We start from the raw sequence: 52,845 nt of genomic DNA, 5'->3' as shown, positions 1-52,845 counted from the left end.
GGATCCGGACGGCTCTTTGAGTGATGAGCGGGATCGGAAACGTCGGCGCAGGTTGTCGGTGCTCGACCCGGACTCGCAGCAGATGTCGAAGATCTTTGGCTATCTGGATCCCGAGACCCGAGCGATGCTCGATGTGGTGATGGCAGCGTGGGCCGCGCCGGGGATGAACAACCCCGACGACGAGCAGTCGCCGGTCGGGCATGTCGACGAGGCCGATCCGGAGCTGGTGAAGGAAGCGGCACAACGAGATTCGCGGGGTGCCGCCGAACGCCAGCACGACGCCTTCAAGGCGCTGCTGCGGTGCGCGTTGGATGGAGGTGTGCTCGGCAAGAGTCATCGTGGGCTACCGCCGCATCTGATCATCAAGATCACCGAGAGCGAATTGCGTGATCGGGCGGGTCTGGGCCACACCACCACCGGCGCCGACCTGCCGATCTCCGATGTGATCAAGCTGGCCGCCGACGCCCAGATGTACCTCGCAGTGTTCGCCGATCATACGAACGAGCCGCTGTATCTGGGGCGAGCCAGACGGTTGGCGAATCAGGCCCAGAGGTTCATGAGTTTCGTCCAGTACGGCGGGTGCTCGGTGCCGGGGTGTCCGCGGCCGTTCTCCCACACCGAAATGCATCACGCCGAACAGGATTGGACCGACGGCGGCACCACCGATGCCAACGCGATGGCGCCCGCCTGCCCGCCACACAACCGACTCGTCGGCCACAAAGCAGGGCAACTGTCGACCATCAAGATCCGTACCGGCCCCGACCGCGGACGCTACGGCTGGAGATGCAACACCAGTAAGGGCGTCCCGCCCGACACACCACGGACCAACCACATTCACCTCGTCGACGAACTCCTCAGCTGGACGACGTCCGCTAAACGGCTGGGATCACCATGAGTGCAACACTTTTGACGATGACGTCGTGCGGTCACCATGAGCGGCATGACCGAGACGACCATCGAACGTGCCGTGCAGGAGGCGCCGTCGGCAGACGTGCCGCACGCCGAGTCGGCTTTCCACCTGGGATTCTTCACCCAGGTGCACGGTCGCGCGGAGCAGTCGGCCGCCGACACGTACGCCGAACTCATCGACACCGTGGTCGCGGCCGAGGAGTTGGGCTACGAGAGTGTCTGGGTGGGGCAACACCACTTCGGCAAAGACCGCCTGCCGTCACCGCTCGTGCTGTTCGCGGCGCTGGCCGAACGGACCCGGACCATCGAACTGGGGACAGCCGTCACGGTGCTGCCGCTCGAGGACCCGATCCGATTCGCCGAGGATGCCGCGGTACTCCACGCGATCGCCGGAGACCGAATCAACCTCGGGATCGGCAGCGGGGCCGGCGATGGTGACTCCTTCGTCGCCTTCGGCCGCGACCTCGACGACCGCCGCGAACTGTTCGACGACCACCTGGCGACCGTGCACGCACTGTTCGACGGCCGATCACTCACCGGCGACGACGAACCACGCCGGCTGTATCCGCCGGCCCCGGCGCTCCGGGACCGCCTGTGGCACTCCGTCGGAACACCGGAACGCGCCGCCGCAGCAGCAGAGGCCGGTGACGGCCTACTCATCGGCACCTTCGCCGACCATCCACTCCACGATCAGCGCGCCAAGATCGACGCCTACCGCGACGCCTGGCACCGCACCCAGGCCGGCGGTACACGCACACCCCGAATCGGAGCGCTGCGGTTCACCTACGTCAGCGACAGCCGGGACAGCATCGAGCAGCAGGTCGCCGACGAACTCGACGCGTTTAGGGACTTCGCCAACTCCTACAAGCCCGAACTCGCGGACCTCGACACCCACCAGTACCTGCGGCGCGTCACGCGATACGGCACGGTCACCGATGTCATCGGAGATCTTCGGGACGATCCGGCGCTGGCCGGGCAGGTCACACATTTCCTGCCGACCGTGGGCCTCTATCCGGCGGCGGGTGACGGAACGCCCGGTGCCGACCTCGACATCACGCGACTGGAACAGTTCGCCACCGAGATCGCCCCCGCACTCGGATGGATCCGGCCCTCGGCACCCTGACGGTCGGTCGCGTGGGGGAGGAATATCTCCCTCTCCCGGGTGATGTGTCGTGGTGGTCCGGACACCGATCCTGACGGCATGACTGCTCGACAGCTCACGACACAACGAACCTCGACCCGGTGGTGGCTTCTCGGCACGATCGGCGTGCTCATACCGTTCGCAATCTACTCATTGGCGCCCTACGTCGGACTCGACGAAACGGCCTCGCGCATCCCCGTCGACGGCCAACCCGCCTGGTACTACCCGATGCTGGTCACCCACGTGACGGTCGCGGTGGTGGCCATGCTGTGTGCCGCCGGCCAACTCTGGCCGCGACTGCGATCCCGGAACCCGCGATGGCACAGACGAGAAGGCCGCGTGTACGTGTTCGCGGTGGCGATCGCCGGACCGAGTGCCTTCGCCATCGGGGTCCAGTCGCCGTTCGGGCCGGCAGCGAAAATCTCCGATGTGATCCTCGCGGTCCTCTGGATGACCTACACCACCCTCGGGGTGCGGGCGATCATCGGTGGCCGCGTGGCCGATCATCGACGCTGGATGATCCGCAGTGCGTGCCTTGCCTTTTCGGTGATCCTGAACCGCGTCTACGCCATGCTGCTCGGAACGTTCGCTGCCGGATGGCTGGAAAGTCTGTCACCCGGCATCGACGATCCGGTCATGGTGTGGGCCTCCGCGCTGTCACCGTGGATGGGACTCGTGTCCGGAATCCTGTTGGGTCAGTTCGCGAGTGACCCGCGACGGTCACGCCGCCACGTGATCCGCCGCACCCAGGATGCGTCCGTCGCTCATCCGGACGACGCGGTCCACGCCGGTGTCCGGGGTGAGCGTCTGCAGGTCGTGGCTGACGAGCACGGCGGCCAGATCGCGACTGCGGACGAGACGGCCCAGCAACTCGATGACGGCGTGCGCGCGCTCGGAGTCGAGGGCAGACGTCGGTTCGTCGATCAACAGCAATGACGGCGAACCCATCAGTGCCCGTGCGATATTGACGCGCTGGCGCATACCGCCGGACAGCTCGCTCGGCCTACGGTGCGCCGAGTCGGCCAGACCCACCTCGCCGAGTAGCGACATGGCCTCGTCGTGGCCTTCGCGGCCGCGGCCCCGGATGTGCGTGGTGACCAGTAGTTGATCCAGGGCGGTCAGCGACGGCAGCAGATTGTCCTGCTGGAACACGAAGCCGATCCGGTCGCGGCGCAACCGGTCCCGGTCACGGTCGGACAGGCCGCCGGCCTCGACGTCGTCGATGACGACCGTGCCGCTGTCCGGGGTGGCCAGGGTTCCGGCGACGGCCAGGAGACTCGACTTGCCGCATCCGGACGGACCGGTGACGGCGACCAATTCGCCGTCGGCGACCTCGAGCGAGACGTCGTCGAGTGCCGTCAGCCGGCCGCGGCCGTCCGGGTAGGTGAGGGTGATGTCGGAGAGGGAGAGACTCATCATGTGCTCCTGTTGTATGGGTGGATGAATGGGTGTCGGAGTCAGCGGGACAGTGCGACCGCCGGATCGACGGTGGTGACGCGGCGGACCGCCAGGCCCGCACCTGCGATGCCCAGTACGGTCATGCCGATGACCGGCAGCACGATGGCACCGACGCTGAGCGACAACGGAATAGCGATGCCGGTCGCGGTGAGCCCGAGGACCAGTCCGACGCCGAGCAGTGCGCCGACGGCCTCACCGACGATCAGGATGATCGCGGCCTGGCCCAGTCCGTCCCGGAGCAGGTAGCCACGGCTGGCGCCGAGTGCGCGCAGTACCGCGAGATCGCGGGTCCGCTGAACCGTCCAGACCGCGAAGAACGCACCGACGACCAGCGCCGAGATGGCCAGCAACATGATCTGGATCGCGAGCAGTGAACCGTGTTCGGAGCTGTACCCCGGAACCGCGTCGGTGACCGAATCCATCGGCAGCGCAACGGTACCCGGAGCGACCGTATCGTCGGCGCCGGACAGCACCACGACACCGCTGGCCACGTCGCCGTGCGAAAGCTGCTGCCAGGTGGGCATCGTGGTGTAGGCGACCGGGGTGTGCGCGAAATCGCCTGCCGCGCCGATGCCGTCGACGGTCAGCTGGTTACCGCCGACACTCACGGAATCGCCGGGTGCGACGCCCAGTTCGTCGGCCTGCTTCTGGTTCAGGAGGATGCCGTCGTCGGTGGGGAGCGCACCGCTCGACGCCTCCGGCATCAGGCGGGGATCGGCGCCGAAGAGGCTGATCGTGGTCGTGGTGTCACCATGCGCCAACCGGGTCGTCAGGACGCCCAGTGGGGCGGCCGCGTCACCGTGTACGTCGGTGATCTCCTGGACCGTCGCGCGATCCAGGGAACTCTGCGACAGGGTGGGGCCTTCGCCGCCGGTGCCCTCCTGGAGGATCACCTGCTGTCCGGGCAGACGTTCGACGGCCGAGATGGATTGCGCCGCCAACCCATTGGTGAGTGCGGATAACACGACCACCATGAATGTCATCAATATGATCACCGAGGTGATCACCGCGAATCGTCCCTTCGCGAAGAGGATGTCGCGTAACGCGATGAACACAACCATCACTTCCTTGTTCTGCTACCGTCACCGGTGACCACACCGGCGGTGAAATGGTCTGTCTGACCTTGCTTTCCAGCATCGTCCACAACGCGCGTTCGCACATCGATGCGAAGGCCGGTTCCGCCGGTCGGTTCGATGGACTCGCGTGTCCATCGAAAGTTGGAGGCCCCGGCGCGACACCGTGCGGATACTGGAGACATGAACACGCGCGAGCACATTCCGGAGGCCGATCGCCATGTGCTGATGGCCGGGCACATCCTGTTCACGGTGCTGTTGGTGATCGGTGTCGTGCGGGCCGCCCTGGACATGGCGCAGCCGGTGGTCCCGATCGTGGCCGGTCTCGCCATCGCGGGCTGGTACACCGCCGGTGCGGTCTGGGTGACGCGGCGCCGTGACCGCGTGGCACGAGGCTGGCTGGCGGGACTGATCGTGCTGTGGATCGGGCTCGTCGTGCTGTCCGGCGAGTTCGTGTGGCTGGCCTTTCTGCTGGCCCTGCTCGTGTGGCATCTGCTGCCCGTGCGCTGGGCGGTTCCCACCGAGGTGCTCGTCGCCGTGGTCGCCACGCTGGGATTTGCCGCGCATCAAGGGAAGTGGGTGGTCGGTGCGATCATCGGACCCACCATCGGCATCGCCTGTGCAGCGGTGATGACCGAGATCTACCAGCGGCTGCGTGCGCAATCGGAGGAGCGTCGCCGTCTGCTCGACGAACTGCTGCGCACCCAGCAGGAACTCGCCACCCGGGAGCGGGAGACCGGTCGGCTCATCGAACGGGAACGTCTGGCCCGCGACATCCACGACACGGTGGGGCAGAGTCTGTCCGGTGTCATCATGCTGCTGCGGGCGGCCGTCGCAGGCCACACCGGGACGGATACCGCGCTGACGACGCAGCTGGGTACGGCGCTGCACACGGCGACCTCGGCGCTGGCCGAAACGCGGCGCATGGTGCTGGGGCTCGATCCGGTGGGGTCGGGTCAGGACGATCTCCCGGAGGCGCTCGCCACGCTCGCCGACGAGACGACCGACCTGGGTTTGCCGACGCGGTTCACCGAACACGGTGACAGGCGTGCCCTGCCGACCGCCACACAGGTGGCGGTACTGCGTGCGGCCCAGGAAGCGGTGTCGAACGCACGCAAACATGCGCGGGCGACGCACGCCGAACTCGTTCTGACGCATGCGGACCACGAACTCGCCCTCGACGTCGTCGACGACGGACGGGGCTTCGACCCGGCGACGATCGGCGGGGTACGGGCGGACGGATCCGGGTACGGTGTGACCTCGATGCGCTCACGCATGGCCGAACTGGGTGGGGACCTGGTCGTCGATTCCGCCGTCGGTGCGGGTACGACCATCAGGGTGCGCGTTCCCGCCGGTGCCGATCCGGTGAACGGCGAGGAGGGAGAGCGATGATCGGGCTGCTGCTCGTGGACGATCACCCGGTGGTGCGGGCCGGTCTCCGCGCGGTCCTCGACGCCGCCGACGACGTCGAGGTGCGTGCCGAGGCGAGCAACGCCGAGGAGGCGGTCGCCGCGGTCGGTGAGCACGACATCGATCTGGTGCTCATGGATCTACGTTTGGGTGCGGGCGCCGATGGTGTCGACGCCACACGGTCCATCCGGGCCCTGCCCGATCCGCCGCACGTCCTGATCCTCACCACCTACGAGACGGACACCGACATCGTGCGGGCCGTGCAGGCCGGCGCGACCGGCTATCTGCTCAAGGACGCGACCCCCGACGATCTGGTGCGGGCGATCCATGCGGCCGCCGCCGGCGAGACCGTCCTCGCACCGCCGGTCGCCTCCCGATTGCTGGGCCGGGTGACGTCGCCGGAGAACGCCCTGACGGAGCGGGAACTGGAGATCGTCGGCAGGCTCGCCCACGGTGACTCCAATCGGGATATCGCCCGGGCCCTCCACATCACGGAGGCGACCGTGAAATCGCATCTCGTGCACATCTTCACCAAACTCGGCGTGGACAGCCGGACGCGCGTGGTCGTCGAGGCGCGGCGGCGCGGTCTGCTCTAGGGCGCATCATTCGAGGTCAGAAGGCATCGTCAGGGGCCATCTAGACTGGACCACATGCAGCTTCCGCGCCGACACCGATCCGGGTATCCCCGGATGTCGGGCGCGCTGCTGCTCATCGGGATCGCGTTCGCGGTGCTCGTCATGCATTCGGTGGTCGCGCACTGCGTGGCCGAACCCTCCGGAGCACACACCAGTCCCGCTGCGGCGTCGGACACCCACCACGGTTCGATGCCGACGATGGCCGTGGCGCGGGAGAGCGTTACCCCGACGATGACCGGCACCATGGACTGCGGACCGCATCAGCACGCATGTGTGTTCGTTCGCGACGACCTGCCTCCGCTCATCCCGCTGATCGTCGTGATCCTGCTGGTGTGGGGTTTTCCGGAACCTCGTCTGCTGCCCACCTGGGTGGTGGGATCCGTTCGGCGCCTGGGCCGTCCGCCGCCCTGGGCCATGCCCACTCATCTCTCGCTGTCGGTGATCCGCTGCTGATGGACGTGTGACGAACCCCGCGGGTTCGTCGTCCACACGTATCCCCGGGCGGCCGTGTCCGCCCTGAATAACCTTCAGCGATAAGGAAATATCCATGTCCAGCACCATGAACACCCGTACCAAGCGCGTCGTGATGGCGGGCGCGGCGTTGACGACGGCCGTCGCGCTGCTGTCGGCCTGCTCGTCGGACGACACCGACTCGACCGGCGCAGGCACGTCCGCGTCGCAACCGGCAGGTCACCACGGATCGGCGTCCGACGAGAACGCCGACCACAACGAGGCCGACGTCGAATTCAACTCGATGATGATCCCGCACCACCAGCAGGCCGTCGAGATGTCCGACATGGTCGACGAGCGCACCACCAACCCGCAGGTGCGCGGGCTGGCGGAGCGCATCCGGGCGGCACAGCAGCCGGAGATCGATCAGATGACCGGCCGTCTGAAGGAGTGGGGCGTGACAGCGCCCGGTACGACGGAGGATTCAGGTCACGGAGGTCACGACATGTCGAGTGGTCACGCCGGTATGCCCGGCATGATGACCGACGACGAGATGAAGGCCATGACCGATGCCCGCGGCGCGGAGTTCGACAAGCTGTGGCTCGAGGGCATGATCCGTCACCACGAGGGCGCGATAGCCATGGCCGACGCCGAACTGGCCGACGGCAAGGATGCGGCATCGAAGAAGTTGGCCGAAGAGATCCGTGCCGCACAGAAAGCCGAGATCGACGAGATGAAAGGCATTCTCGGACAGTGACATCGGCCGGTGACATCGAACCGGCGTCACCGGCCTGCCGGCTCTCCCCGGAATGAACGAAGGCCGGGCTCCTGTCGGGGCCCGGCCTTCGCCGACTCATCGATGTGTCAGGGTTTGACGTGTCAGGGTTTCCGGAGCGGCAGGCGCATCAGGTAGACCTGATAACCCGCGGACACCGAGTAGGTGAAGTAGAGGGTGTTGCCCTTCGACCACGGGTGAATGTACGGGGCATAGCCGGTCGGCGGATTGTTGCCGGGCACCACGACCTCGCCGGCCGACCACGGACCCCACGGCTGGTCGGCGGTCCGCATCACGGCGCCGCTGCCGTCGCGGCTGCCCAGCGAAATGTATTTGCCGACATAGTCATTCCACGCCACGGACAGTTCGCCGGTGGGAGCGCCCATGATGGGGGTCGCGGCGGCGGGGTTGTTCGGCAACCAGCGCCCGCCCGAGAGGTACTCGTACTTGCCGAGGTTCTCGATGTCGCGCTGATTCACCCGTGCGAGGTAGACCGAACCGAAGCGTCCGTCCGGGGTGCCGTAGGTGTAGACGGTGTCGCCGACCTTCAGGTACGCCGCCATCTGGAACTTCTTGTTGCCGCCCCCGTTGGGCCGGAAGGCGTTGACGGCCTTCCAGTTGGCGCCGTTGTCGGTGGACTTCACGAGCCCGGCCCAGTTGGTGATCCACGTTCCGGGGTTGCCCCAGTGCTTCACCGACATGACGTTCATGTACTGCGCGCCGTTGGCGGCGACACCGGCCGTCGGGATGATGGTGATCTCCCGACGCAGATTCGGCTTCAGCAGTCGCTTGGCGTGCCCGGGACGGCCGGCATGGCTGGTGAAGGTCATACCGTCGGCCAGATTGCGGTCGGTGCTCCGCAGCAGCACATTGGAGCGCCAGTAGAAGAGTTCGCCGTAGAGCAGCGACCATCCGTTGAAGGACTGGGTGTCACCGAAGGCGGTGAGGATCTCGCCGTGCCCGTTGTCCCACATGACGCCGAGGTCGGTGCCGACGATGTCGTGGCGTCCGATGGTGTCGTTGATGGCACCCGGTCCGGTCAGGCGGGCCACCATGGTGCCGGGGCCGGCCGCGACTCCGGCGGCCTGCGCCGCCGGGGCGCCCACCGCCCCCACCGTCAGAGCTGTTGCCAGCGTCGAGATCGCGATCCCCGCGCGCCATCGTCCATTCCGCCAGTTCATGAGTGCTGACCCTATCAAGGTCTGTGCCGCCGAACCGAGCGACATCAATCCATTGCCCGATATGGGGACAATGGCCGATCATGCACCGAAAGTCGTCAGCCCTCGCTGTATCGGTCGCCGGTATCCACCGTCGTGAAATCGATCTGTGCTGCCGCATTGTTCACGCCGGTCACCATGCCGACGCCGAACTGTCCTTCGCTGTCGTACAGATTCGACGTGCTGATCGATATCCCGTCGTGCTCGAGGTGACTGTCGGCCTCCACGCCGACCCGAACGCCGACGGGCAGACGGGCGAAGGACACCGTCAGGTCGCAATTGATGAAGCCGATCCCGCCGTCGCCCCAGTTGCCGAGCAGGCTCGTGGACTCGGCGCCGATCACACCGCGTTCGAATGGTGTGGGCTCCTCGCCGTCGATGACCGAGATCGCACGGGTCCACAATCGCTTGCGGCGAGCATCCTGGTGCGCGCCCATGTCCCGGTCCCAGTCCGTCGCGCCGGTCGCGGCGTCGGTCTCCGAACCCAGCCACGGAAACCGGTCGTCCTCGTCGGTGGCGGGTGGCACGAAGTGGTGCTGATCGTCGGGGCGACTCCACCGTCCGCCCGCCGGATTGGTGCTTTCCCTGACGAAGACGGTGGTGCTGTGGGCGACCACCACATCCTCGCCCGTATCCGGATTCGCTTGGACCACATCGACTTCGGCGACCTTGATACGACCACCATCGCGAATCAGCCGGCCCCGTGTGGTGGTCGCCGTCTCCTTGGCGACCCTGAACAGGTCGATGGTGAAACGCGCCGGGCGGAAACCGGCGGGGAGGAACTCGCTTTCGGCCGCGTGTGCGGCGAGCGCGCATACCGCGGGTCCGTTGAGTGTCGCCGGCGCCCAGAGGCTCCTCGCAAATCTGCCCGGGGTGACGGCGGAATCGGTATCCGATGAATGACGGGTGAAGAATGCGATGGGTTCCACGAGAATCCCTTCCGTTCGGCAGGGAAACGTGCCCCGACCGTATCTGACGTATTAATGTTTTCTTCTATGACAATCGATAACTTTGCTAAACAAATCCCGAACGATCTGATCAACTCGGTTCGCGGTGGGCTCGTCGTGAGTGCCATCTGCGGAATCGTTCTGGGCCTCATCGCGATCATCTGGACCGGCCCCACGTTGCTGGTCGTCGCGGTTCTGTTCGGCATCGCACTGATTGTCCTGGGACTGTTCCGGATTTATGAAGCATTCGCCTCCGCGCTGTTGTCGAAGGGTTGGCGTTTCGTACTCGGACTCACCGGTGTCGTCATTCTGGCGGCGGGCATCATCGCGCTCCTCAACCCGCAGCGGTCACTCGACTTCCTCGCCGTGTTCATCGGTCTCGGCTGGATCTTCCAGGGTGCCGCGGATCTGGCCCACGCCAGTGCCGGATCGCGGCACACGCCGCGCTGGCTGCTCGTCGTCTCCGGTCTCATCGGGATCGTCGCGGGCGTCATCATGATCGCGCTGCCGGGGACTATCACGATGGCGACCTTCGTCTGGATCAGCGGTATCGCGCTCATCGTGGTCAGCGTGGTCACCCTGCTCACTCTGCCAAAGCGGGTCGACATCGACTGAGTGACACCGCCGAATGCGGCCATCGGTAGTATCGGTGGTGCACAGCGCATCGTCCGGTCTAACCCCTTGCGACCGGACGGTGCGCTGTTTGCGTGAGCGGCGCCGGATGATCCGTGGTGTCAGGCCGTCGGCGCAGGGGTGAATCCCTCGAACGTGACGGATTCGCGCGGGTCACCGCCGAAGATCTGATGTTCGTCGGCGATATGGCCGATCGCCGCCAGGACGTCGGTCCCGTGGCTGAGCCGGCGTCCGTCGATCGGGGTATCGGCCGCGACGAGTACCTGTCCGGGATCCGCGTCGGCGCGATGCGCCACGGCTGCGGCGAGCAGTCTTCGGGCCTGTTCCGGGTCGGCATCCCAGAGGGCGTCGGCGGTGGTCAGATAGATGCGCACGGCAAGGGGATAGTCGCGCAGGTGGATCGACGCCCACGCCCAGTGTTTGGCGACGTCGACCGTGTCGGCCTGGGCGGGACCGTGCGTCCGCCGATACTTGCCGTGCAGTTCACGGCACAGCGGGCTGGAGTCGGCCCACAGTTCCAGAGCGGACATGCACCGCACGCAGTCGTGAAGGTTCCGCAGGTAACTGACCGAGTACGGGCCCTCACGGCGCGCGCGGATCTCCCGGAGCACGGAGAATTCGGCGAGCGCGTGTCCGAACTCGCCGGCGGAGAACAGTGCTGCGGCCTCGTCCTGCATCTCGTCGAGCATGAGGTCATTGTCTCCGAAACGGGGACAAGCGGTGTGCGATTCGCTCGGACCGTTCGGGGTGGATATGAGATCGGCCGCCACCCCGAGAGGGGTGACGGCCGATGCGGAGTCGATCGTGCGGGCTCAGAACCCGGTGGGCTGACCTGCGACGGCACCGGCCGGGGCGATCGGGCCGCCGGTGAAGTGGCGGTAGGCGTAGACCACCGCGATCGTGGTGACCGGGATGGTGACGAGCAGGCCGACCAGGCAGAGGATCGCACCGACGATGTTCAGGCCGATGACGGCGAGCGCGAGCAGCAGCAGCGGCCCGACGTTCTTGCTGATCACACTGAAGCTGGCCTTGATGGCGGCGATCGGGTCGAGGTCGCGGTCAACGACGAAATGCATTGTCCAGTAGGACAGGAACGCGAAGATGAGGCCCGGGATGATGAGCAGGATCAGGCCGACGAAGGTTCCGATGCCGACGAGCACCGCGGCGAGGATGACCGCACCGAACTTGAGGTTGAAGAAGTCACCGATCTGCGGTCGCTGACCGTTCACCTCGTCGAGGCCGCCGCGCACGTAGGCGCCCTGGAAGATGATGTTCACGATCGCGCCGAGGACCGAGATGATGGCCGGCAGTACGAAGTTGTCGCCGTCGGAGAGCATCTGACCCAGGATGTTGATGATGCCGCTGACGACGGTACCGAGCAGGATCACCAGGATCCACGGCAGCGGGTTCGCCTTGAAGCGCTCCCAGCCGTAGCTGATCGCCTCGCCGACGGAGAACTGTGCGGGCGCGAAGCCGGGTGCGCCGTATCCGGTGCCGTACGCCGGATCGGTTCCGTAACCGGGCTGAGCGCCGTAGCCGGGGGGCGCTCCATAACCGGGCTGAGCGCCGTAGCCGGGGTCCGTTCCGTAGCCCGGTTGTGCGCCGTAGCCGGGCTGTGTGCCGTAGCCGGGCTGGTCGCCGTACCCGCCCTGAGGGGCCTGGTATCCGGGCGTCTCACCACCGGACGGGGGCGTGAAACCGCCCGATTGCGGTGCCGAATAGGGATCGTGGGATTGGCCACCGGGCGGGGTGGCGCCGGGAGGCGTGGTGCCGGGTTGACCGGCCTCGGGGTTCTGTCCCTGGCCGCCGCCGAAGTCGGGGGCACCGGGATTGTTCGGATCGGAAGGTGTCGTCATGGCGATGACAATACAAAACCCCTGACTGTGTGACAGCGGTTTCTTTTTCTGATAGCGCCGGGATCGTCATGGCCGCTCCCTCGAGGGCCGTCGGGATACCGCGACTTCGGCCGATCGGTGGCCGCTGCCGTCGTGCGGTGGCATCGTGAAAGGCATGACAGATCGAGACATCGACAACCCTGACGACGGCGAGTACAGCCTGGATCCCGACGACCAGCTCCAGCCGCAGGACACGCTGGTGGACCGTGGTGTGGACGATGTACTCGATGAGGGATACTCCCCTCCCGATTACCGTCCCAGCGGCGCCTATGCCGGACTTGGTCCGGACGAGCAGAGCGGCAACGAATCCCTCGATCAGCATCTCGCCGAGGAGGAACCGGATCCCTGGAACGCCGAGGACCCGCTCGACGAGCTCGACGATCAGGGGCGCGTGCGAAACGATTGGCGCTCACACGAATCCGATCGCCCCGAGGACGACAGCGAGTTCGCGTCGGCGGATCGCGAGGTCGGCGACGGTCGAGCGGGACGATTGGTGGCGCCGGACGAGGGCGTCGGTCCCGATGTGGACTCGGAGGCCGTCGCCGAGGACGTGGGCATCGACGGCGCCGGTGCCTCGGCCGAGGAGGCCGCGGTCCATTACGTCGACGAGGACGACAGCTGACCGGATCACTCCTCAGGTGGTGAACTGATCCAGTAACTCGACCACGGTGGAACGGGTGTCCGCGGCGGTCGCGCCCAGACCGTTGAGCACGGCGGCGACCGCATCGTCGGTGAACAGTGCCAGCAGCAGGTGTTCGGTACCGATGAAGTTGTGGCCCAAGGCAATCGAGGTGGTAGCCGTGGATTCCAGGACCGCGCGTGCGCGGTCGTCGTAGGGCACCACGTCGCCGCCCGGTTCGCTCGGCGACTCGGAGGTGGCGTCGCCGCCGTCCGGTGTGCAGGCGGTGACCAGGTCCGCCAGAGCGACGCCCTGTGCGCGTAATGCCAACTCCGCCACGGATTCCGGTGCCACCGCGAGACCGCGGACGAGATGCTCGGGGCTGACGGCCTGCTGGTTCTCGGCCAGCGCGATGTTGTGAGCCTCGACGACGACGTTGCGGGCGCGAGGTGTGAAGCGGCCGAACGGATTCGGATCGTCAGCCGAATCATCGGCCACTTGCCCGGAAGGCGGCTTGGCGACGAATCGCTTCTGTGCGGCCTGCTTGCTCACCCCCATGCTGGTGCCGATCTCGGTCCAGGATGCGCCGGCACGGCGCGCCTGATCGACGAAGTGGCCGATGAGGTGATCGGCGATGTCCCCGAGGTGTTCGGCGGCGTTCATCGCGTCGGTGAGCTGATCGAGAGGGTTGTCGTGGACGGTCCGGATCGCGGAGATCAGGTCGTCGAGGCGGACATGGCGAAGGATGGTGGGGGTGGTGGGCGAATCGGCCATGCGTCAACCGTATGTTGACGCGCCCTCGGCGTCAACATCGGGTTGACGCCGACGCAACTTCCGTTGTGCCAAAGCCAGTCGATGGCCCTCGCGACGAAGGGGAGGAGTCGCGAGGACCATCGAGTCTGGAGAGTCGTGCTCACCCCGAACGTTCCCCGGCGAACCCGCGAGTGGCGAGACCGTGCGCGGAGAGATTGAGCGCGACACGCGCTCTCCATTCTGCACCACGTTATTAGACTCCCTAACTATCGATGCCGAGTCGTGACCTTGGAGCTTGTCACCGGCGTAAACCGCTATGCCGCAACGGATACCTGTCGATCGACCGAGAATCCTGTGCAGCCGCATACATCGATTGGTCGGTGCACGTCACGCGGCTTCCGGCGACGAAAAGTATGCATTCGGGCGCGTGGCGAGACGGGACCGGGGAGTCGCTGACACAATGATTCGACCTGACGTCGGGGGCGTTCCCATGGGCGTCTCCCGACGACGAGAACCACGATGACGAGGTCTGTGTGATCGGATACCTGGCCAGACGCCTGGTCACCTGGGCGGCGCTCGTCTGTCTCGCGACCAACCTCACGTACTTCCTCGCCACGTGGTTTCTCGACCCGCGCTCGAACTACGCCATCCGGCGACCACCGGTACCCGAGCATGTCGTCGACGAGGCGCTGAACACCTATAACCTCAATGACAAGACGCCGATCCTGGAACGCTGGTGGCAGTGGTTGACGGGGATTGTGGTGCATTGGGATTGGGGTCGCACGCCGGTCGGCGTGAGTGTCGCCGATCAGGTCGGGCACCGGATGATGACGTCGGTGCAACTGCTGGCGGCGGCGACCGTCATCGCCACCGTCCTCGGAATCGCGCTCGGCGTCTACACCGCGTTGCGTCAGTACCGATTCGCCGATCGTGCCTGGCAGCTGATCTCCATCGCGATGCTCAACATTCCGGTCGCGGTGGCGGGTCTGGCCGTCGTGCTGCTCGCGATCTCATTGAATCAGCAGGTGGGGCACACCGTCGTCTACGTCTCCGGGGCGGCCGGCGTGGACGTCCACGGGTTCTGGCCCGTTCTCGCCGACCGCGTGAAACATCTGATCCTGCCGACGATCACGCTCGTGGCCGTCCAGTACGCCGGGACGCACCTGATGCAGCGGTCGTTGTTGCTCGACACCATCAATGCCGATTACGTGCGCACCGCTCGCGCGAAAGGCCTGACGCGCCATGCCGCCGTACGACGTCACGCGTTGCGCACCGCGATCATCCCGGTTGCCGTCGGCATAGCCTTCACCATTCCGGCGGTGTTCACCGGCGCCGTCATCACCGAGACGATCTTCGGCTGGGAGGGCATGGGCCGATACTTCGTCACGTCCATCGCCACCAATGACATTCACGGCGTGGTGGCGGTCGCGGCCTTCGGTGCGGTGGCGACCGCGATCGGCGCGATTCTCGCCGATATCGCCGTGGTCTACCTCGATCCGAGAGTGCGGGTGAGTTGAGATGACGGCATTGCCAACGGAATTGGAGCCGGATACGCCGTCGCCGGTGGCACGGAGGAGATCCGGACGCGCCCGGATCATCGCGGCGCGTTTCGTGCGGAACAGACCGGCGGTTGCCGGTCTGGTGATCTTCGCCGGACTGGTCGCATTCGCGGTGTTCGGTGGTCTGTTCAGCACGTACTCGTATACCGACAGCGATTTCCTCGCGATCGGGTTCGGTCCCTCGTCGGGACATTGGTTCGGTACCAACGACGCGGGCAACGATCTGTATGCGCAGGTGGTCCACGGATTGCAGCGGTCACTGGTGATCGCACTGGTCGTCGCGGCCGGCAGTACGGTGATCGCGGCCTTCGTCGGTGGCATCGCCGCGTACTTCGGTGGATGGGTCCAGCGCGTGATCCTCGCCGTCATCCACCTGCTGCTCGTCGTGCCGACGTTCCTGATCCTCGCGCTCGTCGCCAACAGATCCGGGGGCGACTGGCGATGGCTCATCGTAGTGCTCACGGCCTTCGGCTGGATGATGCTCGCACGCATCGTGCATTCCCTGGCGCTGTCCATCAAGGAACGCGACTATGTCACGGCCGCACGGTATTACGGAGAAGCGCCGCTGGTCATCGTCGCCCGGCACATCCTGCCGAACATGGCATCCCTGCTCGTCATCAACTTCGCCCTCGGCGTGGTGGGCACGGTGCTCGCCGAGACCGGCCTGAGCTTCCTGGGCTTCGGTGTGCAGATTCCCGACGTGTCCCTCGGGTCACTGCTGCAGTCCGGGGTGGGCGCACTAGCGGCATCGCCGTGGCTGTTCTGGTTCCCCGCGGGAGCACTGGCCCTGCTGACGGTGTCGATGGCGTTGATCGCGGACGGCTTGCGGGACGCCCTGGATCCGTCGTCGAATGCGGGAGCGCGCCTATGAGCACGTCGACGACACCGAGCGGGTCACCCATTCTCGAGGTACGGGATCTGCGGGTGACATTCGGTAGCGAGGCCGGGCCGGTGGAGGCCGTGCGCGGGTTGTCGCTGGACCTTGTGCCCGGTCGCACGACCGCCATCGTCGGCGAATCCGGTTCGGGTAAATCGGTGTCCGCCATGGCGATCCTCGGACTGTTACCGGATCACGCCGAGGTCTCCGGATCGGTGCGGCTGCGCGGCGACGACCTGCTCGGGCGCTCGGACGCCGACCTGTCGAGGGTGCGTGGCAACGACATCGCGATGATCTTCCAGGATCCGATGTCGTCACTGACCCCGGTATTCACGGTGGGGGCGCAGATCGTCGAGGCGCTGCGCGTCCATCGCAGCATCGGCAAGAAGCAAGCGGCGCACCGGGCCGTCGAACTCCTCGAACTGGTCGGCATCCCCGATCCGAGACGCCGTGCGGCGGCCTTCCCGCACGAGCTGTCCGGCGGTATGCGCCAGCGCGTGATGATCGCAATGGCCGTCGCCAACGACCCGGCCGTCATCATCGCCGATGAACCGACCACCGCGCTGGACGTCACGGTCCAGGCTCAGATCCTGTCCGTTCTCGCTGCCGCACAACGGGAAACGGGCGCCGCGATGCTGCTCATCACCCACGATCTCGGAGTGGTCGCGGGGACCGCGGACGACGTGCTGGTCATGTACGGCGGCCGGACCGTCGAGTCAGCCGATGTGGACACGGTGTTCCACGCACCTCGGATGCCCTACACCATCGGTTTGCTCGGTGCGGTACCGCGCATGGACCGGCTCACCGACGCGCTCATCCCGATACCGGGAGCGCCCCCGGTGCTGATCGATCCGGTCGGGCAGTGCCAGTTCGCGCCCCGCTGTCCCATCGCCACCGACGAATGCCGTTCCGGTGAGCCGGAATTGCGCGAAGTGGTCGACTCCGATGCCGGTGGGCACCGCGTCGCCTGTGTACGCGTGGATTCGATCGAGGACGGCCGGATCGACGGCGCACCGGTGTTCCCGGTGCCGCCGCCGGGACGACGGGACGTCGCCGTGCGCACCCGCGAGGAAGCGGCTGCTCTCGAGATCCGTGACATGCGCCGGGAATTCCCCCTCACCAGTGGTTTTCTCAAACGCCGCGTCGGCACGGTGCGTGCCGTCAACGGCATCAGCTTCGACATCCGGCGCGGCGAAACCCTGGCCATCGTGGGCGAATCCGGCAGTGGCAAATCCACCACCCTGCTGGAGGTGATGGATTTCGCGCAGCCGGCCGGGGTGGTGCGCATCGGTGGCGTGGACCCGGCGACACTCGGCCGCCGGTCGGTGCGCCGACTGCGCCGCGACGTCTCGATCGTCTTCCAGGATCCGGCGCAGGCACTCGATCCACGATTGACGGCGTTCGACGTCATCGCGGAACCCCTACGTGTCACCGGGATGTCGCGTGCCGACACCGAGGAGCGGGTGGCGGATCTGATGCGGCGCGTCGGCCTCGATCCGGCACAGTCGGACCGGTTCCCCGTCGCGTTCTCCGGAGGCCAGCGCCAACGGCTCGCGATCGCTCGTGCTCTCGCACTCGACCCGGCACTGATCGTTCTCGACGAACCGCTGTCCGCACTCGATGTGTCGGTGCAGGCGGAGATCGTCAATCTGATCCGCGATCTTCAGCAGACGACCGACGCCGCCTATCTCGTGGTGGCACACGATCTGTCGGTGATCCGCCATGTCGCCGACCGGGTCGCGGTGATGTATCTCGGTGAGTTCGTCGAAGTGGGCACGGTGGAAACGGTTTTCGGGGCGCCGATGCATCCGTACACCCGGGCACTGATCTCGGCCGTACCGGTACCCGATCCGCGTGTGGAACGGGAACGAACCCCGATCGTCCTCCGCGGCGAGCCGCCGAGTCCCGCGGATATGCCCGACGGATGTCCCTTCGCCGGGCGCTGCCCCCTGCACCCCACACTGGACGAGGCATCGCAACAGAAATGCCGGACCGAGGCTCCCGCGCTGCGGGCGCTCGGCCTCGATGAGGCGACACACGATGTCGCATGCCATTTCGCGGAGGTGAACCGGTGAGATCATCAGTACGCCGCGTCGGCGTGCTCGTTGCGACGATTGTCGTGGGGCTGGCGGCGATCACCGGGTGCGGTGTGGCGCTGGATGATTCGGTGGTCTCGACGACCGGCGCCGACATCAACGAACAACCGCGGGAGAATATCCGCGACGGCGGCAGTCTCACCACGGCGCTCGTCGAGGTGACACCGCAGTGGAACACTTTCCAGGCCGATGGCTCGGCGTACACGCGACTCCTGTGGCGGTGGTACAACCCGACGCTGGCACATTTCTCACCCGATGGCACCTACTCCGCCAATCCCGATTACCTGACCGGCGTCCGGCGGGAGGTAGTGGACGGCAACACGGTGATCACCTACACGATCAACCCGAAGGCGCGGTACAACGACGGCACGCCCATCGACTATCGATCCTTCGTCGCGACGTGGCGCACCAATTCGGGTGCGGATCCCCGGTATGTGGTCGGTTCCTCCGACGGATACGACCGTATCGACTCGGTATCGCGCGGAGTCGACGACCGGCAGGCCGTGGTGCGCTTTCACGGCACGTACGCATGGCCCGACGGGCTGTTCAACGATGTGGTGAACCCGAACGCGAGCGATCCGGAGACCTTCAACAAGGGCTATGTGCAACAACCGCATCCGGAATGGGGAGCCGGGCCCTACCGTCTAGCCTCCTACGACAAGAATGCGGGCACCGTGGTCTTCGAGCGGAATCCGATGTGGTGGGGGAAGCCGGGAAAGCTGGACCGCCGCGTGTTCCGGCAGATGGAAGCTCAGGCCGCCATGAACGCGTTCCGCAACGGTGAACTCGACGCGGCCGCTGTCGGTTCGAAAGACACACGGGCGCAGGTGCTGACGATGGATGACATCGATATCCGGACGTCGGCCTCACCTCAGAAGGGGCTCCTGCTGCTGAACATCGAGGCACCTTTGCTCACCGACATCCGAGTACGCGAGGCGTTGCTGCTCGGCATCGACCGCGAGACACTGGCCCGTATCCGATTCACCGGACTGGGCTACACGGAGGATCTGCCGGGATCGCTGATCATGTACGGTTTCCAGCCCGGCTACCGCGACAACATCACAGGGACCGTGCGGTATGACCCCGAGCGATCACGAGCCTTGCTCGATGCGGCCGGCTGGCGGGTCGGCGACGACGGAATCCGCACACGTGATGGTCAACGCCTGGTACTGGAGTTCCCGAACATCTCCGATGACGTGACCAGTCTGAATCTGAGTCGCGCCCTGCAGGCCATCCTGAGGAAGGTCGGGATTGATCTCACGGTCCGTAAGCGGGCGTCGGCCGATTTCTCGAAAGTGTTCATCAACAAGGAGTTCGACCTGTTCCTGATGGGATTCTCGTCGACCGATCCCTTCGGGATGGCGTATTTGTGCCAGACATGGTGTTCCGGAAGCCAACTCAACCGGACCGGCGCCGGCACACCGGAACTGGACGCCGAGATACGGAAGGTCGGCACGATCGCCGACGAGCAGGCCCAGATCGCCGCGGGCAATGACGTCGAGCGACGTGCCTTCCGGCAGTTCTCCAACCTGCCGCTGTTCAACGGTCCCGCGATGATCGCGGTGAAACGCGGTCTCGCCAATTACGGTGCGGGGCAGTTCTTCGTGGGACCCGTCGAGGACATCGGCTGGCAGAAGTGATCTCGATACGTGGAGGGGCTCGCGGTTGCTGTTTGTCGAGTAGTGGCGTGCGAGCGTAGCGAGCCCGCCGCGTATCGAGACCCGGTCCTGACCGGCTACTCGATCGCCGTCGGTACGCGGAGGCGCCACAGCGGGTTGACCGGGCCATGGCCGGCGCCCAGCGGGTAGGCGGCCTGTAATCCGCACGTCACCCACTGCTTGGCGAATCGCACGGCGTCCGGCATCGGAAACCCATGTGCGAGAGCGCATACCGATGCCGCAGCCAGCGTGTCACCTGCGCCGTGATCGTGTGGGGTGTCGATGCGCTCATGATCGAACCCGCGGAACTCGATTCCGTCGTAGAGCAGGTCGGGGCTCTGCGTGCTGGCCCGGAGATGCCCACCCTTGACCAGCGCCCACCGTGCGCCGAGGGCATGCAGCGCTCGTGCGGCGGCACGCTGCGTCTGTTCGTCGACGACCGTGACGTCGGTGATCAGCCGCACCTCGTCGAGATTCGGCGTGACCATCGAGGCGATGGGGATCAGCCTGGTGCGCAGGGTGTCCAGGGCGGAATCGGCGAGCAGTTGATCGCCGTGCATGGAGGCGCAGACCGGATCGACGACGAGTGGAATCGGACCGTCGCCCCCGATGCCCAGTTCCCGGCAGGTGTCCACGACGGCATCGATGATCGGTGCCGACGCCAGCATGCCGGTCTTGACCGCGGATACGCCGATGTCGTCGACGACCGCGCGAATCTGGGCCGCGACCGTCTTCGGGGTGATCTCCTGAAAACCACTGACCCCCACCGAATTCTGGACCGTCACGGCAGTCACGGCCACGCAGCCGTGCAGGCCGAGCATCGCGAACGTGCGCATGTCGGCCTGAATTCCCGCCCCGCCGCCGGAGTCGGAGCCGGCGATCGTCAGCACCCGTACAGGTGTGGCGCCCGCCTCCGGTGCCGGCAGCAGGGGCGGGCCCCCGACGGACTCGGTCACCGCGCGGACTCGACCGGGAGATACACGCGGTTGCCCGATTCGGCGAATTCGGCCGATTTGGCGGCCATCTCGGCGTCGATCTTCGCGTCGATGTCCTCGGCGGTCACCAAGCCGTTCTCCTCCGCGTACGTGCGGACATCCGCGGAGATGCGCATCGAGCAGAACTTCGGTCCGCACATCGAGCAGAAATGTGCGGTCTTCGCGGGTTCGGCCGGCATCGTCTCGTCGTGATACTCGCGTGCGGTATCCGGGTCCAGGGAGAGGTTGAACTGATCGTTCCACCGGAACTCGAAGCGCGCCTTGGACAATGCGTCGTCGCGTTCCTGGGCTCGCGGATGTCCCTTTGCCAGGTCGGCGGAATGCGCGGCGATCTTGTAGGTGATGACACCGACCTTCACATCGTCGCGGTTCGGCAGGCCGAGATGCTCCTTCGGGGTCACGTAGCAGAGCATCGCGGTTCCGGCCTGCGCGATCATCGCCGCACCGATCGCGGAGGTGATGTGATCGTAGGCCGGTGCGATGTCGGTGGCCAGCGGTCCGAGAGTGTAAAAGGGTGCCTCCTCGCACCACTCCTCCTCCAGTCGGACGTTCTCCGCGATCTTGTGCATCGGGACGTGGCCGGGTCCTTCGATCATCACCTGTACACCATGGGATTTCGCGATCCGGGTGAGCTCGCCGAGCGTGCGCAGTTCGGCGAATTGCGCCTCGTCATTGGCGTCGGCGATGGAGCCCGGCCGCAGCCCGTCGCCGAGCGAGAAGGTGATGTCGTAGCGCGCGAATATCTCGCACAGTTCGTCGAAATGCGTGTACAGGAAGGATTCCTGATGATGGGCGAGACACCAGGCCGCCATGATGGAACCGCCTCGCGACACGATGCCGGTGACCCTGCGCGCGGTGAGCGGGACATACCGGAGCAGGACGCCCGCATGCACGGTCATGTAGTCGACGCCCTGTTCGGCCTGCTCGATTACGGTGTCGCGGTAGATCTCCCAGGTCAGCTTGGTGGGATCACCGTTGACCTTCTCCAGCGCCTGATAGATCGGGACCGTCCCGACCGGGACCGGCGAATTGCGCAGAATCCACTCGCGTGTGAGGTGGATGTCCTTGCCGGTGGAGAGGTCCATGATGGTGTCCGCGCCCCAGCGGGTCGCCCACACCATTTTCTCCACCTCCTCGGCCACCGAACTCGTGACCGCGGAGTTGCCGATATTCGCATTCACCTTGACCGCGAACGCCTTTCCGATGATCATCGGCTCCGACTCGGGGTGTCTGTGGTTCGCCGGAATCACCGCGCGGCCTGACGCGACCTCGGTGCGGACGACCTCGGCGTCCACGCCTTCGCGGGCCGCGATGAATCGCATCTCCTCGGTGACGATGCCCGCGCGTGCCCAGGCGAGCTGGGTGGCCGCTCCGTCGAGGGGCTCCGGCCGCGGCCAGGTGTCACGGGTGGCGGGCAGGCCTGCGTCGAGATCGATGACGGCGGTGGAATCCGTGTACGGCCCCGACGTGTCGTAGACATCGAGATGGGTGCCGTCGGTGAGGCCGATCCGCCGTACCGGGACGCGGAGGTCGCCTACCGGCAGGTAGTGCTTGGTGCTGCCTTCGATGGGACCGGTGGTCAACTGCACGTCGGTGGTTGCCGAGTCCGCGGATAGATGTGTGCCCATAATGCGTCTCCCTACGCCGGCATTACCCGGACAGGTTCAGGCGGTCGGCGACCGCCTGTCGCCATCTCAGCCCCCGGTGATCGTGGGAGCCCCCGCGTTGGTTGAGTTGTGTCGCCGCGCCCGTCGGATGTGCCTCCGGGCTGCCGGTCACGTCCCACCGTACTGGTACCGCCGGGACGCCGCCCGGGGTGTCCCGGCCCGGATGTCGGACATACGAGTGACCGCGGATTCCGCCGCGTCGCCGGTTATGTCGGTTTTCAGTTCCTATAAAAGGAGACACTTTTCGTGAATTCTTTGTCGGTGACATCCCACGTCGCGGACCTTGCGTACGATAGGGTGTGACCGGAATCACATAAGGCTGTATCCGTGTCGCTGTCGGCTGGGGTGGAGCCGGACAACGACCGATCGACGGATGAGCCTCGGGGAGGGATACGTGCAGAAGAAGCATCGCAGTCGGCCGCCGCAATCTGCGCGGTCGATCCTGCAGCAGATCTCGCAGGTCGTGCACAACACGGAGCGCGAGCGGTTCGAACTCTGGGTGGCCGGCGACCTGGTCGGTGTGCTCGGGTACAACACCGAGGTCGTCGACGGACGGAAGACCGTCACCGTCCTGCACACCGTGTTGTACGACGAATACACCGGACACGGTCTCGGCACCCGGCTGACCTGCGGTGCGATCAACTATGTGCGCGAACAGGGTGCGCGCCTGCGTCCGGTCTGCACGTTCACGAAGAGCTACCTCGATGCGCATCCCGGCGTCGTGGCGGTCGCCCCGGCGTAGACGCGCGTGAGGTTAGGCTACCCTCAACTCAGTGTGTCGTCATGCGGTCGGCACTCGGGAAAGGGGTAACCGAATGTCCAAGGATGTGCAGCAGGTCGCTGCCGGGAGCAAGGCGCCGGGCCGCGGGTGGCAGGGTGCGATGCTCAAGTTGCTCGGTGGCGACGACTACGAACTGACCGTGACCTCGACCGAGCGTGTCACCGACGAGTACCTGCGCCTTGGCTTCACCGGCGGTGGCGTGCTCAGGGAGAAGTCGGTGCATCCGACGATGTGGATGCGTCTGTGGTTCGAGGCCGACGGCAAGCTGCATCAGCGTGGCTACACACTCGTGGACCCGGACCCGGCGACGGACTCCTTCGCCATCGAGTTCGCCGTCCACGAGGGCACGGCCGCCGACTGGGCCGGGCGGGCGCAGCCCGGTGACACCGTGGCCGCCACCCTCATGGGATCGAAGTTCGAGTTTCCCGAACCGGCCGCACAGGGCTGGTTGCTCGCGGGGGACACCGCGTCGCTGGCGGCGATCAACTCGCTGCTCGACGCCATCGCGGAACTTCCGAATCCCGATGTGCCGGTGACGATCTGGTTCGAGTATCAACACGAGCGGGACACCGAGCTGCCGCTACGCCTGCGTGACGGGCAGACCGTGCACTGGATTCCGCGCAGCGACGGCACGGCCATCGTCGACGCGGTGCGTGCCGCTGCCTTCCCGGCGAGCGGCTATTTCGGTTGGGTGGCACTGGAATCCGCGAGTACACGGGCCGTCGCCGGCATCTTCAAGAACGACTACGGGATCTCCCGCAAATCGGTGAAGTCGATGGCCTACTGGGTCGAGGGCAAGCCGTACGCCTGAGTGCCGACCGCGTGTTCCTCAGGCGAGGAGTTCGTCGCGCAGGCGGGCCTTGTCGATCTTGCCGACCGGGGTGACCGGCAGCCGGGACACGATCGCCAGCGAGTCCGGCGCCTTGAACGCCGCGAGCCCCCGATCCAGCAGGAACCCCCGGACGGTGGACAGTTCGAGCGGCGCTTCGCGCGGTGCATCCAGGGAGAGAACCACTGCCGCGCAGATCTTTTCGCCCAGCGAGTCATCCGGTAGCCCGACCACGGCGGCCTGCCAGATGGACGGATGTGCGAGCAGGTTCTCCTCGACGTCGTCGGCGGCGACGTTCTCACCCGCGCGGACGATGGTGTCCTTGATCCGTCCGGTCACGGCGAGGTGGCCGGACGGCATCAGGCGCACCTTGTCGCCGGAGCGGTAATAGCCGTCCGGGGTGAACGAGCGGGCGTTGTGTTCGTCGGCGCGGTAATACCCGCGGATGGTGCAGGGGCCGCGGGTGAGCAGTTCGCCCTCGGTGCCCGCCGGTACGTCGCGTCCGTTCTCGTCGACCACGCGCACCTCGTCGAACTCCGACATCGGCGCCCCCTGCACGGCATGGACGAGATCGCGCGGGTCGTCGAGACGGGTGTAGTTGATGAGTCCCTCCGCCATGCCGAAGACCTGCTGCACGACGTCGCCGAGCGCGGCATCGAGTGCGATCGCGTCGGGTTCGGCGAGTTTGGCGCCACCCACCTGCAGGAGGCGCAGTGACGTGATGTCGGCCGCTTCCCATTCGGTTGCCGCGCACCATAGTTGGGCCAGCGCCGGGACCAGTGCGGTGACGGTGACCCGGTGCTGCTCGATGAGCTCGAAGGTGTGATCGGGACTCGGGTTGTCGGTGAAGACCAGATGTCCGCCGACGCCCAGGGTACCGAGGATGCCCGGGCAGCTCAGCGGAAAGTTGTGCGCCGCGGGCAACGCGACGAGGTAGGTGTCCGCGGAACCGAGTTCGGCCACCTCCGCGGAACGGCGGGCATTGAACTCGTAGTCGTTGTGGGTGCGGGCGATCAGTTTCGGCAGGCCGGTGGTGCCGCCGGAGACCAGGAACAGCACGGGCAGATCAGGATCCGCCGGTTCGGGGAACTCGACCGTATCCGGATCGGCGTCGGGCAGAGGCGCGAACGGTCCGGGATCGCCGGAGATGAACACCGAATCGACGGTCGGTACGCGCTCGGTGAGTTCGCGCGCGAGTTCCCGGAAATCGAAGCCGCGCCTGCCGTCCTCGCCGATGTAACCGACGGCCCCGGCACCCGCCGCCAGATGGGCGATTTCGGAGATTCGGTGCGCGGGCAGGGTCATCACGGGGACCACGCCGGCGCGGAGCAGGCCCAGAAAGGTGATCGCGAAGTTCGCGGAGTTGTTCAGTTGCAGGATGACTCGCCGGCCGGGCCGTAGTCCGGCGGCGACGAATCCGGCGGCCCGTCGCCATGCGGCGGTCCGTAGTTCGGCATAGGTCAGCGAGCGCGGTCCGTCGACCGAGGCGTCGGTGACGGCCGGGGCGTCCGGTGTGGCATCGGCTTGGGCGTCGAGGATCTGCCAGAGTTGCCGATCACGGAACAGGCCCGCGTTCCGGTAGCGCTGGGCCGCCTCGGGGGGATGGGGTGCGAATCCCGTGCTCAGATCGGACAGGAGATCGGAACCGGGGTCGGAGGGGGTCGCCTGGTCACTCGCCATGCCGGTATTCAATCACAGGCGCTTAGGTTAGCCTTAGCTTGAGTCCGACGGAGAATAGTTTAGGCTGTCCTAAGTAGGCGACCGGTCGGGTTCGCCGATGTTCGTGAACGAGGGTGAGGTGGCCGGCTCGCGGGGATACCCGACGGAGACGGCCGCACGAAGACGAAGGAACGAAGTGACATGTCGTTGACCGTTGATGCGCACACGGATGATCGCACCGGGCCGGGAGTGGCCGGCCCGTGGGATGGTTCGATCGCCGCTCAGGTGTGCGCGGCATGGGCGGCGTCCGGCCGATTCGGTGAATACGTCGTCTACGAACGGGATCGGCGATGGACCTTTGCGGCCGGTGTGCGTGCACGCATCCTCGTGACCCGTGACGAGGTGATCGTCGAGGAGAACGGACAGCGGACCGCGACCCCGTGGACCGGTGATCCGGCCGAGGCGCTGGCCGCGGCGCTGGGCGCGCGTTCCGCGGACGGGTGGCGCATCTACGGCTGGGTCGGCTTCGATTACTGTGCGCCCCACCATGACTTGCTCGACCGGGTCGCCGACGATGCGGTCCTCGCGCATCTGATCGTTCCGGACTTCGAGGCATTCGTCGACAGCACCGGCATCGACACCGGATCCGCGGATGCGGAAACGGCGCAGGCACTCAAGGATATCGCCGACCAGGCATCGGAGCCGGATGCGGCGCGCGCCGTCGACGTCGCGGTCGATCACGACGACTACCGGGGACGGGTAGCGACCGCGGTGGCCGAGATCCGGCGCGGCGACTACCAGAAGGTCATCATGTCGCGCGCTGTGGACATCCCGTTCGCCGTCGACGTACCGGCCACCTACGCGCGCGGTCGCGCCTCCAACAGTCCCGCGCGCTCGTACCTTCTCTCCCTGGGCGGACTCACCGCCGCCGGGTTCAGTCCGGAACTGGTCGTCGCGGTGGACAGTGACGGCACGGTCCTGACGGAACCGCTGGCCGGCACACGTGCCTTCGGTCGTTCGCGCGAACAGGATTCGGCGGCCCGCGACGACCTGCTCAGTGACTCCAAGGAGATCGCCGAACACGCCATGTCGGTGCGGGCCTGCTTCGACGAGATCGAGTCGGTGGCCGGTGCCGACACCACGGTCGTCACCGAATTCATGGTCGTCCGCGAACGCGGCAGCGTCCAGCATCTCGCGTCCACCGTGCGCGGCACCCTCGCCGACGACGCCGGACCGTGGCGCGCGCTCGGTGTGCTGTTTCCGTCGATCACCGCGTCCGGCATCCCGAAAGCCCCTGCGCTGGAGGCGATCTACCGGCTGGAGCCGGAGCGGCGCGGACTCTACTCCGGCGCCATCCTGATGGCCTCGTCGGAGGGCGACCTGGAGGCCACGCTCGCACTGCGGACCATCTACGCGACCGCTGACCGGTCCTGGCTGCGTGCGGGTGCCGGGATCGTCGCCGAGTCGCGGCCCGACCGGGAGTTCGAGGAAACCTGCGAGAAGCTGGGCAGTGTCGCGCCGTACGTGGTGCCCGCCGCGGATGCATCGGACAACTGAGGTGTCCCGGGGGACCGGTGCCGATGAGCCCACCATCGAGGTGACGGGTCTGGCGAAGTCGTACGGTGACGTGGACGCCCTGCGCGGGATCTCCTTCGAGGTCGCACGTGGCGAGGTACTGGGACTGTTGGGGCCCAACGGAAGTGGGAAGACCACCACGGTTACCGTTCTGTCGACCCTGCAGCGTCCCTCGTCGGGACGTGCCCGCATCTGCGGACAGGATGTCGTCACCGATGCCGCTCGGGTGCGCGAGCTGATCTCGCTCACCGGTCAGTACGCGTCGATGGACGAGGGCCTCACCGCCACGGAGAACCTCGCATTCTTCGGGCGTCTCACCGGTATACGCGGACGCGCCCTGACGAACCGGATCGACGAACTCGTCGAGGAATTCGACCTCGGCGAGGTCCGGCGCCGCCGCGTGGGTGAACTGTCCGGTGGCATGCGCCGACGGGTCGACATCGCCAGTGCGCTGGTGACCCGTCCGGAAGTGCTGTTCCTCGACGAACCGACCACCGGCCTCGATCCCCGCAGCCGAGCCGCGGTGTGGGACACCGTCGCAGGCCTGCGTGACGCCGGCATCACGGTGCTGCTGACGACGCAGTATCTGGAGGAGGCGGATCGCCTCGCCGATCACATCGTGATGCTCGACCGCGGCGCCGTAGTCGCCGCCGGAACCCCTGGGCAGCTGAAACAGCAAGTGGGAGCAGCGGTCTGCGAGGTCACGCTGATCTCCCGGGATGACGTGCCCAGGGTACTCGGCCTGCTCGACGATCTGGAGATCATCGAGCGACCGAACGAATCCACCGCCCATCCCCGTGTCGTGACCCGCGCGCACGACGGCATGGCCTCCGTCTCGGAGGTCATCACCCGACTCGACGCCGCCGGGGTGGAGGTCGTCGACATCGGATTGCGTCAGGCCTCGCTCGACGAGGTCTTCCTGCAACTGACGGACACCGCCTGATGTCGTCGGCGACCATGGAGGTGGCGCCGGCGGCGGATCCCGGTACGGCCTCCGCTCGCCGGAGGTCGGTGGGATTGGTGCCTGCGACCACCACACTGACACGCCAGAAGGTATGGGCGGCCGCACGATCCGGAGACGTCATCTTCGCCGTGCTGTCGCCGGTGGCCTTCTTCATCTGCTTCTACGTGCCGCTGCACCGGCGATTCGAATCAACTGGCATCGACTACGCGCAATTCCTCACCCCGGTGATCCTGCTGCAGGCCGGCCTGTTCACGGCGATCGCCGCCACCGAGAGCGCGGGCGCCGATGCCCGCGCCGGAGTTCGGGAACGCCTTGCCTCGCTGCCCATTCCGCGTGTCGCACCGGTGCTGGGGCGTCTCGGCTGGGTCATGATCCGGATGCTCCTGGCCACCGCGGGCGGTCTCGCGATCGCCGGCGTACTCGGCTTCCGGTTTCGCGGATCCGTTTCCGAGACCATTCTTTTCCTCGTGCTGGTGGTGATCTTCGGGTTGTCGCTGAGCATGTTCACCGACGTCATCGGGTCCTTCGCGCGGAACTCCACGGGGATGGCGAGCGTGCTGATGATTCCCCAGCTCGTCCTGGTGATGGCCTCCACCGGGCTGGTACCCGCAACGGGATTCCCCGACTGGGCGCAGCCGGTGGTCCGCAATCAGCCGTTGTCCGCCTTCGCCGACGCCCTTCGTGGTTTATCGACCGGAGCGGATGTCGAGCTCGCCGCCGTCGGGTGGTGGTCGGTGGGACTTCTCGCCGCGGGCATCGTCGCCGTCCTGCTGGCCGGGCGGAAGCAGGTGGGGCGATGACAATCGGTACAGGGGCGCGGACCGCCACCCGCGGCGCTCCTCGACGACAGACCGTCGGCGTGGTACGGCAGACCCTCGTGCAGACCGGGGCGCTGCTGCGCTCCTGGTCCCGCGATCCGGGGATTCTGGTGCAGGCCTTCATCTTCCCGGTGTTCCTGCTGCTCATGTTCCAGCTCGTGCTCGGCAAGACCGTCACCTCGATGGGGGCGGGCGACAGTGTGTACGGCAACACCGCGCTGGTCGCACTCGTCGGTGCGCTGTACGGGACCATTTCGGCCGCGTTGTCGTTGATCGCCGAACGGGACAGCGGTCTGCTGTCCCGGATGTGGACACTGCCGGTGCCCCGATCCGGGTTCATCGCGGGACGTTTGCTGGCAGAGGCGATTCGGGCCGGTGTCGGCACCGTCGTGCTGTTCGCGGTGGCGGTGCCGATGGGCTTCCGGTTCGGCAACGGCATCGGCGCGGGACTGTTGTCGGTGGTCGTACCGGTGCTGTTCGCGATCGGAGTGGCGGTGCCGGTGATCGCGCTCGCCACACTGACGAGCGGCAAGCAGGCGGTCCAACTGCTCGGTGGCCTGTTCATCTTCGTGCTGTTCTTCAACACCGGATTCGCGCCCGCCTCCGAATATCCGGGGTGGCTGCAGCCGGTCGTCGAATACCAGCCGATGAGCCCCTCGATCGACGCGATCCGCGGACTCACCGAGGGCGGAGCGATCGCCCGCCCACTGATCATCGCCCTCGCGTGGACCATCGGTCTCATCCTGATCTTCGGTCCGGCCGCGATGCGCGGATACCGTCGAGCGGCCGAGGGCAGACGATGACTCACCCGACCAGTACGGCCCACAACGGTGGAAAATAAGGAGTTACACATGTCCGATCACGTACACGAGACCCTGACGAGCATCCTCGAGGAGGATCTCGATCTGTCCGTCGGCGACGCGGACGAGTCGTCGTCGCTGATCGACGACCTCGGCCTCGACTCGGTCGCCTTCGCCATCGGCGTCGTGGCCATCGAGGAACGCCTCGGTGTTCAATTGACCGAAAAGGAGATCTACGAGAGCACGACCGTCGGCGATCTGGAGAACGCGATCCGCGCCAAGCTCGGGGCGAACACCCAGGGTGCCGCCCGATGACCGAGACCACCGCAACGACCGACGCCGGTACTACCGGGGATGCGGTGATCGCCGGGCCGCATACCGCGCCAACCGAACTGGCGCCACCCGATTTCACCTACCTGTACATGGACACCGACAGCCGTCCGATGCACTGGGCGATGGTGCTCGAACTGGCCGGTGGCGGTGAGCCGCTGTCCGTCGAGGCGGTGCGGGCACGGGTCCGTGAGCGCGCGGGGCTGCACGACCTGTTCCGGATGGGGATCCGGAACGGCCGCCTGCGATCCCCGGAGGTCGTGATCGCCGGACACATCGATGCCGACAAGCACGTCACCGCTGCCGAGTACACCGACGCGGCCGATCTCGACCGGCAGATCTCCGTGCTGCTCGGCACGCATCTGGAACGGGCACAACCGTTCTGGCACATCACGCTGTACACGCCCGGCGCCGGGAACGTAGTGAGCGGGCCGAATCGAACCGGCGCCGGGAACGTAGTGAGCGGGCCGCATCCAACCGGCGCCGGGAATGCGCAATTCATGCTGCTCCGCGTCCACCACAGCATCTCCGACGGGATCGCGGGCGCCGCATTCGCAGCCCTCCTCGCCGACGGATCGGCCGACGAGCTCACCGAATTCGAACGTTTCGCCACCAGCCCGCGATTCCGTGTCGCCGAGGTGGAGGCCGAGGCGCTCAAGGAAGCCAAGACGGCGTTCAACGCCCAGCACGCGGCCGCGAAGTCCGGACGTGGCTGGCCGCGGCTCACCCGGTCGGGCCGCCGGGAACACGCCCTGCACCGCGAATCGACCCGGACATTGCGCCGGACCGCGAAGAAGCATGGCGCCTCGGTGCAGGAACTGATCGTCGCGGCCATCGGTGCCACCCTCAGCGCACTGCCGCCGTCGACGGCCACGGGGGAGTCCGAGGTGGTCCGGGTGACCCTGCCGGTCACTCTGGACCCGGCGTTCCGCCACACCGGCAACGCGGTCTCGGTGGCGCTTCTGAACCTGCCGGGCAACGTCACCGATCTGGATCGCCAGATCGAGCATGCGCGTGAGCAATTGGCGCTGATCGCGGATAAACGGCCCGAACTGGCACTGGCCGCGGCCGACAATCTGCCGCGGATGCCGTGGCCGATCCAGCGTGCCATCGTGAACGCCTCGATGGCGCATATGAGCCCGGACATCCACATCGGTGTCAATCCCGGGTTCTCGCGGGTGCGGGCGGTCCTGGGCACCGAGATCGCCGGACTCACCGCGCTGTCGCCGCTGGCCGGCTACTCCTTCTCGGTCACCTCACTGATCCTCGGCACCAACACCACCTTCGGCGTCGTCACCGATGCGCAGGCGCTGCCGGGATATGCGGCGGACTTCGTCGCACGCTTCGAGCAGATCCTCGCTGACGCGGCCGAATAGCCGCCGATTCTCGATAATCGAGCCGGGAGCCCCGGTGATCGAGTAGCGCGAGGCGCTAGCCGAGTGCGTATCGAGATCCCTGTTGTGGCAGGTGGTCTCGATACGCGTCGGGCTCGCTGCGCTCGCTCGTCGCTACTCGACCAGCAGGATGGCTCGCTGCGCTCGCTCGTCGCTACTCGACCAGCGAACGGGACTCGTTCTTCTCAGAGTTCGATGACGTCGTCCTCGCCGTCCACACCGAAGGTGGTGAAGGCGGTGTGGCCCGGGAGTCGATAGGCCTCGCGACCCAGCACGGTGTTGAGGATCTTCGCGTTCCGGACCGCACCGATGTCGAGATTCGGGGCGGAGACGCCGTGACTGTGTTCCTCGGCATTGGCCACGAAAAGCCGGTCGGCGAGGGCGTCGTCGGCGACGACCGCGTGATTGTTCGCGACGACCAGGCGTCCATGATCGTCCCGCCGCACCCGATCATTCAGTGGTGCAAGAAAATCCATCGAACGATAGCGGTAGCCGGTGGCGGCGATCACCAGGTCCGCGGTGTGCGCGAGCGCGGTCCCGGTGTCGTTGTGCCGGCCTCGGATGCGGACCCGGCCGTCGGCGAGTTCGTCCACACCTTCCACGGTCACACCGTTGCGCAACTGCACCGCGGGCAGCTTCTCCAGCAACTGGCGGTGATACAGCAGCTCGTGCAGCCGGGCCAGGGTGTCCGACGACACGCCCTTGTGGAACTGCCAATGACCGTCGCGCACCTCGTCGCGCGCCTCCTGCGGCAGGCTGTGGAAGTAGTCCATGTACGCGGGGGTGGTCATCTCCAGCGACAGCTTGGTGAAGTCGAGAGGCGCGAACCACCGTGTGCGCGTCCACCATCGGACCGCCGGGCCGCCACGCAGATTGGCCTCGAGCAGATCGATGACGATCTCGGCGCCCGACTGACCGGAACCGATAACCGTCACCGAGTCGGCCGCGCGCACCGCGTCCTGCCGATGGAGATAGTCGGAGCTGTGGATGATGGCCGACGACGACGTCGAGAGCGCGGACGGTATCGCCGGTTCGGTGCCGACGCCCACCACGACGTGGTCCGCGTGGATGACCGACCTGCCGGCCGCGGAGGTCACGGTGACGTCGAAGCGCTGCCGGTCGTCGTCCCAGCGGACTTCGTCGACGGTGGTGCCGAAGCGGAGTGAGTCGAGCTTCTCGATGGCCCACAACAGGTAGGCCTCGTACTCCCGGCGGGTCGGAAAGAAGTTCTCCCGCACCAGGAACGGGTACAGCCGGTCGACGTCCGCGAGGTAGGCGAGGAAGGACAGCGGATGGGTCGGGTCCACCAGCGAGACCAGATCCGAGAGGAAGCTCACCTGTAGGCTGGCGTCCTCGAAGAGCAGGCCGGGATGCCACCGGAACTCCTCGCGGGAATCGACGACCAGAATGTTGGCGTCCTCGATCGTCGAGGCCATCGCGGCCAGGCTCAGGTTGAACGGCCCGCAGCCGATGGCCAGGATGTCGACCCGGTCGCTGTTCTCAGTGTGCGTCATGACTTGCCCTCACCATCTCGTCCCGAGTGCTCTCGGTTCGCTCCGATTCCACTTCCAAAGCCGCCCTGAGTAACTCGTCGAAGAGCGCGTCGATGTCGGCGATCGTCGTCTCCGGATTCAGCAGGGTCAGTTTGAGACAGGTGCGCGCTTCGTCATCGCCTGCGATGCGGACCTGGGTGCGGCCGATCAGCGCGGTGCCCGAGCTGATCAGGCGGCGGCGCAGTTCCGCGTTCACGGCGTCCAGGTCTTCGCAGCGGTACCGGAAGACGACGGTCGTCAGGGTGACCGGCGCGACGAGTTCCAGTTGGAGTTCGGTGGCGATCCGCTGTTCGGCGTGGCGTGCGAGTTCGTGGCAGGAGTCGAGCATCTCGCCCAACCCGCGTCGGCCGTAGGCGAACAGGGTGGTGGCCACCTTGAGTACGTCGGGGCGGCGGGTGGTCTGCAGGGTCTGACCGAGCAGCCCACCGAAGCCCGCGTCCTCGTCGTCCTCCGGGTTCAGGTAGGCCACAGTGCGATTCAGCGATGCGAAGCGTTCCCGGTCGGCGAGCAACAGAACGCTTGCGGCCGCCGGTTGCCAGCCGATCTTGTGCAGGTCCAGCGTGACCGAATCGGCGCGATGGACTCCGTCGAGAAGCCCGGAGAGCTTGTCGGAGAACAGGCTGCCGAAACCGTAGGCGCCGTCGACGTGCATCCACACGCCGAATCGTTCCGCGATGTCGGCGATTTCGTGGAGTGGATCGACGGTGCCGAAGTCGGTGGTACCCGCGGTCGCGACGATGGCGATCGGCGTGCCGTCGAGGCCTGCGAGAGTGGCGGCCAGCGCCTCGGGAATCATCCGATGGTCGGAGTCGACGGCCACCGGGATGACTGCGTCCTCACCCAATCCCAGTGCGGCGCAGGCGCGATTCACCGAGAAGTGGGCGATGGCGGAGCACAGCACCACCGGCCGGTGCAGTGCGGCGACGCCGTGCCGCCGGGTGTCGATGCCGTGGCGGGCGGCGGTGTGGTCGCGGGCGATCAGCAGGGCCAGCAGGTTCGAGAAGGAGCCTCCCGGACCGAATACCCCACCCGAGGTCTCCGGCAGTCCGGCGAGGCGCGCGAGTGCGGCGACGGTCCACTGTTCGATGGCCAGGGTGGCCGGGCCGGAGTCGTAGGTGTCCAGCGACGCGTTGGTGGCGCTGGCCAGTGCGTCGGCCGCCACCGACACCGTCAGGGGAGGGGGCTGCAGATGTGCTGCGGTGAGCGGATGCGTCAGGTCCAGTCCGTACCGGGTGACGAGCCCGGCCATCCGGGCGAGTGCGGCATCCTCTCCGATGCCGTGCTGCGGAACACATTCCGGGCCGAGTTCACCGGCCGCCGCGGCCAGGGTCGCGGCCGGATCGCCGGGCGGCAGGGGGACGCCGTGGTGACCGTCGAGTGCGTCGGCGGTGCGTGTCAGTGCACGTCCGGCATCGGCCCAGCCGCGGCCGGGACGCGCGAAACGAGAGGTGTGGGCACCGAAGAGAGGGGTGGGGGACCCACCATCGAGTGAATGCACGGGAATCCTTACAGATGATCAGTGGGTCTCGGGGAGTTCGCCGATGAAGTCGCCGAGAGTCCGGTCCAATGCGGAGGGAAGCCGTTGCGCCAGTGCGGTTGTGGTGCGGACGGCGTGCCGGGCGGCGTCGTCGTCGACGATGTCCGGCTGGTGATCGAGTTCGAGATGGATACGGTCGTCGGCGGCTATCTCGAACGCGTAGGCGAGCGGATAGTTCGCGATGCCGGTGGACCGTGACTCATAGGTGATGTGTCTGCCGTCGGGCACGGGGATGCCCCGCAGGGGTGCGTTGCGCACGGAAGCCAGCACTTCGACGACCGGGAAGCGTCCGCCGGAGGCGCGCAACGCGGTCAGGATGGTGCCGTAGTCCACGCCGGAGAACTCCATCGCGCCATAGATGGACGACACCGCGGTGCGCACTGCGGTGCGGACGTCGGCCCGTGGATCGAAGCGAAAGCGGATCGGGATGATGTTGCCGCAGTAGCCGACCGAGGCCGGTGAGGCACCGGCGGGTCGATTGTCGGCGGGGACCAGCAGCACATGATCGGCCGCACCGGTGGTCGCGTACACGCTCAGCGCGGTCAGCGCGAGGAAGAGGGCATTCGACGTGGCTCCCACCTCACCGGCGACGCGGTTGAGTGCGCGCGCCTCGTCCGGGTCGATGGCGGCGGTGAGCTGACGGCCGGGCCGGTCGCTGAGCGGTTCGAGCCAGCTGTCTTCCGGTGTCGTGGCGGGGAGTTCGCCGGACAGCGGGAAGCGGACATCGTCGGCGGCCCAGGTGTCGCGGGCGTGATCGACCGCGGCACGCACGGTGTCGGCGGTGACCGGCGTCATATCGTCGGCGGGCCGTCCGGCCGGGACGGCGCCGGTGGTGAGGGTGCCGAGCAGGAAGGGCCAGGAGGTGTCGTCGACGGCCAGGTGGTGAACGGTCAGGATCACCGTCACCCCATCGGGCCCGCCGAGGACCCGCATCCGGAACGGTGGCGCATCGGACAGGTCGAACGGACGATGGGTGAACAGTTCTGCGGTGCGGGCGATGTCGTCGGACGGGGCACCGGTGAGTTGCGCGCCCTCCGGGATCTGTCCGGCCTCCCACACCGCACCCGGGGCCATCCAGCGCCCGCTGACGTCGGCCGGTGCGCGTCGTGGTTCGCCGTCGATCGTCGTGATGGTCGACGACAGGACAGGGCTGCTGCCGATCATCAGTTCCGCGGCGGCGACCACCGAATCGACCGTGTAGCCCCCTCCGAAGCCGAGAATCAGGGAGATGTTGTGGGACAGCGATTCCGGATCGAGATCGTAGATCTTCCACATCCGGCGCTCGGCGATGCCGAGAGCGCCGGCCGGAACGCCGACCTCGGGTTCGGGCGTCGATTCGGGGGTGCCGACTCCGCCGTTCGAGGCGATGCCCGCCCGGTCGAGTCGCTGTCGCAGCAGAGCCAGGCGGTCCGCGGTGAGCAGGTCGGGAAGCGCGGCGGTCATGACGGTTCCTCATTCGGGTCGGTGGTGCCGTTCGTGCGTCGTACCGAACGGGTGAGTTCGGGGATGCGGGCGAACACATCCCACTGGTGGGCGTTGTCGCGCAGGCGGTTCCAGTCGCTGACGATGTCGACGAGTTCTCCGCGGGCCCACGCCGGGGCCTGATCCTGGAAGGCCGCCGACGCCGGGTCGCCGCTCACGCCGAGTGGCACCACCCAGCCACCCGCGTCCCGGTCGGCGAGGTCCCACACGTAACGGGCGGCGGAACCGAGGGAGCAGGCATGGGTGAAGCCGACGCCCGAGGCATTGGCGAAGACACATTCCGCGTCCCCGCCGAGTGGCTGGGGCACCGGACGAATGCGCTTCGACATCTCCGGGTACCGGGGCGTCGCGCCGAGCAGGTCGAATCCGTGGATGGGGGCCAGCACGTGTACGGCACCCCAGGGGGTTTCGTGGTCCCGGTCGGCGAGTTCGGTGGCCACCTGCCGGATCGCGGTGCGTACGTGGGCGTCGATGTCGGCGCCGAGTTCACGCAGCACACCGAGGAAGGAGTCGGCGGCGGCGGCGATGCGTGGTTGTGGGACGAACCAGGGATCGAAGATGTGCGGATAGCCGTGCGGCGCACGAAGACCGGCCAGGAGTCCGTCCCCGGTGAGGGAGGTGACGAGCCGGGTGCGGAATTCGGCGAAGACGTACGCATCCGTGCTGTCCGCGTGCATCGTGCGATCCCAGGCACGGAGACGGTCACGGATGGCCTTCTCCGGACCGGTCAGATCGTCGAGCGGCGCCAGTAGGTCCACGAAAACCGTTGCGGCGTCGTTCTCCACATCACGGTGGATGCGCTCGCAGGTGTCGACGGTGGCGGAGGCGTCGCCGGTGAGCAGATCGGCGATACGGTCGGCGCGGACGGGTGCGACGCATTCGGTGGTGATCGGCTGGAGAGGCGCCTGTGCCATCCGTTGGTTGGCGATGACCGCGAAATCGTCGACGGTGCCGTCGAATTCCGTATCGGCGACTGACGGCGTCGCGTAGCCCTGCCAGCGGTGGCGGGTATCCCAGCCGGGAACCGGTACCCAGTAGTTCTCGGCCGCGCGGATCGGCATGCTGCCGGCCACGTGTTGGCTGACGTGCCCCTGGGTGTCGGCGACGACGATCCGGTTCACCGGCTCCGACCAACTCGCGAGTGCCTCCTCGACATCGGCGGCGGAACCGGCGAAGAGCAGATCGAGGGCCGCGTCGAAGGTCGTCGACGGGTCGGACAGCATCGGACTGCGCAGACTCATCGCGAACGGCTCGTCGGGCCCGCCGACGATCACCGACCCGTTGCCGGTGGTGATGATCTCGACCGATGACGGGTCGCCGTCGCGGACGGCGATCGTCTCGGTATGTACGGCCGCCGGACGATGTCCGTCGGGAGTGCGGGCTACGACCTGCTCACCCTCGCGCCGGAGTTCCTCGACGTAAACGTCCTGATAGTCGCCCATCGCGTTGGTGATGCCCCAGGCGACGTCGCCGCTGTGGGCGAAGTGCGGGACTCCCGGAACTCCGGCGAAGGCGAAGCCGACGATATCGAATTCCGGTGCGGCCAGGTGGAATTGCTGATAGATGCCGGGAAGTTCGAGGAACCGATGGGGGTCGCCGGCGATGAGCGGTGCGCCGCTCGCCGTGCGGGTCGCGGCCACGCCCCAGGCGTTGCTGCCCGACGGTGCGTCACCGTGTGCGGGAGCGGCGGCAGCTGCCGGTACCGCGTCCGTCCCGGGGAGCCACGTGATGAGGTCGCGGAGGAATTCGGCATCCGGCATCGGTGGAACGCTGTCGGCGATCTCGGTGGCCTCGGGTGTGCCGGCGAAGAAGCCCTCGGTGTCGAACAGCCGCAGGGCATCTGTGCCGAGCGATCGCGCGGCATGCGCACGCCACAGTTTGGTGGTGAACCGCCCGAACAGGATGTGGTGCATGATGAACACCGCGATCGGAGTCCACGGCTGCCAGGGGGCGGGCCGATGGTCGAGCTCGGTCAGTTCGATCGCCTCGGCGACGTCGAGTGTCGCATTGATGCCATCGACATACGCGGACAACAACTCCCGGGTACGGGCACTCGAGTTGCCGAAGATGCGGTGCGCCGCGGTGTCCATCCCGCTGCGGCGGGCGAAGACATCCCAGTCGAGGGTGCTCGCGCCGAAGACCTCGGCAGTCCGGCCCTCGGCGCGCAGGCGCAGGAACTCGATCTGCCAGGCGCGGTCGATGCCACAGGCGTAGCCCTGACCGAACAGCGCGCCGGCCGCGGTGGTCGCCGTGACGTGCGGGATGCGCCAGGCGTCCCGGATGATCTCGACCTCGGGCAGGTCGGTATCGGGTGCGGTGTCGTCGGTTCCGTGTGTGCTCATGCCTCGCTCGTTCCGGCCGGGCGGTACGCGGCGATGGGATTCACCAGCAGGTGACCGGCGTCGATGATCGACGCGTAGGAATCCTCGATGTCCACCATCCGGCGGTTGTTGGTGATCTGTAGACGATTCATGTGGATCGCGCCGAAGGACGGTGCGAACAGATCCCATCGCCGGAACCGATCGGCGAGTTGCGGATGCTGATCCTGTAGCTCGACGATGCTCTCCGCCACCAGCTCCCAGAAGTCCTGATCGTCGATGATGTCGTGTCCGTGGAGAATGCCGGCGAGGTGCCGCAGGTAGTCGTCGAACATGTCCGACAGCACACCCAGATTCCGGATGTCCTCCGGTTCGGTGGTGACCGCGCGCCTGCAGTCGCCTTCCAGACCGTCGGAGTCGCCGAGGACCGACACCTCCTCGCCGATGTCCTTGAGGAAGGACCGGACGGGAACACCGTTGTCCAGCACCAGGATCAGATTCTCGCCGTGCGGGGAGAACTTGAGTTCGTACGCGTACAGCAGGTAGGTGATCGGGTGCAGGTAGGTGCGGAGGTAGCGCCGGATCCACTCGGGGGCGGGCAGACCGGAGCGGTCGATGAACGCCTGCACCAGTGGCGTGCCGCGATGGTCGACATGCAGCAGGGCGGCCATCGTGCACAACTGCTCGGAATCGGTTGTCCGGGGGACCGGGCTGTCCCGCCACAGGGCGGACAGGATCTTGCGGTACTCCGAACCGGGTTGCGTGATCGCGGCGAAAGCCGTGCTGCGATAACCGATCGCGGCGATCTCGTAGAGCATCTCGAAACCGATCGACGCCAGATAGGGGTCGTCGCCGACCCGGTTGCGCACCCAGTCGTTGATGAGCGGCGTCGTGCGCATGTAGTCCGCCGACATGCCGCGGGTGAACCCCATGTTGACGATCGAGAGCGCGAGCTTCACGTAGCGACGATTCGTCCGGGACATGTTGAACACCGTGCGAATCGACTGCTGCGGCTGATAGGAATCGGGCCCCGGGCCGAGGTGGACGATCGATCGGCGGGCGATGTCGAGGGCGTAGAGCCGCGCGACCTTCTCGGTCCATTGCCATGGATGGACCGGCAGATACCAGTAGTCGGCCGGATCGAGGCCGAGATCGGTGAGGACCCGGTCGAACCCGGCGACGGTCTCCTCACCGAGTTCGTCGCGAAGGAGGTCGCTGGGGTCGACGCCCGAGATGGTCGCGAAGTCGCACTGGTCCCGAACGGCGGCCAGCCAGACGAGCGGAAATCGCGAACCGGACTCCGGCGCATAGACTTCCAGGTCGTCGGCGCTGAATCCGAGTCGTCCGGCGTTGGCCACCAGGCACGGATGGCCTTCGGTCATGGTGCGTTCGATGGTCTGGAAATCGGCGACCGCGAGGTCGGCCGACTCGATGCGCCGCTCGTCGCTCCGTAGTGCCCCGATGGCCAGGGTGTTGACGAACTCCTCCAGGTATTCCGGCAGTGCGGTGTCGGAGATGCCGAGTGAGGTGTGCAGATCGATGATGAGATCGACCGGGTCGATCGGGCCGGTCACGCCGTCGCGGATGCGGCGCATCGACGACTCGTCGATCACCCAGCTGTCCAGTGAGAGACGCTGTGCGACGAACAGATACTCGGTCTGCTGGTCGTCGGACAGCACCAGGTACTCGCCGGGTATCACCTCCAGCGGCCGGATGACGCGTTCGTGGCAGAACTCGGCCAGGATCTTGGCGGCCATGCGGCTCTCGTAGACCTCGCACAGGGAGGGCGCCGTGGTGGCAGTGTGTGGATCGGTGGTCATGCGGGCCGCCCGCTGGTCCGGTAGTCGGCTCCCAGGGTGCGACCGCCGTCGGTGACGCGCAGGAAATCCGCACGCGTGCAATAGCTCAGGCGCGCCATCTTGTCGCCGACCGGGTGATCGCCCTCGACCGCGAATCCGACCGCCGCGTTGAGCCGCTGGACGGCGTCGTTGCGGATATCGGGCTCGACGACGACGCGCGACGCGCCGACCTCGATGATCGCGGTGGACATGATGTGCAGCATCACCATGCCGGTGAACCCGGGCACCGGGTTGTCGGCGTGTGCGACCAGCAGATGCATGCCGATGTCGCCGGGCGCCGGTTCGTATCCGCTTCCCGGGTCGGCCAGTTCGCTGGTCGCCGGATCGTAGAGCTCGAACAGGAACTGCGGTGAGCCGTGGTAGTAGCCCATCCGCATCCCGTGCACGGAATCGCCTGCGGCCGCCGCATTGTCGCGGATCATGGTGCGGACGTCATCGAGCGAGCTGTTCAGCATGTCCCAGTACTTCGACTTGGGATGGGTGAGCCAGCGGTGGACGAGCTCGGCATCGCGATCGACCTCCATGCGCGTGGAGGTGAGACCGGTTGGTTCTGCGGTAAGGGGAGCAGCCATGGTTCCGTTCGTTTCAGACGAGTGAGGTGATCTCGGCCGACACCTGGTCGTCGGTGAGGGCGAGGACGTCGAGCAGGATCTCCGCGACACGGGTCGCGCGATGGCCCTCGCGGGTGATCAGTCGTGCCGCGAGTCCTTCGATGGTCCGGTGTGCAAAGACGTCGGCGACTCCGATCAGGGAGGTGTCGAGCCATTCGCGGATACGGGCGACGAAGCGGGTGGCGAGGACGGAATCGCCACCGAGCCCGATGAAGTCGTCGGTGACGCCGATCGGGCGGGTGGTGAGCAGATGCTCCAGGATCGTGACGAGCGCGTGCTCCACCGGAGTACGGGGGGCGACGGACGTGCCGTGGCCCTCGTCGTCGAACAGCGCGCGGATGCGGGCGCGGTCGTACTTGCCGTTGGCGGTCAGCGGTAGGTGCTCGACCACTCGGATGGACCGCGGGATCATGTGGGACGGAAGGGTTTCGGCGATCCGTGCCAGCATCGACGTCTCGGTGGGGGCAACGGCGCCGGCGACGACCACGGCGAGCAGGTCGCGTCCGTCCGTGGTGGCGACGGCGGCGCTGACACCCGGGACGGCCAGGAGCGCGGATTCCACCTCACCCAGCTCGATCCGGTATCCGCGGACCTTCACCATGTGATCGGCGCGGCCGAGGAATTCGAGGAAACCGCCCGGCAGGTAGCGCGCGAGATCGCCGGTGCGATACCAGCGGACGCCGTCACGAATGACGAAGCGGTCGGCGGTGCGCTGCGGGTCGGTCCGGTAGCCGTCGGCGACGCCGGCGCCGCCGATCCACAGCTCGCCGGGCACCAGGTCCGGGCGATCCCGTCCGAGCGTGTCGACGACCCGGCAGCGAACCCCGCGCAGAGGTACGCCGTAGGGTACGAAGGCCGCACCCGCCGGGACGTCCTCGGCCTGGCACACGGTCGAATGGATGGCGGTCTCGGTGGTGCCGCCGAGGCCGGCGACGCGGCAGTCGGGCAACTGCGCCGCGACCCGTTCGAGCAGCGAGACCTCCACCTTGTCGCCGCCCATGATGATGGTGCGCAACGATTCCGGAAGTTCGGTGAGGTCGAGCAGCATGCCGAGGATCGCCGGTACGCAGTTGAGCACGGTCACCGACTCGGCGGTGAGCAGGCGCGCCCAATCGTCGGCTCGGGTGTCGGCGTCGTCGCCCGGAACCACCACGGCGCCACCGACGGCAAGGAGACCGAAGATGTCGAACACCGAGAGATCGAACTCCAGGGACGACACCTGCAGGCTGCGATCGGCCGGCCCGAGTCCGTACCGGTCGAGGAGATCGGTGAGGGTGGCGACGGCCGCGCGGTGCGGCACCTCCACCCCCTTCGGTGTTCCGGTGGAACCGGAGGTGAACAGCACGTAGGCGAGACCGTCCGGCGAGCCGAGGATCTCTCCGGTGGGTTCGGCGGCCCGGGCTTCGGTGACATCGATGACCGCGATGGCCGAATCCGTCCAGCGCGCAGGCTCATCGGTGAGGATCGCGGCCGGCGTGGCCACCGAGAGAATCCGGTCGCGCCGGGCGGCAGGCTGATTCGGGGAGACCGGCACATACGCCGCTCCGGTGATGAGCGTGCCCAGGGCCGCGATCACTGCCTCGCCGCCCTTGTGGATGTTCACCACCACCGTGTCGGCCTCGCTCACACCCGCGGCGGTCAGGGCTCCGGCCACGCGACGTGCCTCGTCGGCGAGTTCCCGATGTGACCAGGTGCGGTCGTCGGCGATCACGGCGGGCGCATCGCCCCGGGTGTCGGCGGCGGCCAGGAGGGCGCCGTGCAGCGTGCCGGTGGCCTCCGGAGCGTCGAACACACCGGTGTCCGGAAGCGGATGCTCAACCGAAAGGCGTTGCACACGAGTCCCGTCCGGGACCGGAGCCGGAGCGGGGGTGTCCCACTCGCCGGCGATGAGGAGGTCGAGCAGCCGGATGTAGTGATCGAACATCGAGCGGGCGGTGTCGACCGCGAGGTCGGAGGCGCGGACGTCCCAGTTCAGGAGCAGGCCGCCGGCGACCTCGGTGACCTGGGCGTCCAGAAGGACCTGGGGACCTTGCGACACGATCCACGACGGGGTGCCCAGCACGTCGGTGACGATGGGGGAGAACAACTCTCCCAGACCGAGCGCGCTGGTGAAGACGACCGGCGAGACCACCGGTTCGCCGCGGTTGCGGCTGAGTTCGCGCAGGACGTCGAGGCCGCTCATGCTGCCGTGTGCGGCGGCCTCGTGCATGCTCGCCCGCATGGTGCGGGCCCGGTCGGCGAGGGACTGCTCCTCGGTGAGATCGACGTCGACGAGCAACGAGGAGGTGAAGTCGCCGATGACCTTCTCCACGTCGGGATGCGTCGGCTCCCGGTCGAAGAGCGGCACCGTGAGCAGGAATCGTGAAGTGGCCGAATGGGTTCCGACGGCTTCCGCGAAAGCTGCGGCGACTGCGGCGGCGGGGGTGACCCCGCGCCGGTGCGCATGATCTTCGAGGTGCTTCCAGTCCGCGGCATCCACCGCATGGTGCAGCCGGACCGTGGCTGGGGCGGCACCGCCGTGCCGTGCTGCGTCGGTGAGGGGAAGTTCGGGCGGGCCGGGCAGGTCCGCGAGACGCTCGCGCCACCAGGCGGCATCGGCGTCGAGGACCGGGCGATCGCCGCGCCCCGCGGACAGTGCGGCGAAGTCCACGCCCAGTGGCGGCAGTTCCTCGCCGCGGTAGAGGCGGGCGAGATCGTCGACGAGCACGCGGTAACTCATGGCGTCCGCGGCGATCATGTCGACGTCGAGGTGCACCCGGGTGCGATCCCCGGGCAGGAGGCTCAGCTCGAGTCGGATGACCCCACCCTCCGAGATGGGCAGCGCCCGATGGGTTCCGGTGTCCCGTCGTTCGGCGAGCACGGTGTCGACCTCGTCGACGGACGCGCCCCGCAGATCGTGGACCGCAATGGCATCCGGATGCGCGGGTCCGAATTCCTGTGTGCCGTCGGGTAATACCCGGACCCGCAGCATGGGATGACGGTCGAGCAGGGCGGCCGCGGCGGTCCGGAAGCGGACGGGATCGATGTCGCCGCCGTCGAACTCGATGTACAGATGGGCCGCGACACCGCCGAACGCGTGACTGTCCGATCGCCCCACCCAGTAGGCGTGCTGCATCGGTGCCAGCGGGAAGGGGCCCGGCGTCGCGGCGACCGGGGTGGTCGCCGCCTCGGCGGCCTCGACGTCGTCGGTATCGGTCGCGCCGGTGCCGCCGATGAGCAGGCGCTCCCATGCGGTGATCGTCGGCTCGGCCGCCAACCGGGCGAAATCGACGTCGAATCCGCGCTTTCGCCACTGTCCGGCCAGGCGCATCATGCGCAGCGAATCGAGTCCCTGCATGATGAGATCGCCTGTGGGATCGAGGGATTCGGCCGACAGGCCGAGCATCGCGCCGACTTCGGCGGGGATGTCGGCTGCGGTCGGTGTGGCCGGGCGATCAACCATGCTCGTCGTATGCCTTTTCAGGTTAGGGTCAACTGTCTTAGGGTGTACTGACTTAGGTTAGGCTAACAGACTAAACCACGGAAATGAGTACCCGAGAACGGCCTGACGGCCCCATTCGTGGTGACCCCTGGCAGCTTAGGCTAACCTAATGCAATCTCTCGACGAGACAGGAAGCGAATGACTACTACACAGGGTGGCGTCCTCGGCCAGGCCGACTCGTCCAGCGTGCTGGCCGCGGCGGTCAGCGAGGCGATGCTGGGTGGCGACGGGCAGCTCTCGGTCCTCGATCCGGAGACCGGCGAGTGGGACACCCGCCCCTGGCGTGCCGTGCACGATCGGGCGACGGAGATCGCGACACAGATCGTCGCCGACCGTCGCCACACGGAGCCGGGCGCGGTGGGCCTGATCGGTGACCCGACCGTCGATCTCGTGGCGGCGGTGCAGGGTGCGTGGCTGGCCGGTGTGCCGGTGTCCATTCTGCCCGGGCCGATCCGTGGAGCGGACGAGGAGCGCTGGGCGCAGAGCACCTACACGCGGTTCGCCGACATCGGCGTCGATCTGGTCCTCGGTGGCGGCGCAGAACTCGATCTCCTGTCCAAGGTCGACGGTTGGCTGCGGGTACGGCGTGTGGCCGACTACGGTGTCGGCGCCGACATCGCCGATTTCGTTCCGCGCAGTGCCGGACCCGATGCGCCCGCGGTCCTGCAGGGCACCGCCGGTTCCACCGGCGACCCGAAGACCGCCGTCCTGACCGCGTCCGCGGTCCGGACCAACACGACCGAACTCATCGCCCGCCTGGGCCTCCATCGCACCCGCGACACCGGTTTCACCTGGCTGCCGCTCTATCACGACATGGGATTGACCTTCCTGCTCGCCGGTATGGGAACCGGAATCCCGTTGTATCTGGTGCCGAACTCCGCATTCGCGGCCGCGCCGTTCACGTGGCTGCAGTGGCTGACCGATACCGGCGCGACGATCACCGCCGCCCCGAACTTCGCCTACGACATCCTCGGACGGTACGGAAAGCTCATCAAGGAGGCCGACCTCTCGCGCCTGCGCGTCGCCATCAGCGGTGGTGAGCCCATCGACCCGGACGCCTTCGACAAATTCCTCGCCGAGACCGCACGATTCGGTTTCGATCCGGCCGCCGCGGCCCCGGCCTACGGCATGGCCGAGTCGACCTGTGCGGTCACCATGCCCGCCGTCGGCGAGGGTGCGAACTACGACGAGGTGACGGTGCTCCCGTCCGGGGACGAGGCGGGCGCCGAGCCCGTCCGACGGCGCTATGCCATGCTCGGAAAACCCTTGGGCGGCATGCAGGTCCGCATCGTCAAGGCCGACATCGAAATACCCCGTATCGAGGGCCGCGAGGTCGGACAGGTGGAGATCCGCGGTACCTCCATGATGCGGGGTTACCTCGGGCAGGCGCCCGTCGGCGCGGGGGAGTGGTTTCCCACCGGTGACATCGGCTACCTCGTCGACGGCCGGCTGGTGATCTGCGGCCGCGCCAAGGAAATCGTCATCGTGGCGGGCCGCAATCTGTTCCCCGTCGAGATCGAGCGTGCCGCCGCATTGGTGCCGGGCGTCAAACGCGGTGGCGTCGTGGCGATGGCGCGCGGCGAGGGCGCGGCGCGTCCGGGCCTCGTCGTCGTCGCCGAATACCGGGGCGACGACCCCGAGGGCACCCGCTCCGACGTGATCGCCGAGGTCGCCTCCGAATGCGGCGTGGTGCCGGCGAGCGTGCTGCTCGTCGAACCCGGTTCGGTGCCGCGCACCACATCCGGCAAGCTGCGGCGACTGGAGACCAAGCATCTGGTCGAAGCGGGAGAACTGAAGTGACCACGACCGATACGGTGGAACGGACGGCGGGCGCATCGACCCTCGACGACTATCGGGCACTGCTCGAGCGGGTCTTCGACGACGAGGTGCGCGCATGGACCGAGGAAGCCGAACGGACCGAACGGTTTCCACGGAAACTGCTCGAACGCCTCGGTGACGAGGGGGTCTTCGCCGAGAAGTGGGGCGACGCCAAGACGCCCGATCTGGCGAAGATGTTCGAACTGGCCTTCGCTCTCGGCAGGCTCGGCTCGGCGGGTATCAGTGTCGGTGTGAGCCTGCATGATTCGGCCATCGCGATCCTGCGTCGCTTCGGCGCGCGGTCGGCCACTCTCACCGATGTCGCCGACCGCGCCATCGCCGGACGGGCCGTGTTGTGCCTGGCCGCCTCCGAATCGTCCGGTGGATCCGACCTGCAGATCGTTGAGACCCGCGTCCGCGCCGAGGGTGACGGCTACCGCGTGACCGGGCGCAAGAAGTTCGTATCGCTCTCGCCGATCGCCGACTACATCCTGGTCGTCGCGCGTGAGGCCGACGACGCCGTGGATGATCCTGCGGCAGAGGAGCATCGCTCCGGTACTCACGGCAACGTCATGCTGATCCTGGTGCCCACCGATCAGGTGACCATCCTGCCACCCTATGCCAAGGTGAGCGCCGGACCGCTGGACACCGCCGCCGTGGAGATCGACACGTGGGTGCCCGCCGATCACCTGATCGCCCGCGCGGGAACGGGATTGGCCGTCGTCAGCTGGGGGCTGGCCCATGAGCGGCTGTCCATCGCCGGTCAGGTCGCCGCATCCTGCGACCAGGTTCTCGGCATCACCGTGGCCCGCATGCAGGAGCGCACCCAGTTCGGTTCGACCCTGTTCGACCATCAGGCGCTGCGACTGCGCGTGGCGGACATGCAGTCCCGGGTCGACATGCTGCGGCACGCGCTCACCGGAATCGCGGTGGGCGGCAAGCTCGATCTGCGCACCGCCGCCGCGATGAAGGTGTCCGCCGCGCGGCTCGGCGAAGAGGTCATCGGTGAGTGCATGCACATCTTCGGCGGATCCGGGTTCCTCACCGCCGAGACACCGCTCGGCCGCTGGTGGCGCGACATGAAACTCGCTCGCGTCGGCGGCGGTACCGATGAGGTGCTGTGGGAACTCGTCGCCGCATCGCTCAGACCCGATATCGAGGGATACCGGCGTTTTGCCGGTTCCATCACCTGACCCGACCACCCCACCGATCAGCATCAGATCGATCACCATCAGGCCCGCCGGGCCACGTTCGAGGAGTTAGACCGTCATGACACAGCAGACCGATACGTACCGGGGCGAGCAGCAGTACCCCGAAGGCGAGTACGCGGATGCGTACGGCCAGTACCAGGCGGCTCCCGAACAGAAGAGCGGCAAGCTGAACTGGCCGACCGTGCTGGCATCCGCCGGTGTGGCCGCGGTCATCTCCGCACTCATCATGAGCATCGGCGTGGTCGGACTGATGCTCTCCAACAACAACGGCAGCAACGACGCAAGCGACAGCGCGCAGCCCACCGTGGTCAATCTGGGGTCCGCGCAGACGCCGCTGCAGCAGGGCAATCAGGCTGCGGCACAACCGGGCTCCGCCCCGGCAGCGGGCGGCGCGGATGGTGCAGTGCCGCCGGCCGGTGCCCCGGCAGGTGCACCCGCCGAACAGGTGCCGTCCAGCGATGGTGGTGCGGGCACGGGCAATGCCCCGGTGCAGCAGGCACCGCAGGCGGCACCGGGCGGTGCCGCTGCGCAGGCCCCGGCCCCGGCGCAGACCAGTGCGGGGCCGCAGGCGCTGACGCCGGGCCAGCTCAACACCAAGGTGCGGCTCATCATGAACACCGGTGCGTCCCGCGCCGCACGAGCGAGTGAACTGCAGTCCGGTGCACGCGGATTGGGGCCGGTGGATGCCGTCGCCCAGATGCTGCGCGTCAGCGGCGCCGGATTCAGCTACCGGATGATCGGGCCGGTGCAGCTCAACGGCACGAGCATGAGCGCGACGCTACAGATGTCACTGGTCGGCCAGGGATCGCGGAACCGCACCATGACCTGGGTGTGGATGGACAACAAGTGGAAGCTGTCGAACAAGAGCACCTGCGACGTCGCGTCCTACGCGCTCGTGCCCTGCTCGCTGTGACGCTCGGACTGATGAGGAATACACCAATGCACAAGAGGTTTCGCGGCCTGTTCGTCGCACTGATGGTCGGTGTGCTGGCCGTCGTCGGAGCGGGTTGTTCATCCCCCGACGAGGACAAGAAGGGCGGCGAGGTCCAGATCAACCTGCCCGACGGCCGCCAGGTGACGATCGACGGTGCACCCAAGCGCATCGTGACACTCGGCGGACAGTGGACCGATGTCGCGCTGTCCTTCGGAGTGACGCCGGTCGGCTACTTCGATGCCCTGCAGGCACAGACCAAGCAGTTGCCGCCCTGGTACGGCGACAAACTGAAGGACTCGACGGTCATCGACCCCAACGGTGACGTCGTAGGTGCGGTCGCCAAGCTGGAGCCGGACCTGATCCTCGCGCCCGGATTCGCCTCCATGGCAGGCAACTTCGAAGCGATGTCGAAGCTCGCGCCGACGATCGACAAGATCAGCGGACAGCAGATCGACCCGTGGCAGGACATGGTCACCCTGATGGGCACGATCCTGCACGAACCGGACAAGGCCAAGCAGATCATCGGTGACGTCGACGCGAAGATCGGCGACATCCGCAAGGAGTTCCCGGGACTCGACGGCAAGACCTACGCCTTCGCGTACATGTATGGCCCCGACCAGATCTCGGCCTTCGGTGACGCCTCCGACGGTGCGGGCAAGCTCTTCTCGTCGCTCGGCCTGACAGTGGCGCCGCGACTCGCCGAGCAGTCGGCGAAGACCAAGGAGCCCCGATTCTCCATCAGTGCGGAGAACATTCCCTGGCTGAACGCGGGCCTGCTCGTGATGGCCACGCAGACACCGGAATTGCGCAAGCGGCTCGAAGGTCTGCCGGGCTACCGCAATCTGAAGGCGGTCCGATCCGGTGCGGTCGCGATGCTGTCGCCGGCGCAGATCGCCGGACTCAACGAGCCGTCGCCCAACTCCATCCCGTACGCCTTCGAGCAGATGAAGCCCGCACTCTCGGCAGCCGCGGAGAAGTAGTCACAGCCGGATCGGTTGTGCGGTGGTTGGTCTCGATACGCCACGGGCTCGCTGCGCTCGCGCGCCGCTACTCGACCAGCGCTGTCGTTGCTGATCGGTGGGGGTGAGCCTTGCTGATCGAGTCGTTGCGCTTGCGCGGTGTTGGTCGGCCGGCGTTGTTGTCGCTGATCGAGTAGGCGCCGAGCGCAGCGAGGCTCCGTATCGAGATCACAGCTCGAGGATGACGGGTGCGTGATCGCTGGCGCCCTTGCCTTTCCGAGCATCCCGTGCGACGACCGCGTCGGTGACGCGGTCGTCGACGGCGGGGGAGCAGTACAGGAAGTCGATACGCATGCCCTCGTTCCGGGGAAAGCGCAGCGACGTGTAGTCCCAGAAGGTGTAGCCGTCGGTGAAGCGCCGCGCCGAATCCCGCAGGCCCGCTTCCTCGAAGGCCCGCAGTGAGGCGCGCTCGGGTTCGGAGACGTGGGTCCGTCCGGCGAAGAACTCCGGATCCCACACATCGTCGTCGGTCGGGATGACATTCCAGTCGGCAGCCAGTGCCAGGGACACCCGTGGGTCGTCGGTGAGCCTGCTCACGGCGTAATCGCGCAGCGCGGCAAGCCAATCCAGCTTGTAGCGATAGTGCGGATCGTCGAGCGCGCGGCCGTTCGGGACGTAGAGGCTCCAGACTTCGATGCCGTCGCAGACCGCGCCGATCGCCCGAGCTTCCACCGCCGGGGTGCCATCCGGCGTTGCGAAGGCCGGTTGTCCGGGGAAGTCCAGCCGAACATCGGCGAGCCCGACTCGCGAAGCGATCGCGACCCCGTTGTAGCCCCCACCGCCGACGGTCTCGACCTCGTATCCGTGGGCGAGGAAGCTCATCACCGGGAACTCGTCGTCCCGGCATTTGGTCTCCTGCATGGCCAGGACGTCGATGTCGTTGGCGACCATCCAGTCGACGACGAGTTCCGACCGCGCACGGATGGAGTTCACGTTCCAAGTGGCGATCCGCACATCAGTCCTCGAGTCGGGCCAGCGGGTATCCGATGTCACGCCACCGTTTTTCGACGCCGGCGATGTCGTCGGCCGGGCAGAGCAGGAGCACCGCGAACGCGGCCCGCGGGTCGGCCTCGTCTCGGTAGTAGTCGCGATAGAACTCCATCGACTCGGCGAACCACTCGAGCTGCTCGGGATCGCGCCGCAGCAACCTGTTGGCGTCGGTGACCACCGTCAGGTAACCCGCGCGGGCCGGTTCCAGATCGCGCATGCAGTCGTCGAAAGCATCCTTGTTGTGCCCGAAGTGTTCCGGGAAATCCCAGGCGCGAGCGAATTCGTCCAGCACCCCGCCGACGGTCGCCATCTCGTCGGCGTCGACGGCCCGCAGGGCCACCCGGTCGGAGAACATCGCGTGGTACGGCACATCGGCGTGGATGCCGACGACCGGGCCGGATCGTCCTGCTGCCCACAGGAAATCGCCATCGCGGGTCAGGCGACGCTCCTCCGGTGTCAGATCGTCGTCGGTCATCGGCTCGGCCCCCGGATCTGCACGAAGCTGCGGTAGTGGTCGTCGGTGTACCAGGCGGTGCCGTCGCTGCCGGTGACGATCCGTTCGGCGTCGCGACTGCGGCCGCGTTCCTTCGGATTGACATCCCATTCCCGATAGGTGATCCGGCTGCCGTCGGACTTCTTCCTGGGGAGCAGCCCCTCCTGGTTGCGGAAGGTGATGCCGCCCTTGGTGCCCGGCGCGTTGGCGGCCTCCGGCCAGCGTCCCGCGTCGATGAGTGCCAGCGTGCGCAGCACATGATCGTCGACGCGGGCGCGGGAATCGGGGGCCGCGGAGGCGGACGCCGCCACCGAGGTGCGCTGAGACACCGGGGAGTCGCCGGAGTCGTCGGTGCCGCGATTGATCAGCCACGTCACGCCGACGACCATCGCGATGAGGACGAGCGCGGCGGCCGACATCAGCGCCTGGCGTCGCCGTCCGGCCGAGGTGCGAGCTGTCACGGGCATAACCCTAGCGGCGTCGCTGCGCCCTGACATCCATCGGCGGCGCCTCGCGGACACTGGGGCGGGATCTCGATACGCTGCCTCGCCTGGCGGCTCGGAAGCTACTCGATCAGCGGGAGAGCTGCCTCGCCTGGCGGCTCGGAAGCTACTCGATCGGCGGGAGGGCAGCCTCGCCTGGCGGCTCGGTAGCTACTCGATCAGCGGGAGGTGCCGGCTGGGTGCTACTCGACCGGTGAGAGTTCGTCGAGATACACGTAGCGATAGCTGTGGTGCAGGCCGAAGCCCAGCCTGCGGTACCACGCGCCCGCAAGCCGATTGTCGGCGTGGACCTGAAGGTACGCGCCTGTCGCACCCTGTTCCGCACCCCACGCCAGCAGCTCGGCCACGATGGCCGATGCGTGCCCCCGGCCGCGCTGTGCGGCATCGGTGTGCAACGACGTGATGCCGAGCCAACGGTGGCCGTCCGAAGCATCCGTGACCGACCCGCGGCCCACCGACGCGGGATGGTCGGGTGAGCCCGTGTGGACGAAGATCACCGGCCCGCTCGACGCCGACACGACGGCCGCCGTCCGCTGTTCCTCGTCGCCGCGGTCGACCCCGAACGCGAGCCGAAGCCAGCCCGGACCCGGTTCGGGAAGACGTGAAACCGGTTGTGATCCACCCGCTTCGACGGGTGCGTCCAGGGGGCGTGTCAGCACCTGAACCGTGCCGTCGTCGTATCGGCCCCCGGGCTGCCCGGGCGGCAGCAGGCGCTCCGGAACAGCGAGCAGTGGCGGACGGTCGCGGTCGTGATACCAGGTGCGGATGGCGGCCAGCGTCGCCGCGTCGGCCCGCGCACCGAACTCGACGGGCACCGCCGCGTTGGCGCGCCGCGTGATGCCGTGGCCGGTGCGGAGCATCCAGCCGTCGATCACCGTCGACTCGACCCCCGGCCACGCCCGCGCGGCCGCCGACTCCAGCGCGCGGATCGCCGAATTGCGAACGGTGAAGCGGGAGAGCAGGCGCACCGACACCACCGCGTCCCGCGGGATCGATTCCGGCGTGCCGTCACGGTCGACGATCAGTGGATCGCCGTCGTCGACCAGCACCCCCGTCACATCCGACATCGCCGCATCCGGATCGCCGGTCACATTCGGCCCGCTCGCTCCGCTCCCGGCG

Annotated in this window: 44 protein-coding genes, 2 pseudogenes and 1 riboswitch (1 of these 47 only partly in view); of the genes and pseudogenes, 25 read left to right on the top strand and 21 right to left on the bottom strand. The window is 67.2% G+C overall.

Annotation, left to right across the window (positions count from 1 at the left end; all coding sequences use genetic code 11):
* From AC4JJG_RS18845 to AC4JJG_RS18835, 3 genes and pseudogenes are all read left to right on the top strand, one after another.
* Positions 1–895: HNH endonuclease signature motif containing protein (locus tag AC4JJG_RS18845; protein ID WP_495405798.1), on the top strand; the 895-nt coding region annotated here is incomplete at its 5' end.
* Positions 896–940: 45 nt separating this feature from the next.
* Entirely contained in the window at positions 941–2,032 is a 1,092-nt protein-coding gene (locus AC4JJG_RS18840) for an LLM class flavin-dependent oxidoreductase (protein ID WP_495398666.1), read from the top strand.
* A gap of 42 nt (positions 2,033–2,074) precedes the next feature.
* Positions 2,075–2,620 (top strand): annotated as a pseudogene (locus AC4JJG_RS18835) (DUF2306 domain-containing protein); the annotation flags it as partial.
* A 150-nt stretch (positions 2,621–2,770) separates the two neighbouring features.
* On the opposite strand, the gene AC4JJG_RS18830 reads toward AC4JJG_RS18835, so the two are convergent.
* Both AC4JJG_RS18830 and AC4JJG_RS18825 read right to left on the bottom strand, forming a co-directional pair.
* Positions 2,771–3,466, bottom strand: a complete 696-nt coding sequence (locus tag AC4JJG_RS18830) for an ABC transporter ATP-binding protein (RefSeq protein WP_495398667.1) — start codon at positions 3,464–3,466, stop codon at positions 2,771–2,773.
* A gap of 41 nt (positions 3,467–3,507) precedes the next feature.
* Entirely contained in the window at positions 3,508–4,569 is a 1,062-nt protein-coding gene (locus tag AC4JJG_RS18825; protein ID WP_495398668.1) for an ABC transporter permease, read from the bottom strand.
* Between the two features lie 195 nt (positions 4,570–4,764).
* Here AC4JJG_RS18825 and AC4JJG_RS18820 point away from each other — a divergent pair, with 195 nt between their 5' ends.
* From AC4JJG_RS18820 to AC4JJG_RS18805, 4 genes are all read left to right on the top strand, one after another.
* Positions 4,765–5,973 carry a sensor histidine kinase gene (locus tag AC4JJG_RS18820; RefSeq protein WP_495398669.1) on the top strand — a complete coding sequence of 403 codons (1,209 nt, stop codon included), beginning with the start codon at positions 4,765–4,767 and terminating at the stop codon, positions 5,971–5,973.
* On the top strand, positions 5,970–6,587 hold the full coding sequence (locus tag AC4JJG_RS18815) for a response regulator (protein ID WP_495398670.1): 618 nt from the start codon (positions 5,970–5,972) through the stop codon (positions 6,585–6,587). The genes AC4JJG_RS18820 and AC4JJG_RS18815 overlap by 4 nt, the downstream gene beginning before the upstream one ends.
* A 54-nt stretch (positions 6,588–6,641) precedes the next feature.
* Positions 6,642–7,079, top strand: a complete 438-nt coding sequence (locus AC4JJG_RS18810) for a hypothetical protein (protein ID WP_495398671.1) — start codon at positions 6,642–6,644, stop codon at positions 7,077–7,079.
* 94 nt (positions 7,080–7,173) lie between these two features.
* Positions 7,174–7,833: a DUF305 domain-containing protein gene (locus AC4JJG_RS18805; protein WP_495398672.1), complete on the top strand. Its 660-nt coding sequence runs from the start codon at positions 7,174–7,176 to the stop codon at positions 7,831–7,833.
* A gap of 122 nt (positions 7,834–7,955) precedes the next feature.
* Here the strand turns inward: AC4JJG_RS18805 and AC4JJG_RS18800 are convergent, their stop codons facing one another.
* The gene (locus tag AC4JJG_RS18800) at positions 7,956–9,032 is read right to left on the bottom strand and encodes a glycoside hydrolase family 183 protein (protein ID WP_495398673.1); all 1,077 of its coding nucleotides are present in this window, start codon (positions 9,030–9,032) and stop codon (positions 7,956–7,958) included.
* Between the two features lie 95 nt (positions 9,033–9,127).
* Positions 9,128–9,997 carry an acyl-CoA thioesterase domain-containing protein gene (locus AC4JJG_RS18795; protein ID WP_495398674.1) on the bottom strand — a complete coding sequence of 290 codons (870 nt, stop codon included), beginning with the start codon at positions 9,995–9,997 and terminating at the stop codon, positions 9,128–9,130.
* A 135-nt stretch (positions 9,998–10,132) separates the two neighbouring features.
* Between AC4JJG_RS18795 and AC4JJG_RS18790 the strand changes: the two genes are divergently transcribed.
* Positions 10,133–10,630 (top strand): HdeD family acid-resistance protein, encoded by a 498-nt coding sequence (locus tag AC4JJG_RS18790; RefSeq protein ID WP_495398675.1) that lies wholly within the window; start codon positions 10,133–10,135, stop codon positions 10,628–10,630.
* Positions 10,631–10,749: 119 nt separating this feature from the next.
* Here AC4JJG_RS18790 and AC4JJG_RS18785 read toward each other — a convergent pair whose 3' ends face one another.
* Positions 10,750–11,337: a hypothetical protein gene (locus tag AC4JJG_RS18785; RefSeq protein ID WP_495398676.1), complete on the bottom strand. Its 588-nt coding sequence runs from the start codon at positions 11,335–11,337 to the stop codon at positions 10,750–10,752.
* A 123-nt stretch (positions 11,338–11,460) separates the two neighbouring features.
* Entirely contained in the window at positions 11,461–12,504 is a 1,044-nt protein-coding gene (locus AC4JJG_RS18780) for a hypothetical protein (RefSeq protein WP_495398677.1), read from the bottom strand.
* 154 nt (positions 12,505–12,658) lie between these two features.
* On the opposite strand from AC4JJG_RS18780, the gene AC4JJG_RS18775 reads away from it, so the two are divergent.
* Positions 12,659–13,165 (top strand): DUF5709 domain-containing protein, encoded by a 507-nt coding sequence (locus tag AC4JJG_RS18775; RefSeq protein WP_495398678.1) that lies wholly within the window; start codon positions 12,659–12,661, stop codon positions 13,163–13,165.
* A 12-nt stretch (positions 13,166–13,177) separates the two neighbouring features.
* Here the strand turns inward: AC4JJG_RS18775 and AC4JJG_RS18770 are convergent, their stop codons facing one another.
* The gene (locus tag AC4JJG_RS18770) at positions 13,178–13,936 is read right to left on the bottom strand and encodes a Clp protease N-terminal domain-containing protein (RefSeq protein WP_495398679.1); all 759 of its coding nucleotides are present in this window, start codon (positions 13,934–13,936) and stop codon (positions 13,178–13,180) included.
* Positions 13,937–14,448: 512 nt separating this feature from the next.
* On the opposite strand from AC4JJG_RS18770, the gene AC4JJG_RS18765 reads away from it, so the two are divergent.
* Genes AC4JJG_RS18765 through AC4JJG_RS18750 form a run of 4 tightly spaced genes read left to right on the top strand, consistent with a single transcriptional unit; the run spans position 14,449 to position 20,087 of the window.
* On the top strand, positions 14,449–15,432 hold the full coding sequence (locus tag AC4JJG_RS18765) for an ABC transporter permease (protein WP_495398680.1): 984 nt from the start codon (positions 14,449–14,451) through the stop codon (positions 15,430–15,432).
* 1 nt (position 15,433) lies between these two features.
* On the top strand, positions 15,434–16,345 hold the full coding sequence (locus AC4JJG_RS18760; protein WP_495398681.1) for an ABC transporter permease: 912 nt from the start codon (positions 15,434–15,436) through the stop codon (positions 16,343–16,345).
* A complete protein-coding gene (locus tag AC4JJG_RS18755) occupies positions 16,342–18,426 on the top strand; it encodes a dipeptide ABC transporter ATP-binding protein (RefSeq protein WP_495398682.1) in 2,085 nt (694 codons plus the stop codon). Before AC4JJG_RS18760 ends, AC4JJG_RS18755 begins: the two co-directional genes overlap by 4 nt.
* Positions 18,423–20,087 carry an ABC transporter family substrate-binding protein gene (locus AC4JJG_RS18750; protein ID WP_495398683.1) on the top strand — a complete coding sequence of 555 codons (1,665 nt, stop codon included), beginning with the start codon at positions 18,423–18,425 and terminating at the stop codon, positions 20,085–20,087. Before AC4JJG_RS18755 ends, AC4JJG_RS18750 begins: the two co-directional genes overlap by 4 nt.
* Before the next feature lie 95 nt (positions 20,088–20,182).
* Here AC4JJG_RS18750 and thiD read toward each other — a convergent pair whose 3' ends face one another.
* Positions 20,183–21,061 carry a bifunctional hydroxymethylpyrimidine kinase/phosphomethylpyrimidine kinase gene (thiD, locus tag AC4JJG_RS18745; RefSeq protein WP_495398684.1) on the bottom strand — a complete coding sequence of 293 codons (879 nt, stop codon included), beginning with the start codon at positions 21,059–21,061 and terminating at the stop codon, positions 20,183–20,185.
* Complete coding sequence (thiC, locus tag AC4JJG_RS18740; protein ID WP_495398685.1) at positions 21,058–22,728, bottom strand: phosphomethylpyrimidine synthase ThiC; 1,671 nt, start codon at positions 22,726–22,728, stop codon at positions 21,058–21,060. The genes thiD and thiC overlap by 4 nt, the downstream gene beginning before the upstream one ends.
* A riboswitch (TPP riboswitch) is annotated at positions 22,720–22,834 on the bottom strand. Its footprint overlaps the gene before it by 9 nt.
* Positions 22,835–23,161: 327 nt before the next feature.
* Here thiC and AC4JJG_RS18735 point away from each other — a divergent pair.
* Both AC4JJG_RS18735 and AC4JJG_RS18730 read left to right on the top strand, forming a co-directional pair.
* Positions 23,162–23,509 (top strand): GNAT family N-acetyltransferase, encoded by a 348-nt coding sequence (locus AC4JJG_RS18735; protein WP_495398686.1) that lies wholly within the window; start codon positions 23,162–23,164, stop codon positions 23,507–23,509.
* A 73-nt stretch (positions 23,510–23,582) separates the two neighbouring features.
* A complete protein-coding gene (locus AC4JJG_RS18730) occupies positions 23,583–24,359 on the top strand; it encodes a siderophore-interacting protein (protein WP_495398687.1) in 777 nt (258 codons plus the stop codon).
* Positions 24,360–24,377: 18 nt separating this feature from the next.
* Here the strand turns inward: AC4JJG_RS18730 and AC4JJG_RS18725 are convergent, their stop codons facing one another.
* Positions 24,378–26,057: a (2,3-dihydroxybenzoyl)adenylate synthase gene (locus AC4JJG_RS18725; RefSeq protein WP_495398688.1), complete on the bottom strand. Its 1,680-nt coding sequence runs from the start codon at positions 26,055–26,057 to the stop codon at positions 24,378–24,380.
* A gap of 180 nt (positions 26,058–26,237) precedes the next feature.
* On the opposite strand from AC4JJG_RS18725, the gene AC4JJG_RS18720 reads away from it, so the two are divergent.
* From AC4JJG_RS18720 to AC4JJG_RS18695, 6 genes and pseudogenes are all read left to right on the top strand, one after another.
* The gene (locus AC4JJG_RS18720; protein ID WP_495398689.1) at positions 26,238–27,593 is read left to right on the top strand and encodes a salicylate synthase; all 1,356 of its coding nucleotides are present in this window, start codon (positions 26,238–26,240) and stop codon (positions 27,591–27,593) included.
* Positions 27,577–28,554 carry an ATP-binding cassette domain-containing protein gene (locus tag AC4JJG_RS18715; protein ID WP_495398690.1) on the top strand — a complete coding sequence of 326 codons (978 nt, stop codon included), beginning with the start codon at positions 27,577–27,579 and terminating at the stop codon, positions 28,552–28,554. The genes AC4JJG_RS18720 and AC4JJG_RS18715 overlap by 17 nt, the downstream gene beginning before the upstream one ends.
* Entirely contained in the window at positions 28,554–29,375 is an 822-nt protein-coding gene (locus AC4JJG_RS18710) for an ABC transporter permease (RefSeq protein ID WP_495398691.1), read from the top strand. Before AC4JJG_RS18715 ends, AC4JJG_RS18710 begins: the two co-directional genes overlap by 1 nt.
* Entirely contained in the window at positions 29,372–30,196 is an 825-nt protein-coding gene (locus tag AC4JJG_RS18705) for an ABC transporter permease (protein ID WP_495398692.1), read from the top strand. The genes AC4JJG_RS18710 and AC4JJG_RS18705 overlap by 4 nt, the downstream gene beginning before the upstream one ends.
* Positions 30,197–30,217: 21 nt before the next feature.
* Positions 30,218–30,508 (top strand): annotated as a pseudogene (locus AC4JJG_RS18700) (acyl carrier protein); the annotation flags it as partial.
* Complete coding sequence (locus tag AC4JJG_RS18695; RefSeq protein ID WP_495398693.1) at positions 30,505–31,899, top strand: wax ester/triacylglycerol synthase domain-containing protein; 1,395 nt, start codon at positions 30,505–30,507, stop codon at positions 31,897–31,899. The pseudogene AC4JJG_RS18700 and the gene AC4JJG_RS18695, both read left to right, overlap by 4 nt.
* 203 nt (positions 31,900–32,102) lie before the next feature.
* On the opposite strand, the gene AC4JJG_RS18690 is transcribed toward AC4JJG_RS18695, so the two are convergent.
* The 7 genes from AC4JJG_RS18690 to AC4JJG_RS18660 form a co-directional block, all read right to left on the bottom strand.
* Positions 32,103–33,431, bottom strand: a complete 1,329-nt coding sequence (locus tag AC4JJG_RS18690) for a lysine N(6)-hydroxylase/L-ornithine N(5)-oxygenase family protein (RefSeq protein WP_495398694.1) — start codon at positions 33,429–33,431, stop codon at positions 32,103–32,105.
* Entirely contained in the window at positions 33,418–34,968 is a 1,551-nt protein-coding gene (locus AC4JJG_RS18685; RefSeq protein ID WP_495398695.1) for a pyridoxal phosphate-dependent decarboxylase family protein, read from the bottom strand. Before AC4JJG_RS18685 ends, AC4JJG_RS18690 begins: the two co-directional genes overlap by 14 nt.
* 18 nt (positions 34,969–34,986) lie before the next feature.
* Entirely contained in the window at positions 34,987–36,450 is a 1,464-nt protein-coding gene (locus AC4JJG_RS18680; protein WP_495398696.1) for a condensation domain-containing protein, read from the bottom strand.
* Positions 36,447–38,831 (bottom strand): penicillin acylase family protein, encoded by a 2,385-nt coding sequence (locus tag AC4JJG_RS18675; protein ID WP_495398697.1) that lies wholly within the window; start codon positions 38,829–38,831, stop codon positions 36,447–36,449. Before AC4JJG_RS18675 ends, AC4JJG_RS18680 begins: the two co-directional genes overlap by 4 nt.
* A complete protein-coding gene (locus AC4JJG_RS18670) occupies positions 38,828–40,627 on the bottom strand; it encodes an IucA/IucC family protein (RefSeq protein WP_495398698.1) in 1,800 nt (599 codons plus the stop codon). Before AC4JJG_RS18670 ends, AC4JJG_RS18675 begins: the two co-directional genes overlap by 4 nt.
* Positions 40,624–41,190: a GNAT family N-acetyltransferase gene (locus tag AC4JJG_RS18665; protein WP_495399589.1), complete on the bottom strand. Its 567-nt coding sequence runs from the start codon at positions 41,188–41,190 to the stop codon at positions 40,624–40,626. Before AC4JJG_RS18665 ends, AC4JJG_RS18670 begins: the two co-directional genes overlap by 4 nt.
* Positions 41,191–41,251: 61 nt before the next feature.
* Complete coding sequence (locus AC4JJG_RS18660) at positions 41,252–44,719, bottom strand: non-ribosomal peptide synthetase (RefSeq protein ID WP_495398699.1); 3,468 nt, start codon at positions 44,717–44,719, stop codon at positions 41,252–41,254.
* Between the two features lie 177 nt (positions 44,720–44,896).
* Between AC4JJG_RS18660 and mbtM the strand changes: the two genes are divergently transcribed.
* From mbtM to AC4JJG_RS18640, 4 genes are all read left to right on the top strand, one after another.
* Positions 44,897–46,558, top strand: a complete 1,662-nt coding sequence (mbtM, locus tag AC4JJG_RS18655) for a long-chain-fatty acid--ACP ligase MbtM (RefSeq protein WP_495398700.1) — start codon at positions 44,897–44,899, stop codon at positions 46,556–46,558.
* Entirely contained in the window at positions 46,555–47,769 is a 1,215-nt protein-coding gene (locus AC4JJG_RS18650; protein WP_495398701.1) for an acyl-CoA dehydrogenase family protein, read from the top strand. The genes mbtM and AC4JJG_RS18650 overlap by 4 nt, the downstream gene beginning before the upstream one ends.
* Positions 47,770–47,845: 76 nt before the next feature.
* Positions 47,846–48,700 carry an MTB12 C-terminal domain-containing protein gene (locus tag AC4JJG_RS18645; protein WP_495398702.1) on the top strand — a complete coding sequence of 285 codons (855 nt, stop codon included), beginning with the start codon at positions 47,846–47,848 and terminating at the stop codon, positions 48,698–48,700.
* 11 nt (positions 48,701–48,711) lie between these two features.
* Positions 48,712–49,701 (top strand): ABC transporter substrate-binding protein, encoded by a 990-nt coding sequence (locus AC4JJG_RS18640; protein WP_495398703.1) that lies wholly within the window; start codon positions 48,712–48,714, stop codon positions 49,699–49,701.
* Between the two features lie 207 nt (positions 49,702–49,908).
* Here the strand turns inward: AC4JJG_RS18640 and AC4JJG_RS18635 are convergent, their stop codons facing one another.
* The 4 genes from AC4JJG_RS18635 to AC4JJG_RS18620 form a co-directional block, all read right to left on the bottom strand.
* Positions 49,909–50,694 carry an exodeoxyribonuclease III gene (locus AC4JJG_RS18635; protein WP_495398704.1) on the bottom strand — a complete coding sequence of 262 codons (786 nt, stop codon included), beginning with the start codon at positions 50,692–50,694 and terminating at the stop codon, positions 49,909–49,911.
* Between the two features lies 1 nt (position 50,695).
* Positions 50,696–51,205, bottom strand: coding sequence for a barstar family protein (locus AC4JJG_RS18630; protein ID WP_495398705.1), 510 nt, complete (start codon positions 51,203–51,205; stop codon positions 50,696–50,698).
* A complete protein-coding gene (locus AC4JJG_RS18625) occupies positions 51,202–51,690 on the bottom strand; it encodes a guanyl-specific ribonuclease (RefSeq protein ID WP_495398706.1) in 489 nt (162 codons plus the stop codon). The genes AC4JJG_RS18630 and AC4JJG_RS18625 overlap by 4 nt, the downstream gene beginning before the upstream one ends.
* A 218-nt stretch (positions 51,691–51,908) precedes the next feature.
* Positions 51,909–52,845, bottom strand: the 3' portion of a protein-coding gene (locus AC4JJG_RS18620) for an N-acetylglutamate synthase, CG3035 family (protein WP_495398707.1). The gene runs 119 nt beyond the window's last position; only the last 937 of its 1,056 coding nucleotides appear in the window; its start codon lies beyond the right edge, outside the window; the stop codon is at positions 51,909–51,911.

Source organism: Gordonia sp. B8661-1 (assembly GCF_059427765.1).
The sequence above is the reverse complement of the archived record's forward strand: the minus strand, read 5'-3'. Positions and strand labels throughout refer to the sequence as shown.

Coding starts and splice junctions, on each gene's coding strand:
- AC4JJG_RS18840 (WP_495398666.1), top strand. CDS start 941: ATGACCGAGACGACCATCGAACGTGCCGTGCAGGAGGCGCCGTCGGCA.
- AC4JJG_RS18830 (WP_495398667.1), bottom strand. CDS start 3,466: ATGAGTCTCTCCCTCTCCGACATCACCCTCACCTACCCGGACGGCCGC.
- AC4JJG_RS18825 (WP_495398668.1), bottom strand. CDS start 4,569: ATGGTTGTGTTCATCGCGTTACGCGACATCCTCTTCGCGAAGGGACGA.
- AC4JJG_RS18820 (WP_495398669.1), top strand. CDS start 4,765: ATGAACACGCGCGAGCACATTCCGGAGGCCGATCGCCATGTGCTGATG.
- AC4JJG_RS18815 (WP_495398670.1), top strand. CDS start 5,970: ATGATCGGGCTGCTGCTCGTGGACGATCACCCGGTGGTGCGGGCCGGT.
- AC4JJG_RS18810 (WP_495398671.1), top strand. CDS start 6,642: ATGCAGCTTCCGCGCCGACACCGATCCGGGTATCCCCGGATGTCGGGC.
- AC4JJG_RS18805 (WP_495398672.1), top strand. CDS start 7,174: ATGTCCAGCACCATGAACACCCGTACCAAGCGCGTCGTGATGGCGGGC.
- AC4JJG_RS18800 (WP_495398673.1), bottom strand. CDS start 9,032: ATGAACTGGCGGAATGGACGATGGCGCGCGGGGATCGCGATCTCGACG.
- AC4JJG_RS18785 (WP_495398676.1), bottom strand. CDS start 11,337: ATGCTCGACGAGATGCAGGACGAGGCCGCAGCACTGTTCTCCGCCGGC.
- AC4JJG_RS18780 (WP_495398677.1), bottom strand. CDS start 12,504: ATGACGACACCTTCCGATCCGAACAATCCCGGTGCCCCCGACTTCGGC.
- AC4JJG_RS18775 (WP_495398678.1), top strand. CDS start 12,659: ATGACAGATCGAGACATCGACAACCCTGACGACGGCGAGTACAGCCTG.
- AC4JJG_RS18770 (WP_495398679.1), bottom strand. CDS start 13,936: ATGGCCGATTCGCCCACCACCCCCACCATCCTTCGCCATGTCCGCCTC.
- AC4JJG_RS18760 (WP_495398681.1), top strand. CDS start 15,434: ATGACGGCATTGCCAACGGAATTGGAGCCGGATACGCCGTCGCCGGTG.
- AC4JJG_RS18755 (WP_495398682.1), top strand. CDS start 16,342: ATGAGCACGTCGACGACACCGAGCGGGTCACCCATTCTCGAGGTACGG.
- thiC (WP_495398685.1), bottom strand. CDS start 22,728: ATGGGCACACATCTATCCGCGGACTCGGCAACCACCGACGTGCAGTTG.
- AC4JJG_RS18730 (WP_495398687.1), top strand. CDS start 23,583: ATGTCCAAGGATGTGCAGCAGGTCGCTGCCGGGAGCAAGGCGCCGGGC.
- AC4JJG_RS18725 (WP_495398688.1), bottom strand. CDS start 26,057: ATGGCGAGTGACCAGGCGACCCCCTCCGACCCCGGTTCCGATCTCCTG.
- AC4JJG_RS18720 (WP_495398689.1), top strand. CDS start 26,238: ATGTCGTTGACCGTTGATGCGCACACGGATGATCGCACCGGGCCGGGA.
- AC4JJG_RS18715 (WP_495398690.1), top strand. CDS start 27,577: ATGCATCGGACAACTGAGGTGTCCCGGGGGACCGGTGCCGATGAGCCC.
- AC4JJG_RS18710 (WP_495398691.1), top strand. CDS start 28,554: ATGTCGTCGGCGACCATGGAGGTGGCGCCGGCGGCGGATCCCGGTACG.
- AC4JJG_RS18705 (WP_495398692.1), top strand. CDS start 29,372: ATGACAATCGGTACAGGGGCGCGGACCGCCACCCGCGGCGCTCCTCGA.
- AC4JJG_RS18695 (WP_495398693.1), top strand. CDS start 30,505: ATGACCGAGACCACCGCAACGACCGACGCCGGTACTACCGGGGATGCG.
- AC4JJG_RS18690 (WP_495398694.1), bottom strand. CDS start 33,431: ATGACGCACACTGAGAACAGCGACCGGGTCGACATCCTGGCCATCGGC.
- AC4JJG_RS18680 (WP_495398696.1), bottom strand. CDS start 36,450: ATGACCGCCGCGCTTCCCGACCTGCTCACCGCGGACCGCCTGGCTCTG.
- AC4JJG_RS18675 (WP_495398697.1), bottom strand. CDS start 38,831: ATGAGCACACACGGAACCGACGACACCGCACCCGATACCGACCTGCCC.
- AC4JJG_RS18670 (WP_495398698.1), bottom strand. CDS start 40,627: ATGACCACCGATCCACACACTGCCACCACGGCGCCCTCCCTGTGCGAG.
- AC4JJG_RS18665 (WP_495399589.1), bottom strand. CDS start 41,190: ATGGAGGTCGATCGCGATGCCGAGCTCGTCCACCGCTGGCTCACCCAT.
- AC4JJG_RS18660 (WP_495398699.1), bottom strand. CDS start 44,719: ATGGTTGATCGCCCGGCCACACCGACCGCAGCCGACATCCCCGCCGAA.
- mbtM (WP_495398700.1), top strand. CDS start 44,897: ATGACTACTACACAGGGTGGCGTCCTCGGCCAGGCCGACTCGTCCAGC.
- AC4JJG_RS18645 (WP_495398702.1), top strand. CDS start 47,846: ATGACACAGCAGACCGATACGTACCGGGGCGAGCAGCAGTACCCCGAA.
- AC4JJG_RS18640 (WP_495398703.1), top strand. CDS start 48,712: ATGAGGAATACACCAATGCACAAGAGGTTTCGCGGCCTGTTCGTCGCA.
- AC4JJG_RS18630 (WP_495398705.1), bottom strand. CDS start 51,205: ATGACCGACGACGATCTGACACCGGAGGAGCGTCGCCTGACCCGCGAT.
- AC4JJG_RS18625 (WP_495398706.1), bottom strand. CDS start 51,690: ATGCCCGTGACAGCTCGCACCTCGGCCGGACGGCGACGCCAGGCGCTG.